This is a genomic window from Pseudomonas sp. 910_21 (assembly GCF_052850735.1).
In genome coordinates this window covers 115,344-171,411 of sequence record NZ_VXCY01000006.1, presented here as the reverse complement: position 1 = coordinate 171,411, position 56,068 = coordinate 115,344, and the positions used below count along the sequence as shown (strand labels likewise).

Annotated in this window: 53 protein-coding genes (2 of these 53 only partly in view); 32 read left to right on the top strand and 21 right to left on the bottom strand. The window is 62.3% G+C overall.

All coding sequences use genetic code 11. From position 1 onward, the window contains the following. Nucleotides 1-1,016, bottom strand: partial view of a polyamine ABC transporter substrate-binding protein gene (locus FW796_RS20215; protein ID WP_317073221.1) — the 5' portion only. Its footprint begins 73 nt before the window's first position; only the first 1,016 of its 1,089 coding nucleotides appear in the window; its start codon is at nucleotides 1,014-1,016; the stop codon falls past the left edge of the window. A 48-nt stretch (nucleotides 1,017-1,064) separates the two neighbouring features. Then, the gene (locus tag FW796_RS20210; protein ID WP_346632940.1) at nucleotides 1,065-2,423 is read right to left on the bottom strand and encodes a glutamine synthetase family protein; all 1,359 of its coding nucleotides are present in this window, start codon (nucleotides 2,421-2,423) and stop codon (nucleotides 1,065-1,067) included. A 163-nt stretch (nucleotides 2,424-2,586) separates the two neighbouring features. On the opposite strand from FW796_RS20210, the gene FW796_RS20205 reads away from it, so the two are divergent. The 3 genes from FW796_RS20205 (at nucleotide 2,587) to FW796_RS20195 (ending at nucleotide 5,930) form a co-directional block, all read left to right on the top strand. Next, the gene (locus FW796_RS20205) at nucleotides 2,587-3,492 is read left to right on the top strand and encodes a helix-turn-helix domain-containing protein (RefSeq protein WP_446439893.1); all 906 of its coding nucleotides are present in this window, start codon (nucleotides 2,587-2,589) and stop codon (nucleotides 3,490-3,492) included. A gap of 163 nt (nucleotides 3,493-3,655) precedes the next feature. Continuing rightward, entirely contained in the window at nucleotides 3,656-4,894 is a 1,239-nt protein-coding gene (locus FW796_RS20200) for an MgtC/SapB family protein (RefSeq protein WP_446439892.1), read from the top strand. A gap of 112 nt (nucleotides 4,895-5,006) precedes the next feature. After that, nucleotides 5,007-5,930, top strand: coding sequence for a universal stress protein (locus FW796_RS20195; RefSeq protein ID WP_446439891.1), 924 nt, complete (start codon nucleotides 5,007-5,009; stop codon nucleotides 5,928-5,930). 45 nt (nucleotides 5,931-5,975) lie between these two features. Here the strand turns inward: FW796_RS20195 and FW796_RS20190 are convergent, their stop codons facing one another. After that, nucleotides 5,976-6,539: an N-acetyltransferase family protein gene (locus FW796_RS20190; protein ID WP_446439890.1), complete on the bottom strand. Its 564-nt coding sequence runs from the start codon at nucleotides 6,537-6,539 to the stop codon at nucleotides 5,976-5,978. A 256-nt stretch (nucleotides 6,540-6,795) separates the two neighbouring features. On the opposite strand from FW796_RS20190, the gene FW796_RS20185 reads away from it, so the two are divergent. After that, the gene (locus FW796_RS20185) at nucleotides 6,796-7,707 is read left to right on the top strand and encodes a universal stress protein (RefSeq protein ID WP_446439889.1); all 912 of its coding nucleotides are present in this window, start codon (nucleotides 6,796-6,798) and stop codon (nucleotides 7,705-7,707) included. A gap of 46 nt (nucleotides 7,708-7,753) precedes the next feature. Continuing rightward, on the top strand, nucleotides 7,754-9,115 hold the full coding sequence (locus tag FW796_RS20180) for an MBL fold metallo-hydrolase RNA specificity domain-containing protein (RefSeq protein WP_446439888.1): 1,362 nt from the start codon (nucleotides 7,754-7,756) through the stop codon (nucleotides 9,113-9,115). A 12-nt stretch (nucleotides 9,116-9,127) separates the two neighbouring features. Here FW796_RS20180 and fnr read toward each other — a convergent pair whose 3' ends face one another. Continuing rightward, entirely contained in the window at nucleotides 9,128-9,880 is a 753-nt protein-coding gene (gene fnr / locus FW796_RS20175) for a fumarate/nitrate reduction transcriptional regulator Fnr (protein ID WP_446439887.1), read from the bottom strand. Between the two features lie 215 nt (nucleotides 9,881-10,095). On the opposite strand from fnr, the gene FW796_RS20170 reads away from it, so the two are divergent. The 4 genes from FW796_RS20170 (at nucleotide 10,096) to FW796_RS20155 (ending at nucleotide 14,809) form a co-directional block, all read left to right on the top strand. Continuing rightward, nucleotides 10,096-11,505: a hypothetical protein gene (locus FW796_RS20170; protein WP_446439886.1), complete on the top strand. Its 1,410-nt coding sequence runs from the start codon at nucleotides 10,096-10,098 to the stop codon at nucleotides 11,503-11,505. A 141-nt stretch (nucleotides 11,506-11,646) separates the two neighbouring features. Further along, a complete protein-coding gene (locus FW796_RS20165; RefSeq protein ID WP_446439885.1) occupies nucleotides 11,647-12,900 on the top strand; it encodes a KAP family P-loop NTPase fold protein in 1,254 nt (417 codons plus the stop codon). A 15-nt stretch (nucleotides 12,901-12,915) separates the two neighbouring features. Then, entirely contained in the window at nucleotides 12,916-13,839 is a 924-nt protein-coding gene (locus tag FW796_RS20160; protein WP_446439884.1) for a hypothetical protein, read from the top strand. A 220-nt stretch (nucleotides 13,840-14,059) separates the two neighbouring features. After that, the gene (locus tag FW796_RS20155) at nucleotides 14,060-14,809 is read left to right on the top strand and encodes an SDR family NAD(P)-dependent oxidoreductase (RefSeq protein ID WP_446439883.1); all 750 of its coding nucleotides are present in this window, start codon (nucleotides 14,060-14,062) and stop codon (nucleotides 14,807-14,809) included. Here FW796_RS20155 and FW796_RS20150 read toward each other — a convergent pair. Then, the gene (locus tag FW796_RS20150; protein ID WP_346632945.1) at nucleotides 14,806-15,723 is read right to left on the bottom strand and encodes an AraC family transcriptional regulator; all 918 of its coding nucleotides are present in this window, start codon (nucleotides 15,721-15,723) and stop codon (nucleotides 14,806-14,808) included. The genes FW796_RS20155 and FW796_RS20150 overlap by 4 nt on opposite strands. A 131-nt stretch (nucleotides 15,724-15,854) precedes the next feature. Here FW796_RS20150 and FW796_RS20145 point away from each other — a divergent pair, with 131 nt between their 5' ends. Both FW796_RS20145 and FW796_RS20140 read left to right on the top strand, forming a co-directional pair. Further along, nucleotides 15,855-17,327, top strand: a complete 1,473-nt coding sequence (locus FW796_RS20145; RefSeq protein WP_446439882.1) for an aldehyde dehydrogenase family protein — start codon at nucleotides 15,855-15,857, stop codon at nucleotides 17,325-17,327. A gap of 365 nt (nucleotides 17,328-17,692) precedes the next feature. Continuing rightward, complete coding sequence (locus tag FW796_RS20140) at nucleotides 17,693-18,790, top strand: DmpA family aminopeptidase (RefSeq protein ID WP_404939877.1); 1,098 nt, start codon at nucleotides 17,693-17,695, stop codon at nucleotides 18,788-18,790. A 107-nt stretch (nucleotides 18,791-18,897) separates the two neighbouring features. Here FW796_RS20140 and FW796_RS20135 read toward each other — a convergent pair whose 3' ends face one another. Next, complete coding sequence (locus FW796_RS20135; protein ID WP_404939879.1) at nucleotides 18,898-19,707, bottom strand: helix-turn-helix transcriptional regulator; 810 nt, start codon at nucleotides 19,705-19,707, stop codon at nucleotides 18,898-18,900. 114 nt (nucleotides 19,708-19,821) lie between these two features. Here FW796_RS20135 and FW796_RS20130 point away from each other — a divergent pair, with 114 nt between their 5' ends. Both FW796_RS20130 and FW796_RS20125 read left to right on the top strand, forming a co-directional pair. Then, the gene (locus tag FW796_RS20130) at nucleotides 19,822-20,637 is read left to right on the top strand and encodes a carbon-nitrogen hydrolase family protein (RefSeq protein ID WP_346632949.1); all 816 of its coding nucleotides are present in this window, start codon (nucleotides 19,822-19,824) and stop codon (nucleotides 20,635-20,637) included. 99 nt (nucleotides 20,638-20,736) lie between these two features. After that, nucleotides 20,737-21,837, top strand: coding sequence for a polyamine ABC transporter substrate-binding protein (locus FW796_RS20125; protein WP_346632950.1), 1,101 nt, complete (start codon nucleotides 20,737-20,739; stop codon nucleotides 21,835-21,837). Between the two features lie 35 nt (nucleotides 21,838-21,872). Here FW796_RS20125 and FW796_RS20120 read toward each other — a convergent pair whose 3' ends face one another. Both FW796_RS20120 and FW796_RS20115 read right to left on the bottom strand, forming a co-directional pair. Continuing rightward, the gene (locus FW796_RS20120; protein WP_446439881.1) at nucleotides 21,873-23,099 is read right to left on the bottom strand and encodes an MFS transporter; all 1,227 of its coding nucleotides are present in this window, start codon (nucleotides 23,097-23,099) and stop codon (nucleotides 21,873-21,875) included. A gap of 291 nt (nucleotides 23,100-23,390) precedes the next feature. Next, nucleotides 23,391-24,098, bottom strand: a complete 708-nt coding sequence (locus tag FW796_RS20115; RefSeq protein ID WP_446439880.1) for a peptidoglycan DD-metalloendopeptidase family protein — start codon at nucleotides 24,096-24,098, stop codon at nucleotides 23,391-23,393. Between the two features lie 255 nt (nucleotides 24,099-24,353). Between FW796_RS20115 and FW796_RS20110 the strand changes: the two genes are divergently transcribed. Continuing rightward, entirely contained in the window at nucleotides 24,354-24,575 is a 222-nt protein-coding gene (locus FW796_RS20110; protein WP_346632953.1) for a PLDc N-terminal domain-containing protein, read from the top strand. Nucleotides 24,576-24,628: 53 nt separating this feature from the next. Further along, a complete protein-coding gene (locus tag FW796_RS20105; RefSeq protein ID WP_346633060.1) occupies nucleotides 24,629-25,150 on the top strand; it encodes a hypothetical protein in 522 nt (173 codons plus the stop codon). A 27-nt stretch (nucleotides 25,151-25,177) separates the two neighbouring features. On the opposite strand, the gene FW796_RS20100 is transcribed toward FW796_RS20105, so the two are convergent. Together FW796_RS20100 and FW796_RS20095 are read right to left on the bottom strand one after the other, a co-directional pair. Further along, nucleotides 25,178-25,720, bottom strand: a complete 543-nt coding sequence (locus FW796_RS20100) for a histidine phosphatase family protein (protein WP_446439974.1) — start codon at nucleotides 25,718-25,720, stop codon at nucleotides 25,178-25,180. Nucleotides 25,721-25,737: 17 nt separating this feature from the next. After that, the gene (locus FW796_RS20095; protein WP_346633062.1) at nucleotides 25,738-26,808 is read right to left on the bottom strand and encodes an SDR family oxidoreductase; all 1,071 of its coding nucleotides are present in this window, start codon (nucleotides 26,806-26,808) and stop codon (nucleotides 25,738-25,740) included. 179 nt (nucleotides 26,809-26,987) lie between these two features. On the opposite strand from FW796_RS20095, the gene FW796_RS20090 reads away from it, so the two are divergent. Then, nucleotides 26,988-27,869, top strand: a complete 882-nt coding sequence (locus tag FW796_RS20090) for a LysR family transcriptional regulator (protein ID WP_346632954.1) — start codon at nucleotides 26,988-26,990, stop codon at nucleotides 27,867-27,869. Between the two features lie 19 nt (nucleotides 27,870-27,888). Here FW796_RS20090 and FW796_RS20085 read toward each other — a convergent pair whose 3' ends face one another. The 6 genes from FW796_RS20085 to FW796_RS20060 form a co-directional block, all read right to left on the bottom strand. Beyond that, a complete protein-coding gene (locus FW796_RS20085) occupies nucleotides 27,889-29,889 on the bottom strand; it encodes a peptidase U32 family protein (protein WP_404939885.1) in 2,001 nt (666 codons plus the stop codon). A 124-nt stretch (nucleotides 29,890-30,013) separates the two neighbouring features. Further along, on the bottom strand, nucleotides 30,014-30,394 hold the full coding sequence (locus FW796_RS20080; protein ID WP_232642144.1) for a RidA family protein: 381 nt from the start codon (nucleotides 30,392-30,394) through the stop codon (nucleotides 30,014-30,016). Nucleotides 30,395-30,453: 59 nt separating this feature from the next. Next, nucleotides 30,454-31,593 (bottom strand): HNH endonuclease, encoded by a 1,140-nt coding sequence (locus tag FW796_RS20075; protein ID WP_404939887.1) that lies wholly within the window; start codon nucleotides 31,591-31,593, stop codon nucleotides 30,454-30,456. Next, on the bottom strand, nucleotides 31,586-33,475 hold the full coding sequence (locus FW796_RS20070) for an AAA family ATPase (RefSeq protein WP_446439879.1): 1,890 nt from the start codon (nucleotides 33,473-33,475) through the stop codon (nucleotides 31,586-31,588). Before FW796_RS20070 ends, FW796_RS20075 begins: the two co-directional genes overlap by 8 nt. Then, complete coding sequence (locus tag FW796_RS20065; RefSeq protein ID WP_446439878.1) at nucleotides 33,476-35,119, bottom strand: restriction endonuclease subunit S; 1,644 nt, start codon at nucleotides 35,117-35,119, stop codon at nucleotides 33,476-33,478. It lies immediately after the preceding gene. Beyond that, nucleotides 35,116-36,963, bottom strand: a complete 1,848-nt coding sequence (locus FW796_RS20060; protein WP_446439877.1) for an N-6 DNA methylase — start codon at nucleotides 36,961-36,963, stop codon at nucleotides 35,116-35,118. Before FW796_RS20060 ends, FW796_RS20065 begins: the two co-directional genes overlap by 4 nt. A 261-nt stretch (nucleotides 36,964-37,224) precedes the next feature. Between FW796_RS20060 and FW796_RS20055 the strand changes: the two genes are divergently transcribed. The 8 genes from FW796_RS20055 (at nucleotide 37,225) to FW796_RS20020 (ending at nucleotide 44,054) form a co-directional block, all read left to right on the top strand. After that, nucleotides 37,225-37,836 (top strand): helix-turn-helix domain-containing protein, encoded by a 612-nt coding sequence (locus FW796_RS20055; protein WP_446439876.1) that lies wholly within the window; start codon nucleotides 37,225-37,227, stop codon nucleotides 37,834-37,836. Between the two features lie 23 nt (nucleotides 37,837-37,859). Continuing rightward, nucleotides 37,860-38,672 (top strand): ubiquinol-cytochrome C chaperone family protein, encoded by an 813-nt coding sequence (locus FW796_RS20050; RefSeq protein WP_123728234.1) that lies wholly within the window; start codon nucleotides 37,860-37,862, stop codon nucleotides 38,670-38,672. A 47-nt stretch (nucleotides 38,673-38,719) separates the two neighbouring features. Further along, on the top strand, nucleotides 38,720-38,863 hold the full coding sequence (locus FW796_RS20045; protein WP_185073911.1) for a hypothetical protein: 144 nt from the start codon (nucleotides 38,720-38,722) through the stop codon (nucleotides 38,861-38,863). 68 nt (nucleotides 38,864-38,931) lie between these two features. Next, a complete protein-coding gene (locus FW796_RS20040; protein ID WP_446439875.1) occupies nucleotides 38,932-40,161 on the top strand; it encodes a hypothetical protein in 1,230 nt (409 codons plus the stop codon). 92 nt (nucleotides 40,162-40,253) lie between these two features. Next, entirely contained in the window at nucleotides 40,254-41,282 is a 1,029-nt protein-coding gene (locus FW796_RS20035) for a radical SAM protein (protein ID WP_446439874.1), read from the top strand. Next, the gene (locus FW796_RS20030; protein WP_446439873.1) at nucleotides 41,279-42,124 is read left to right on the top strand and encodes a histidinol-phosphatase; all 846 of its coding nucleotides are present in this window, start codon (nucleotides 41,279-41,281) and stop codon (nucleotides 42,122-42,124) included. The genes FW796_RS20035 and FW796_RS20030 overlap by 4 nt, the downstream gene beginning before the upstream one ends. Before the next feature lie 2 nt (nucleotides 42,125-42,126). Next, nucleotides 42,127-43,263, top strand: a complete 1,137-nt coding sequence (locus FW796_RS20025; protein WP_446439872.1) for a hypothetical protein — start codon at nucleotides 42,127-42,129, stop codon at nucleotides 43,261-43,263. Next, the gene (locus FW796_RS20020; RefSeq protein ID WP_446439871.1) at nucleotides 43,260-44,054 is read left to right on the top strand and encodes a glycosyltransferase; all 795 of its coding nucleotides are present in this window, start codon (nucleotides 43,260-43,262) and stop codon (nucleotides 44,052-44,054) included. Before FW796_RS20025 ends, FW796_RS20020 begins: the two co-directional genes overlap by 4 nt. Nucleotides 44,055-44,079: 25 nt before the next feature. Here the strand turns inward: FW796_RS20020 and FW796_RS20015 are convergent, their stop codons facing one another. Together FW796_RS20015 and FW796_RS20010 are read right to left on the bottom strand one after the other, a co-directional pair. Then, the gene (locus FW796_RS20015) at nucleotides 44,080-45,543 is read right to left on the bottom strand and encodes a glycosyltransferase family 9 protein (protein WP_446439870.1); all 1,464 of its coding nucleotides are present in this window, start codon (nucleotides 45,541-45,543) and stop codon (nucleotides 44,080-44,082) included. Beyond that, nucleotides 45,540-46,160 (bottom strand): TetR/AcrR family transcriptional regulator, encoded by a 621-nt coding sequence (locus FW796_RS20010; protein ID WP_346632967.1) that lies wholly within the window; start codon nucleotides 46,158-46,160, stop codon nucleotides 45,540-45,542. Before FW796_RS20010 ends, FW796_RS20015 begins: the two co-directional genes overlap by 4 nt. 138 nt (nucleotides 46,161-46,298) lie before the next feature. On the opposite strand from FW796_RS20010, the gene FW796_RS20005 reads away from it, so the two are divergent. Continuing rightward, entirely contained in the window at nucleotides 46,299-46,742 is a 444-nt protein-coding gene (locus FW796_RS20005) for a nuclear transport factor 2 family protein (RefSeq protein WP_346632968.1), read from the top strand. A 9-nt stretch (nucleotides 46,743-46,751) separates the two neighbouring features. Here FW796_RS20005 and FW796_RS20000 read toward each other — a convergent pair whose 3' ends face one another. After that, on the bottom strand, nucleotides 46,752-47,012 hold the full coding sequence (locus tag FW796_RS20000; protein ID WP_346632969.1) for a hypothetical protein: 261 nt from the start codon (nucleotides 47,010-47,012) through the stop codon (nucleotides 46,752-46,754). A 216-nt stretch (nucleotides 47,013-47,228) separates the two neighbouring features. Here FW796_RS20000 and FW796_RS19995 point away from each other — a divergent pair, with 216 nt between their 5' ends. Beyond that, the gene (locus tag FW796_RS19995; RefSeq protein WP_404936821.1) at nucleotides 47,229-47,570 is read left to right on the top strand and encodes a hypothetical protein; all 342 of its coding nucleotides are present in this window, start codon (nucleotides 47,229-47,231) and stop codon (nucleotides 47,568-47,570) included. 14 nt (nucleotides 47,571-47,584) lie between these two features. Here the strand turns inward: FW796_RS19995 and FW796_RS19990 are convergent, their stop codons facing one another. Together FW796_RS19990 and FW796_RS19985 are read right to left on the bottom strand one after the other, a co-directional pair. Next, nucleotides 47,585-47,728 (bottom strand): DUF2256 domain-containing protein, encoded by a 144-nt coding sequence (locus FW796_RS19990; protein ID WP_080774193.1) that lies wholly within the window; start codon nucleotides 47,726-47,728, stop codon nucleotides 47,585-47,587. Further along, nucleotides 47,725-49,272 (bottom strand): cryptochrome/photolyase family protein, encoded by a 1,548-nt coding sequence (locus FW796_RS19985; RefSeq protein WP_346632971.1) that lies wholly within the window; start codon nucleotides 49,270-49,272, stop codon nucleotides 47,725-47,727. The genes FW796_RS19990 and FW796_RS19985 overlap by 4 nt, the downstream gene beginning before the upstream one ends. A gap of 430 nt (nucleotides 49,273-49,702) precedes the next feature. On the opposite strand from FW796_RS19985, the gene FW796_RS19980 reads away from it, so the two are divergent. The 6 genes from FW796_RS19980 to FW796_RS19955 all read left to right on the top strand — a co-directional run. Beyond that, complete coding sequence (locus tag FW796_RS19980) at nucleotides 49,703-49,903, top strand: hypothetical protein (protein ID WP_232642140.1); 201 nt, start codon at nucleotides 49,703-49,705, stop codon at nucleotides 49,901-49,903. 88 nt (nucleotides 49,904-49,991) lie between these two features. Further along, nucleotides 49,992-50,426, top strand: coding sequence for a hypothetical protein (locus FW796_RS19975; RefSeq protein WP_404936822.1), 435 nt, complete (start codon nucleotides 49,992-49,994; stop codon nucleotides 50,424-50,426). Next, nucleotides 50,423-51,883 carry an ATPase domain-containing protein gene (locus tag FW796_RS19970; RefSeq protein WP_346632973.1) on the top strand — a complete coding sequence of 487 codons (1,461 nt, stop codon included), beginning with the start codon at nucleotides 50,423-50,425 and terminating at the stop codon, nucleotides 51,881-51,883. The genes FW796_RS19975 and FW796_RS19970 overlap by 4 nt, the downstream gene beginning before the upstream one ends. A gap of 9 nt (nucleotides 51,884-51,892) precedes the next feature. Next, nucleotides 51,893-52,951: a sensor histidine kinase gene (locus FW796_RS19965; protein WP_446439869.1), complete on the top strand. Its 1,059-nt coding sequence runs from the start codon at nucleotides 51,893-51,895 to the stop codon at nucleotides 52,949-52,951. 351 nt (nucleotides 52,952-53,302) lie between these two features. Next, nucleotides 53,303-54,235, top strand: coding sequence for an NAD-dependent epimerase/dehydratase family protein (locus FW796_RS19960; protein ID WP_346632975.1), 933 nt, complete (start codon nucleotides 53,303-53,305; stop codon nucleotides 54,233-54,235). A gap of 80 nt (nucleotides 54,236-54,315) precedes the next feature. Further along, a protein-coding gene (locus FW796_RS19955; RefSeq protein ID WP_446439868.1) for a bifunctional glycoside hydrolase 114/ polysaccharide deacetylase family protein crosses the window boundary here: on the top strand, nucleotides 54,316-56,068 show its 5' portion. 1,058 nt of this gene lie beyond the right edge of the window; 1,753 of the gene's 2,811 nt are visible here — the first part of the coding sequence; it begins with the start codon at nucleotides 54,316-54,318; the stop codon falls past the right edge of the window.

The window sequence follows — 56,068 nt, the reverse complement described above, 5'->3', positions numbered from 1 at the left end:
ATGTACAGTTTGTCGAGAACGTCCTGAGGCGGGTACACCTCGGGATTGTTCACCAGCTCGGCGTCCATGTACGGCTGGGACGCCGGGTTGGGGTTGGCATAGCCGACATAGGCGCTGACTTTGGCGATCACTTGCGGGTCCAGCAGGTAATTGATGAAAGCATGAGCCTCCTTGACGTTGCCGGCATCGGCGGGAATCGCCAGCAGGTCGAACCACAGGTTGCTGCCTTCCTTGGGAATGGCGTAGGCGATGTTCACCCCGTTCTTGGCTTCCTTGGCCCGGTTGGCGGCCTGGAACACGTCCCCGGAGTAGCCGAAGGCGATGCAGATATCACCGTTGGCCAGGTCCGAGACGTACTTGGAGGAGTGGAAGTAGGTGATGTAGGGGCGCAGGGTCAGCAGCTTGGCCTCGGCTTTCTTGTAGTCCTCGGGGTTTTCGCTGCGCGGGTCCAGGCCCAGGTAGTTGAGCACCGCCGGAAACACCTCATCCGGCGAGTCCATCATCGACACCCCGCACTGCTGGAGTTTCTTCAGGTTCGCAGGCTCCAGCAGCACCGCCCAGGAGTCGATGCGCTCGATGCCCAGCACCTGCTTGACCTTGTCGACGTTGTAGCCGATGCCGTTGGTGCCCCACAGGTAGGGCACCGAGTACTGGTTGCCGGGGTCGTTCTGCTCCAGCAGGGCCAGCAGCTTGGGGTCCAGGTTCTTCCAGTTGGGCAACTGCGAGCGGTCCAGCTTGAGGAACGCGCCGGCCTTCACCTGGCGCGCGAGGAAATGGTTGGATGGCACCACCACGTCGTAGCCGGTGCGACCGGCCAGCAACTTGCCCTCCAGGGTTTCATTGGAGTCGAAGACGTCATAGATCACCTTGACCCCGGTTTGCCCCTGGAAGTCGGCGAGGGTGGTCTGGCCGATGTAATCGGTCCAGTTGTACACGCTGACACTGGGTTGGGCCTGGACGGCGGTGCTGCACAAGACCGCCAGTGCGGCCGGGATCACTGCTTGCAAAAGACGCATGTCGACACCTCTTCGGGTTGTTTTTGTTGATTGCAGACTGCGGGCAAATCAGACGCTGAGCAGCAGGAACTCACGCTCCCAGGAACTGATCACGCGCTTGAAGTTTTCGTGTTCGGCCCGCTTGACCGCCACATAGCCACGGACGAATTTGCGCCCCAGGTAGTGCTCGATGGTCGGGCAATCCTCCATGTGCGCCAGGGCGTCTTCGATGGTGATCGGCAGGCGCAGGTTGCGCCGTTCATAGGCCCGGCCTTCCACCGCGGCGCTGGGCTCGATGCCCTCGACCATGCCCAGGTAGCCGCACAGCAGGCTGGCGGCAATCGCCAGGTAAGGGTTGGCATCGGCGCCGGGCAGGCGGTTTTCCACGCGCATGGCATCGGGGCTGGCGGTGGGCACACGCAGGCCGACGGTGCGGTTTTCCTCGCCCCATTCGACGTTCACCGGGGCCGAGGTGTCCGGCAGGAAGCGGCGGAACGAGTTGACGTTGGGGGCGAACATCGGCAGCACCTTGGGGATGTACTTCTGCAGACCGCCGATGTGGTGCAGGAACAGCTGGCTCTTCTGGCCATCGGCGTCGACGAAGATCGGCTTGCCGGTGGCTATGTCCACCACGCTCTGGTGCAGGTGCATGGCGCTGCCGGGCTCGTCGGCAATCGGCTTGGCCATGAAAGTGGCGGTGACGTTGTGCTTGAGCGCCGCCTCACGCAGGGTGCGCTTGAACACGGTGATCTGGTCCGCCAGGTCGAGGGCGTCGCCGTGGCGGAAGTTGATCTCCATCTGCGCCGGGCCGTCTTCGTGGATCAGCGTGTCCAGGTCCAGGCCCTGGGCTTCGCACCAGTCATAGACATCTTCGAACAGCGGGTCGAACTCGTTGGCGGCATCGATGGAGAACGACTGGCGGCCGCTTTCCGCCCGTCCCGAACGGCCCAGGGGCGCCTTGAGCGGCAGGTCCGGGTCTTCGCAGCGCTGGGTCAGGTAGAACTCCATTTCCGGGGCGACGATCGGCTGCCAGCCCTTGTCGGTGTACAGCTGCAGCACTTTTTTCAGCACGTTGCGCGGCGACAGCTCGATGGGGTTGCCGAACTTGTCGAAGGTGTCGTGGATGACGATGGCCGTGGGCTCGATGGCCCAGGGCACCAGGTAGATCGATGACGAGTCGGGGCGGCAGATCATGTCGATGTCCGCCGGGTCCAGCAGTTCGTAGTACAGGTCGTCGTCGACAAAATCCCCGGTTACCGTTTGCAGCAGGACACTTTCCGGCAGGCGCATGCCGCGCTCATGCAGGAACTTGTTGGTGGGCGCGATCTTGCCGCGGGCAATGCCGGTCAGGTCGCTGACCACGCACTCTACTTCGGTAATCTTGTGATCTTTCAGCCAGGAGGAAAGCTGATCGAAAGGGGCGTTCATAAAGACCTCGATGATTGGTTTTGTCTGCACCGAGGTGAGCGGGAGTATCCCGGCAAGGCTTCCCCTGCGGCGCATTGGCGACTATCTTGGGCGAGCCTTGTTGTTCCATCTATCCACTTTAAGCAGCACCAAAGCGCACCAAAAGAGTGCGCAAGGTCCCCCGATGACAGCGTCCAATCCGCTTCAGGTTCAAGCCTTCAACACCTTCGATGTCGCCGATCAGATCCGTGCCACCCCGGGTTGGGTCCAGCACTACCAGCAGATGTCCCCCGGGCATTTCAACGGCCTGGTGCGTTATCTCGACCTGCAGGGCGTAGAGATCTACGAGGAATGCATGAACACCCGGGTCGAGCAGAACTTCAGCGCCCCTCAAGGCGCCCTGGCGTTCTGTTTCGATCGCAGTGACAACGCCCTGTACCTGCTCAATGGCGAGAGCCGCAATATCTGGATCACCCCGGAGAACTACCAGGAAGTGGCGGTGGTATTCGGCCCCGAGTTCGTCCAGCGCCAGGGCCTGGGGGTGGAGCGCCTGGACGGTCTGTTCATGGCGCCGCTGACCAACCAGCAGAATGCCCTGTTCTGCCGCTGGCTGAGTTCCACCTTGACCCGTCTGTCCCAGACTCTCGACCCACCCAGCCGCGAAGCCCTGACCCAGCAACTGCTGGACGACTGCCTGTACATCCTCGACAACGCCTGCGTGCGCCTGGACCCGGGCGGCCTGCAACGGCGCAACGAGGAGCGGGGCATCATGCAGCGAGTGGCGCAATGGGCCGCCGATGTGCCCGAAGAAACCCTCAACCTGCTGGAGCTGTCCCAGGTGGCCGGGGTCTCGCTGCGCCAGTTGCAGAGTGCATTCAAGGCCTTTACCGGCATGGCCCCCAGCCAATGGCTACGCCTGCGCCGGCTCAACAGCGCCCACCGGGAACTGCTCAGTCGCGGCCCCGGCGAAACCACCGTGGCCGAGGTGGCGATGCACTGGTCGTTCTGGCACCTGGGACGGTTCTCCAACAGTTATCGGGCGCTGTTCAAGGAGTTGCCCAGCGAGACCCTGAAACGTCGCCCGAGCTGATCGGCACCACTGGTCGTAGACGCTGGCTTGCCAGCGAGGAAGGCTGCACACCTCAATGCAGCCTTCGCCGGCAAGCCGGCTCCTGCAGGGCGCTGGGCGGCCGATTCGCGAAAGCGCCGGCAGCGCTCTATTCTCGCTGTGAGCTGTCTCCCTGGGGCGTGCAATGATTGAAACCATCGACCTGACCAACGCCGCTGCAGCCCTGGGGATCGGCATGCTGGTGGGCCTGGAGCGCGAGCGACGCAAAGGGCAGGGGCCTCAGCGTGGCAGCGCCGGGCTGCGTACGTTTGCGATCACCGCGTTATTGGGGTTCATCAGCCAGAGGGTGGGCGGCCCTTTGTTGCTGGCCACGCTGGCCATTGCCGTGGCCGCGCTGGTGACCGTGGCCTATTGGCGCAACGAGGAGGAAGACCCTGGGGTCACCAGTGAAGTGGCGCTGCTGGCGGTGCTGGTCCTCGGGGCCTTGTGTGGTTCGGCCCCGGAGCTGGCGCTGGCCATCGCAGTCGTCATGACCGCCTTGCTCGCCTGTCGACAGCCACTCCATCACTTTGTGCGCAGTCAGTTGAGCGACCGGGAAATCGCCGATGGCCTGACGCTGCTGGTGGCGGCGCTGGTGATTCTGCCCCTGGCGCCGGATCGGTTCATCGGCCCCTACGGCGCCTTCAACCTGCGCACCATAGGCACCCTGACCGTGCTGTTGATGGCGGTGGGCGCCTTGGGGCATGTGGCGGTACGCACCCTGGGCACGCATTACGGTTATGCCCTCAGTGCCGTGGCGTCGGGGTTCGTCTCCAGCACCTTGACCATTGCCTCCATGGGCCAGCGGGTCGCCACCGCGCCGCAGCAGGTCCGGACACTCGGCGCCGCAGCGATTCTCTCCAACCTGGCCACGGTGACGCAGATCGGCCTGATCCTGGCGACGATCGATAGCGCGTTGCTGCAGAACATGTGGCTGCCCCTGTTGCTGGGGGGCGCGAGCACGGCGCTGTATGCCACCTGCCTGATGTTTCCCCGCACGGCTCCTGGCAGCACCGAACCGGTCACCGACAAGGGCGCGTTCAATCCCAAGCTGGCCTTGATCGTGGCCCTGACCATGAGCACCATCACTTTCGCGTCCTCGGTCATGCTCAACTATTTCGGGCAGTTGGGGGTGATGTTGACCGCAGTGATAGGCGGTTTTGCCGATGCCCATGCGTCCACGGCGTCCATTGCTTCGCTGGTCAAGTCCGGGCAATTGCCCGGCTCGGCGATCGGCAGTGCGGTGATGCTGGCCGTCAGCAGCAACGCGCTCAGCAAGTGCGTGCTGGCGGCCATCAGTGGTGGGCGGCGCTTTGCCCTTTGCGTCATACCCGGGCAGGTGCTGTTGACCCTGGCGATGTGGGGCGGTGTCTGGCTGCAGTAACCAGACACTGGAAAAAACGCGACGACTGACAAAGATCAACTCGCCCCTGGCCGGAGCGCGCAGTCTTGAATCCCCCTTGTGGTTTTTTCAAGCGCCAGTGCCGAGGTGAACCATGTCGCAAACACCGCGTTTACTCCTGATCGCGCCCCAGCAGATGCAGCGCACCCCGGCTTTCGAACGCACCGCGCAATTGGCCAAGGCCTTGCAACTGCCGGTGCACATCGTCGCCCTGGATCATTTTCAGGCCCTGACGCTGGCGGGGCTGTTCGACAGCAGCCAGGCCGAGCAATTGCAGGCGGCCTATCTGCAACAGCACCGGCAATGGCTGGAACAACAGGCGCAACCGATGCGCGAGCAGGGCCTGCAGGTGACCTGCGAGGCACTGTGGGTCAGCCAGCCGTATCAGGAGATCCAGCTGTTCGCCAATGAAATGCCCCTGGCCCTGATCATCAAGGATGCCCATGCCGAGTCGGCGATGCGACGGATCTTCTATACCCCGCTGGACTGGCAGCTCTTGCGCGACAGCATTTTGCCGGTGCATCTGGTGACCGAAGCCCGGCACCCGCGGCCACGGCGGGTGCTGGCGATCATCGATGTGCTGCGCAGCGAAGTGCAGGACTTGCAGTTCAACGATCAGATTGTCGATGCGGCGGTGAAACTGGCCGAGCAGTGCGACGCCGAGCTGGACCTGCTGCATGTGTATGACTGGGTGGCGGTCTACGCCAAGGACACCGGAGTTGGCGCACTGTCTCTGGCCAGCGGCATGTATGAAGCCCTGGGCGCGGCGCAACACGAAGTTTATCGCGCGCTGGCGGAACGCCACGGCGTGCCCCCGGAACGCAGTCACTTCATTGAAGGCATGCCGCTGCAGCAAATCTGCCGCTTCGCCGAGGAGCATCAGAGCGACGTGATTGTCATGGGCACCACCCAGCACCGTGGTGTGCACAAGCGCCTGGGCAGCACCGCCGAGCACCTGCTGTTGCAGGCCCCCTGCAGTATCTGGGCGGTCAAGCCACCGCGCGAACCCCAACTGTGACGTTCGACCGGCCACGTCGGCCATGGGACGGCGTGGCAGCTCGGGTCACAGCAACAGGCGGTGCACCACCTGATGGGCATCGTCGGGATCGGTACGGGTGTTGAAGCCCAAGGCAGCGGCCAGTTCACGCATCGGCTGGTTGCTGGCGCTGTCCACCGAATACATCTGCTGAAAACCATGCTGACGGGCTGCGCGAATCAGGTGGGTCATCAGCAATGAACCCAGGCCCAGATGTTGCCATTCATCGGCGACAGTGACCGCGCATTCGCATTCATCGCCGGCAGTGACGGCATAACGGCTGACGCCGATTTCAATCAATTTGCCGTTTTCATGCACCAGGGCAATGTACGCCAGGCGCTGTTCGCCATCGACGCTCATCAACTGGTTGAGCATGGAGGTATCGGGCTCCTTGATCTGGGCCAGAAAACGCATATGCCGAGAGTCCGCGGACAGACGCTTGATGAAATCGTATTCGCGCTGCCGATCCTGTTCCGCCAGGGGTCTTATCAGCACGTGGCGGCCATCATCAAGGGCTTCGATCCAGTGCTGACCGGACTCGGCGCCATAGGCTGCGGCGGCCTGCTCATTGTGTTCTTTGATGCTGAACATGGGGTGATCCTCCAGGGATGATCAAGCGTGGCCCGCGACCCGGGGCCGAGTGGTTCCTATCCTTTACGCCTGTTGCAGGGGGGAGGATCTGATCTGGATCAGACGCGACCAAGAGGCCCGGACTTTCATTGCCAGCGCGGCATTAACCCGACGCTTTGTGATTTTTATCAAGCCGGCGCCCCAAACGCTGGGCATCATCGAGGCATCGGCTGGGGTTGCCCTGGCCGTTGTCCAGCGCGCCGCCCGGGAGGTGCCCATGCCCACACTGCATCGCGTATTACTGATTGCACCGACAGCCCTGTCCCGCAGCCCGGCATTCGATCGTGCAATCGCGTTGGCCCGGGCCTTGGGCGCCAGTTTGCACATCGTCGCCTTTGACTTCATCGAGGTGCTGGAGGTGGCTGGGCTGTTCGATCATCAGGCCATGGCCCAGGCCCGGGAAGGCTACCTGCAGGTGCATCGGGACTGGCTGGAACAACAAGCCTGCTTCGAACGGGCCAACGGCTTGCAGGTGAGCACCGAGGTACTGTGGGCCAAGGCCCGCTTGCAGGACATTCTCGACTATGTGGCCGACTACCACCCGGATCTGGTGATCAAGGACGCCCAACCGGTGCCTATCCTGCGGCGCATCTTCTACCAGCCCCTGGACTGGTTGCTGCTCCGCGAGCTGCGCCAGCCGCTGCACCTGGTGACTGACAGCCGGCACCCCTTGCCGTTGAAGGTGTTGGCCGCTCTGGACCTGTCCCACTTGGAATACCTGACCCAGTGCTTGAACCAACGCATTCTCGAGATGACCGCGACCCTGGCCAAACACTGTGGTGCCCGGGTGCACTTGCTGAATGTGGTGGATTGGGCCACGGAAAACGCCACCGGCTTGCCCATCTACAGCCCTGACAGCAGCGCCAGCTTGCGCGACGCGGTGAATGACGCGCAGCAGGAAGCGTTCGAGACCCTGGCCGAGCGCTACGCCATTGCCCCGGAGCACTGTCATCGCCTGGAAGGTGTGCCGCATCAGGTCATCGCACGCTTTGCTGCCGACAACGATTTCGACCTGATGGTCCTCGGGCGTGTACATCGCCGGGGCTTGCAACGCTATATCGGCACCAGCGCCGAGCAACTGCTGTATCACACACCCTGCAGCCTGATGCTGGTGGAGCCTCAGGAGTGAAATCGGACAATGAGCCAGGGCACTGCCCGGCAGCCAGGAGATGACGATGCGCATCAGTTTTCTCGGTGCCGCCGGCACTGTCACCGGCAGCAAATACCTGTTGCAGCACGAGGGCCGGCATGTGCTGGTTGACTGCGGGCTGTTCCAGGGCTACAAGCAACTGCGCCAGCACAACTGGGAGGCCTTTGGCCTGCCACTGCGTGAACTGGATGCCATTGTCCTGACCCATGCCCACCTTGATCACAGCGGTTACCTGCCGGTGCTGGTGCGCAACGGTTATCGCGGGCCGGTGTATGCCACGGCGGCTACCTGCGAGTTGGCGAAGATTCTGCTGCGCGACAGCGGTCGCCTGCAGGAAGAGGAGGCGGCCTATGCCAATCGTCATGGCTATTCCAAGCATTCCCCGGCATTACCGCTGTATACCGAGCGCGATGCCGAACAGGCCCTGAAACTTCTGCACCCGTTGCAACTGCAGCATCGAGTGGAGGTGGTGCCGGGGATGCACATTCAATTGCGCGGTGCCGGGCATATTCTCGGCGCCGCCACGGTCCAGGTGGATGCCGCAGGCATGACACTGGCGTTCTCCGGCGACCTGGGACGCATGCAGGACCCGGTGATGTTCGCCCCGCAAAGCATCGAACAGGCCGACTACCTGCTGGTGGAGTCGACCTATGGCGATCGCCTGCATCCCCGGGACGACCCCGAGCAGCAACTGGCCGATGTCATCAACCGCACCGCCCAGCGTGGCGGCATCACCCTGGTGCCGTCCTTTGCCGTGGGCCGCGCGCAGTTACTGATGTATCACCTGTATCGCTTGCGCCAGCGCCAGGCGATTCCCGACCTGCCCATCTACCTCAACAGCCCGATGGCCACAGATACCACCCATCTGTACCAGCGCTTTCGCAGTGACCACCGGCTGTCCCGGGAAGAGTGCGAAGGCATGTGCCATGTCGCGCACATCGTGCGCAGCACCCAGGAATCCATGGCCCTGGACTCGCTCAAGACCCCGGCTGTGATCATCGCCGCCAGCGGCATGGCCACCGGCGGTCGGGTGCTGTACCACCTCAAGGTACTGGCGCCCGATCCGGCCAACAGCCTGTTGATTCCCGGGTTCCAGGCCGGCGGCACCCGTGGTGCGCAGATCATCGCCGGCGCCGAGTCGGTGCGTATCCATGGCCGGGAAGTGCCGATCCGCGCCGAGGTCACGGCCATGCAGAGCCTCTCGGCCCATGCCGATGCCGACGAGATCATGCAATGGCTGCGAGGCTTCAAGCGTGCGCCGAAACACACGTATGTGGTCCACGGCGAGGCCAACGCCGCCGATACCCTGCGCCGGCGCATCAGCCTGGAACTGGGCTGGTCGGTGTCGGTACCGGAATACCGGGACAGCGTGGAGTTGCAGCCTTGAGGGGCGGGGGGGCTATTCCCTGGCGGCGTTATGACAACCCGCTACCCGCTGCTTCAGGCCTTCCAGGTCGAGGATCTGGACCTGCTTGCCGTTGATGGTCACCAAGCCCTGATCCCGCAGATGGGCGATGCCCCGGCAAATGGTTTCCAGGCGCAGGCCCAGGTAGGAGCCGATCTCCTCGCGGCGCATCCGCAGGACAAAGGCTCGCGACGAATAGCCCCGCAGGCTCAGGCGTTGCGACAGGTTGAGCAGAAAGGCCGCCAGGCGCTCGTCGGCGTTCATGTTGCCCATCTGCAGCAACATGCTGTGATCACGCACGATCTCCCGGCTGAGGATCTTGTTCAGGTTGTGTTGCAGCGAAGGCAGGGCCTGGGACAGCTGTTCCAGTTGGGCAAAGGGAATCGGGCATACCTCGCCATCCTCCAGGGCAAAGGCGCTGCAGGCGTGCTGGTTGCTGCTGATGGCATCCAGCCCGAGAATCTCCCCGGCCATCTGAAACCCGGTGACTTGCTCACGGCCGTCCACCGACAGCACGCTGGTCTTGAAGAACCCCAGGCGCACCGCGTACAGCGAGTGCAAGGGGGTGCCGGCGTGATACAGCGCGTGGCCTTTCTTTACCCTTACCCGTTGCAGGATCAAGGTGTCCAGGCGTTCCACCTCGTGGTGGCTGAGGCCGATGGGCAAACACAACTCCAGAACGCTGCAATTTGAACAGGCAGCTTTGAGGTACTGCACCTGGATAGGGCGTGTCTCGAATGGCGGCATGGGGGGCTCGCTGCAGTTGAGTCGGCTCAGGCCAGAGGAGGAGGGCGAGCCTGGTGATTGAATGTAGACCGATGCGGCCCGGGGAGCACGGTTAAACGGTTTTAACATTCGCCGGTGGCGACTGACGCTGATCCGGAGCGAGCAAGAGAAGGGGATGGCAATACGCCATAAAGCATTTAAAGTGAGCGCCCCTCTCCCATGTTCAAGGATTGACGATGCGCAGGACTGGATTCTGGACCCGTTGCCAAACGACTTTGCTGACAAGCTGCCTGCTTAGCCTGCCATTGGCGGTACTAAGCCTTGAGACTCAGGCAGCGGAGCCTGATTTCATCACCCTGGTGATCGAGAACGAAGGCGACTATCCCATCACCTTCGAGCCGCCTTTCAACGTCAATTCCTCGGACTTCGAGCGCAAGTACCCGGTCGATGTGCCCAAGTACGCCACCGTCAAGGGCCTGGAGTCGGGGCCGGTGGTGATCGGCGCGCGCCAGCAGGGGATGCTGGTGATGGCCTTGAGCAAGCCGATGTTCAACTTCCTCGATATCTTCAGCAAGGACTGGGGCTTCAACCTCAAGTTCTGTCAGGAGCGTGGGGCCTGCGACGAAGCCCGACTCAGCGGGACCATCCGCTCCACCACCAGCTTCAACTGGAACCAGTCGAAAAACTTCAGCCAAGCGCAAGTCAGCAACATGACCAACGACGAGCTGGACGCCTATGCCAAGACCAAGAGCCTGGTCTCGGGCATTCTGACCGCCCTGGGCAGCGTCCTCGGCCTGCCGTTCGGAGCCGGCGGCATGATCGGTGGCCTGCCGGACGTGCAGAACTTCAAGGTGACCCTGAAGCAGCAGTGCAACGCACGCTTCTCGATGAACCTGGAGCCCTCGCTGGCGCCCAACGGCGATTTTCTCGTCGACTTGCGGGTCAACCGTGTGCTGCCCAGCGACATGACCAACTTCAACGGTTTTGTCATCGACGACAGCGCCGTGGTCGGCAAGGGTCTGCGCTTGATGGACAACGGCTGCCGCGACGGCCGGCAAGCCCAGTGCCTGATCAGGTTCAACGGCGGCACCGACATGAAGAACCTCAACACCACCGAGTTCGCCGTCACCGATCGCGCCGGTTGCCAGGCTGGTGACAAGCTGGCCTATTCCCAGGGCGCGTTCATGCTCAGCAACAAGGTCGGTTTCCCGGTGCTCTACACACTGTTCATCAAGGACCGCATCGTCGACAAAGGCGAAGTCTGGCCCGACCAGAACAAGGACCTGCGCCAGTTGGTGGGCCAGGTCATGGCCACCGTCGGCGACCAGGAATGCCCGCAGGCCCAGGACCCCTGGATGGGTGGGCGACGCATGGGGGTCTGCCCACTGCGCCTGGAAGTCCAGGGTGACGGCGGCCCGGGGCTCAAGGGCAGCCTGCGTTGCAGCCTGTCCATGCGTCAGGGCACCGTGGGCGATCCCAATGCCGACTACATGAACCTCTACAGCCTGACCGGCTGCACCCCGGCCATGCCGGCGTCCATCAGCCCGGTGGCCGGTTTCTACCAGATGGATATCAAGCGTCTGGTGCCCCTCAGTGGCATGCACAAGATGATTTCCATCGACCTGATCAAGCCGCAGCAGCAGTAAGGCCTGCGGGCATAGGCCGCAGGGAAACGCAAACCAGCACAAGGACGTAAGCAGATGTCGGTAACACAGGCCTTTACCGCCCCGGGCGGGCACGATGCGGCGCTCACCCAACGCGCCGACGACCTCCTGGAGCGTTGGCCTGTGGCCAAGCTGATCTATCGCATGATTACCGCGACGCCCTTGGGCTGGTCGACCCGAATTGGGCTCTATGGTCAGTGGGGCAGCGGCAAGACCAGTGTGCTGAATTTTCTGCAGCAGATTGCCGAGGAGGCAGATGACATCGTTGTACGTTTTCCTGCGTGGCAGGCCACAGGGGAGGAGGGGTTCATTGCTCAGTTCTATCTGCAACTGACTGCAGTGTTGGAGCACGAGGGGTTGGCTGAACCCTTGCGGCCCTGGTTGAAGCGCTTGAGCAAAAAGGTCACGGACACCCTGAACAAAGTGTCGAATTGCGCTGCGCAGGTGACGCTTCCCGACTCCGTCGAGTGCGCCCCGGTGATCAGTGCCGCAGCCCATGTCTCGGGCGTGGCCTTTGACAAACTCAGTGGCATGTTGCAGCTGGATGCAGAAGACCTTAACGCGCTGCATCAACAACTGGGAAAGAGGCGGGTGATTGTCTTTATCGACGACCTCGACCGGGCCGATCCGAAGGCCCTCCCGCAGACGTTACTGGCCTTGCGAGAGCTGCTCGACTGGCCGGACTTCGTGTTTGTCCTGGCCTTCGACAAGGAGGTGGTCAGCCGGGCGCTGCACAGCTACTCCGCAGCCTTTGGCGAATCTGCCCAGCATTTTCTCGACAAGATCATCGACGTGCCCTTCACCTTGCCGGCGCCGACGCCCAAGCAGGTGCAGAGAATGGTGGCGAAGAATCTGCAGGACAGCTGTGGGTTCCTGCCGCCCCTGGCCATTGAGCAGTGCGCCCAGTGGTTTCCCGGTAATCCGCGCTATGCCAAGCGCATCTGCCGCAGCCTGTCGGTCTTCGGCGCGGCGCACGATCGACACGAAAAGGATGAGCTGGATTGGCGCGGGATTATCCTGCAGACCCTGTTGCGCGAGAGCGAGCCGGGCATGGCGGAGTATTTCATGCAGAATTTCCAGGAGATCATCAGTGCGTTCAGGCCACCGATGTTGGCTTCGCCCAAAGAAGAGGCGTGCAACCGGCACCGGCAGGCCGCGCTGGCCATGACGCCTCATGCCGCCAACAGCCCTCAAGGCACCTGGGCGCTGGGGCTGTTTGAGGAGGTGACCAAAGCCCGGATCGATAGCCACTCGTGGCTGGAAAAAATCAACTACGAGATGAGCCTGGCGGTGCTTGTACCGGCCTTTACCTTTCCTGGTCTCAAGCAGTTCTTCAACACCTGGCGTGAGCACAGAACTGCGCGGATTATTCATTAATTCATCGAAGGGGCAGTGGAAAGAAGTGGCGAAGCTGAATCGGCCGTGGCTGCGAGCATGCTCAAGGCGGTCAATATTCTCTATACCCAATTGTCCAGGGAGGCGGTCTCGAGTTACTCGCGCGACGGCTTTGAACGCGCCTCTGGAAAGCGTGTTGAGCTGCTGGAACTGATGGCGCTCTTGTATGGCGGCGAGCTGGGAGGTGAGCTGGCCGTTGTCGGTCGTGAACCTGAGACCTGTGTGATGGCGATCCGCACCTTCTTTGACTTCTCGACCCAGGATGACACCGCGCTTGATCGCGACCAGCGCCGACGTGAACGGGCGCTGGCCCGCGACATTGCCCGGCGTTGCAACGACCCTACGGTGATTTATCGTCAGGCCCAGGAGTTGCAGAACTACCTGACTCACAGCCGGCAGGACCCGGAACTGCGAATGGCTTATCTGCAGGACATAAGCCAGTCAGTGATACCGGAGCTCATCAGTCGCGCCCTGGAGCTTTTCTTCACCCCCGACGGCATCGCCAACGCTTATCTCACGGGGGAGTCGAAGTACCTCTGGGTCCTGAACGCCATGACTTCCCCGTTGTATCAAACACCGGATGCAGTACAGCAACTGGAGCGACTCATGCGGCGCCCGAGAGACCCTGGGCAGCAGGCGGTAGTGGCCGAAAACGCAATGAGCTACCTGGGCAACTTCGGGCTGGAGCAGGACGCGCTCTTCCCGCCGATACTCCAGTACTCGGCGCCGATTCACGCCGGATACATTGAGTTGGCCTGGGAAGCGCTGATGCGGGTTGAGCCAAGAATACAGACGCTGGTCTACCTGGAGGAGCTGCACCAGCGCCTGGTGCGTGCCGGCGTGGCAGTGGAGCTGCTGCCGCTGCCCGAGTGGTGGAATGGCCGGGAAGGCGACATTCGGCACCCACTGCAAGGCTTGTGATCCGCAGCTTTTGATCAGCTTTGTTTACCTGCTGTTATCCCATCACGTCACGGTGTTCCTGGCGCAACGCTGCGAGCGAGCCTTTCACTGCCTTGGACGCTGGAGCATGTTTCCCGGCTTTTCAGTGATTAACACGCCCGGACCTCAGGCTTAAGCTCAATCTATCGCCCGGCCCCACAGGGCGAACGGATCACTGACGAGCACAGCGCAAGGTTCAAGCATGAAAAAACTGGAAAAGAAAATCGCCCTGGTGACCGGCTCCTCCAAGGGCATCGGCGCCGAGATTGCCCGGCAACTGGCCGCAGAGGGAGCCACGGTCATCGTCAACTACACCCGCAGCCAGGTCGACGCCGACCGGCTGGTGACGCAGATCGTCGAGGAGGGCGGCAGGGCCTTTGCGGTCCAGGCCGATGTGTCCAATGGCCTTGAGGTCAAGACGCTGTTCAAGACCATCGGTCATCAGTACGGCCACCTCGATATCCTGGTGAACAATGCCGGGGTCTATTCCACCGGGGCCCTGGCCGAGGTCACCGAAGAAGCCTTCCACCGGCACTTCAACTTGAACGTGCTGGGCCTGATTCTCTGCTCCCAGGCCGCCCTTGAATACTTCAACCCGGCCGGGGGCAGCATCGTCAACATCAGTTCCAGCGTCACTTCGTTTACCCCGGCCAACTCCACGGTCTACACCGCGTCCAAAGGGGCGGTGGACGCCATTACCCGCACCCTGGCCAATGAACTGGGGGCCAGGAAGATCCGGGTCAACTCGGTGAACCCGGGGCTGGTGGAGACCGAGGGGGTGCACGCCAGTGGTTTCTTCGCCGACGAGTTCCGCAGCCAGATCGAGTCCATCACCCCACTGGGACGCATTGGCGCTCCCCGGGACATCGCGCCGGCGGTGGCCTTCCTGGCCTCGGACGATGCCGGCTGGATCACCGGCGAGACCCTGATCATCGGCGGCGGTTTGCGCTAGAGGGTTTGCTGGGCGCGCTGATAGTGCCGCGGCGCTTCACTCATGATCCGCTTGAACGCGGTACTGAAAGCGCTTTCCGACTCGTAGCCCAGGGCGAAGGCGATGCTGGAGATGCTGTCCTCGCTATTGCGCAAGCGGTCACTGGCCAACAGCATCCGCCAGCGCGTCAGGTACTCCATGGGGGCGACCCCGACAATGGTTTTGAAGCGCTGGGCGAAGGCCGAGCGCGACATGTTGGCCAGGCGCGCCAGCTCTTCCACGCTCCAGCGCCGTGCCGGCTCGCCATGCAGGGCGCTGATCGCGGCACTCAAATGACGGTCGGCCAGGCCGGCGAACCACCCTGTGCCTTCACTGTCGAGGGTGCTCAGGTGCGCCCGCAGCACTTCGACCAGCATGATGTGGGCCAGGTGTTCGGTCATTAGCGAGCGCCCCGGCTTGAGCTGGTGCAGCTCCGAGGTAAAGCGCTCCAGCGCCCAGCGCAGGACTGAGGCCTGGGCGCAAACGCCAGTCAGGTGGACCAGGGAGGGCAGGGTGCTGAGCAAGACCTGGGCCGGCACCCCGGTGAACTCGAAGCGACCGCCCACCAGCTGGGTTTCCTGGCCGCCATAGTCGAGGCGGATCTCATCCTCGGCGATGCGCTGGAAGTACTGCTCGGAATCGAGTGGAACCTGGGTCATGTCGCTGTAGAGGGCAAAGGGCGCGCCCCGGGTCATCAGGAAACAATCGCCTTGTTGCAAGCGTTGTGGCTGTTGTTCGCCCTCAACCCATAACCAGCCGCCGCCCTGAACCACGGTGGTGAACTTGATCCCGGCATTCTCGGGAAAGCTGAACGCCCAATCGCCCGCCAACTTCAAAGTTGCAGAGTGATAGTTGCGAACTCGCAATAAGGAAAGAACACCCGACAGTGGGTCCATGGATAAGCCTTTTTAAATATTGAGAAGCAGGAGGGAACTCTAACATCGAGATTGTTGTGCTGGATATATAAACCTTATCTCGATGGGCATCGGCAATATGACCTTAAATCTTTAACTTGTAGAGGTATGATATGACTATCTTATTTGATCCTGTATACGGCCCGTTGATTAACGGCGTATTTGAAAACAACGACAATGCTCCCGTTCCCGCCCTCGATCCGGCCACGGGCCAATGCCTGGCGTACATCCATTACTGCAACGCGGCCGATGTAGATCATGCGGTTGACGCCGCCCAGGCAGCCTTTGCCGGCTGGAAGGCCCTAGGGCAGCAGGAGCGGGGCCGGTTGATCAATGCCCTGGCCGACGCGGTGGAGGCCGACAGCGAGCGTCTGGCGCGGATCGATGCCCAGGATGTCGGGCGCTGCATCAGTGAAGTGCGCAAGGACTATCAAACCGCCGTGCGTCACTACCGCTACTTTGCTGCGGTGATCATGGCCCATGAGGACTATGGCCGGGAGATCGTCGGTGGCTATGCCCTGGGCAAACGCGAGCCTCTGGGCGTGTGCGGGCAGATCATTCCGTGGAACGCGCCGGCCATCATGGCCGCGTTCAAGCTGGCGCCGGCCCTGGCGGCAGGCAACACCGTGGTCCTCAAGCCCGATGAGAACGCGTCCCTGTCGACCCTGGAACTGGGCAAGCATATTGCGCGGATTTTCCCCGCTGGGGTGGTCAACATTGTTCCTGGCCTCGGCGAAGTGGTGGGCGCCGCCCTGAGTGTCCATCCGCTGGTGCGCAAACTGTCGTTCACCGGTAGCACCGAGGTGGGAAGAATCGTTGCCGGGGTGGCTGCCGAGCGCCTGGTGCCGGCCACCCTGGAGCTGGGGGGCAAGAGCGCGAATATTGTGTTTGCCGATGTCGAAGATCTCGACGCCGTGGTGGACAATGCCACCTTCGCCGCCATTCACAACAATGGCCAGTCGTGCCTGGCCGGCACCCGGCTGTTTGTCCATGCGGATATTTTCGAGAGCTTCAAGGACAAACTGATCGAGTCGTTCCAGCGGGTCAGGGTCGGTGCGCCCCTGGAGGAAGACTCCCGCGTCAGTTGCCTGGTCTCCGCCAATCAGGGCCGCAAGGTCCTGGCATACATCGATGCAGGCATCGCAGAGGGGGCCACGCTACTGGTGGGTGGTTCTCGGGTCGATGTAGCCGGTTGTGAGGCTGGCTACTTCATCCAGCCCACGGTGTTGCTTGCCCGCAATCACATGCGCATCTGCCAGGAAGAAATTTTTGGCCCGGTGCTGTCGCTGATCCAGTGGAGCGATTACGAGGAGATGATCGCCCAGGCCAACGACACCGAGTACGGCCTGGCTGCGGGGATCTACACCAGCAACCTGAAGCACGCCATGCACACCGCCAACCGCCTGCAAGCCGGCTCGGTCTGGATCAACCGCTACTCCAACATCAGTGACGGCACCGCCTTTGGCGGCTACAAGAACAGCGGTATTGGCCGTGAGTTCTGTCGTGAAACCCTGAATGCCTACACCCAGATCAAGACCATCACGATCCAGGCTGAAGTGCCGGCGCCCTGGTTTGCACCGCGCTAGCTCTCAGCTGTTTTCGGAACGCCTGAAGATAATCTTTTCAGGGCGAATGGTGCTCGATTGAATATATTTCCTAATACCTAAAGAGGATGTTCGTGATGATTGAGTGGTTTGCTGCGAGTTGAGCAGGCTGGGGCTTTCGAAGATCAAGGCAGACCACCCACTTGTGCAGTTCAAGAATATCGCCGGGTATATTTTTATTAACTTTGTTTCGCAGGTGATATCAAATTTTTCGGCGAGGTCAGCTCGCTTTAGTTGCCCCTGTCGGGCATTAACCTGCTAGGGGTAATAAATGAGGGTTATCGTCAATGGCGTTGCAGGTTCCTACACTTCGAGCCCTTAATCGATCGAATGTGGAGAGTGCAACAATGCGTTTACGCGACCTTGGCATCACCTTGGGTTCGGGTACCCCAGGCGTCTACAACGCGATTACCGATGTGCCCGGCGTGCGGGTCGGCCATCACACCCTCAGCCTGGAAACTGCCGAGGCTTCCATTCATACCGGGGTGACGGTGATCGAGCCTCGGGCCGGATCGGCGCACCTGGAACCCTGCTTTGCCGGGGTTCATGTGCTCAATGGCAACGGTGACGCCACGGGCCTTGAGTGGATTCGCGAAGCGGGCCTGCTGGCTTCGCCGATCGCCTACACCAACACCCACAGTGTCGGCGTGGTGCGCGATGCGCTGGTGGCGGCCGAGCGGGAGATGGCCAAGCAACACACCTACTGGTGCATGCCGGTGGTGCTGGAAACCTACGACGGCGTGCTGAGCGATATCTGGGGGCAGCATGTCACGGCCGAGCATGTAACGGCGGCCTTGGGCGAAGCGCGTTCCGGGCCTGTGGCCGAGGGCAATGTCGGGGGCGGCACCGGGATGATCTGTCACGAATTCAAGGGCGGCATCGGTACGTCGTCGCGGGTCTTGAGCCAGGAGCAGGGCGGCTGGACCGTCGGCGCGCTGGTTCAGGCCAACTATGGCGTGCGCGAGGAGCTGCGCGTGGCAGGTTATCCGGTGGGTCGGGTGCTGGCTGACGTGGCCTCGCCGTTCAAGGGCGCGAGCAATGTCGGCGAGCCGGGCATGGGCTCGATCGTCATCACCCTTGCCACCGATGCCCCCTTGTTGCCGCACCAGTGCACCCGGCTGGCACAGCGGGCCAGTGTCGGTCTGGCGCGGGTCGGTGGCGGTACTGAAGATTCCAGTGGCGATATCTTCCTGGCGTTCTCGGTGGGCAATTGCAATCTGCCGGTGGCCAATCACGGGCACCCGGGCGCGCCGACCACCGCCTTGCAGATGGTCAACAACGACTACATCTCGGCGCTGTTCCTGGCGGCTGCGGACGCGGTGGAGGAGGCGATCCTCAATGCGCTGCTGGCCGCCGATGACCTGAGCGGCTGCGGCAGCCAGGTCCTGGCCTTGAAGCCCCAGCGCCTGCTGGCGGCCTTGGAGCAAGTGGGCTGGCGGCCCTGAAACCGATCGGACGGCACCCGGCGGTGGGTTGATCCACTGCCCGCCTGCTCCGCGATGTGACCTGGCGAGCGCACCTTGAGTGGTCCGCTCGCTTTTTTTTGCCCCTTCTAGCCTTGCTCGCCACCTTCCTGCGCCTGCAGAAACAGGGCAAACAACTCGGACTGGGACTTGATCCCCAGCTTGCTGTACAGGTGCTTGCGATGGACCTTCACGGTCTCCGCAGAAATCGCCAGCTTGCGCGCGATCTCCTTGTTCGAGCAGCCGCTGAGCAGCAGTTGGACCACATCCATTTCCCGTGCCGAAAGCGCGGTGCCCGATTGCAAGGTGGCCTGTTCCAGGCGGCTTTGCCAACTGGGTGCGGTTTGTGGCGCATCCGCCGACTCACGCTCGAACACCAGCCGCTGGCGCATCAGCGCCGCGACCCAGGGTTGGACCAGGCCCAGCAGGGCGGTCTGCTCGGGGCTGAAGCGGCACTGGCAGCCCAGGGACAGGCTCAGGGTGCGCGCGCCATCGAGCTGGACATTGATGTGGACCTCGTCGGCCACCACGTTCAGGCGGAAATAGCGCTGGTAGTAGTCGGTCTGCTCGAAGCATTCCGGCGCCACATCTTCCAGGCGAAACAGGCCGCTGCGGGGCGTTTCCCGATTGTGGATATAGAAGGGGTCCAGCAGGTACAGGCCCTTGAGGTAGTCCTGGAACAGCGCGTCCGGCTCGCCGTCCGCCGCCGGGGACTCGGCCAGTACCTGGGGTCGGCCGGGGCTGAAGACCAGCACCACCCAATTGTCCACGGGCACATAGTGCTGCAACAGGCGCACCAGTGCGCTCCAGAAATGGTCCCGGTCCAGGGTGTCGATCAAGCGGCCCACGGCATCGTGCCAGGCCACGTCCTGCAAGGTCAGGTGTGTTTCGCTACCCATAGCGGGGTACCCCATCGAAGTGATTCTGTGCCGCGTGGCGGCGCTCCATACTCTGTGCGTCCCCGGCGCCTGCAGCGGCGATCGGGGCACCTCCAACGCGTGCAAGGATCAACGATGAAGATCGAACTGGTGCAACTGGCTGGCCGTGACGGCGACAGCGTTTATAACCTGGGGCGGGTGCTCGAAGCCATTACAACCTGTGCCGAGGACACCGATCTGCTGGTGTTTCCCGAGACGTGCCTGACCGGGTTCATCGGCGCCGAACAATTGCCGCTCTACGCCGAGCCTCTTGAAGGGCCGAGCGTGCAGGCGGTGCTGCAGGTGGTGCGCCAGCGTAATGTCGCGGCCGTCATCGGCCTGGCGGAAAGCGCTGAAGGCCGCTACTACAACACCTCGTTGCTGGTGACCCCCGAAGGCATCGCCCTGCAGTACCGCAAGACCCATCTGTGGCCCTCGGAACGGGGCGAATTCTGTCCCGGCGACCGTTATGCCACGGTGCTGTGGAAAGGCCTGCGGGTCGGCATCCTGATCTGCTATGACATCGAATTGCCGGAAAGCGCCCGGGCCCTGGCACAGCTGGGGGCCGAGCTGATCATCGTCACCAACGGCAACATGGACCCTTACGGCCCGGTGCACCGCACCGCGATCATGGCCCGGGCCCAGGAAAACCAGTTGTTCGCGGTCATGGTCAACCGGGTGGGCGAGGGCGACGACGGGCTGGTGTTCGCCGGCGGCAGCGCTGCCATCGATCCCTTTGGCCGGGTGCTGTTCGAGGCCGGGCGCGATGAGTGCCGGCAACTGGTCAGCCTCGATCCGCAGCAGCTCCAGGCCGCCCGCCGCGACTATCACTACCTCAGCGACCGCCGGTTGCTGTTGCACGGTGAACGGATCGACCACCCGGACGGTCGACGCGAGCTGTTGATTCCCTGATTGACCTTCACCGCACTGATTCCTGCCACAACAATCCCAATATCAGCAGGCGCGGTGCCGGTCCTCAAGGGCCGGAAACTGGCGCTGTGGAGTATCCCGATGAAAACCATGCGCTGCGCCCGATGGGCCCTGGCCTCAATGTTCAGCTTCAGCCTGGCCTGCGCCGCCAATGCCGAACCCCAGGTGCACATCTACAACTGGTACGACTTCATCGCCCCGGACACCACCAAGGACTTCCAGGCGCAAACCTCGATCGTTGCGACCTACGACGTGTTCGACAACAGCGATGTCATGCAGAGCAAGCTCATGGCCGGGCGCAGCGGCTACGACGTGGTGGTCGCCACCGGCGACCTGCTGCCGAACCTGATCAAGGCCGGGGTGCTCAAGGAACTGGATCGCAGCCAGTTGCCCAACTGGTCCCACCTGGACCCGCAGATCCTGGCCAAGGTCCAGGGCAACGACCCGGGCAATCGCTACGCCGTGCCCTATCTGTGGGGCACCACCGGCATCGGCTATGACGCCGACAAGGTCAAGGCCATTCTCGGGGCCGATGCCCCGGTGGATTCCTGGGACCTGATCTTCAAGGAAGACAACCTGGCCAAGCTCAGCCAGTGCGGCGTGGCCATGCTCGATGCCCCTGGCGAGGTCATTCCCATCGCCTTGCACTACCTGGGCTTGCCCTACAACAGCCAGAACCCCGAGGACTATCGCAAGGCCGAGGCCCTGTTGCTGAAATTGCGCCCCTATGTGCGCTACTTCGATTCCTCGAAGTTCATCACTGACCTGGCCAACGGCAACATCTGCGTGGTGCTGGGCTGGGCCGGCGGCGTACTGGACGCCAGGACCGCCTCGGAAGCCGCCGGCAATGGCCGCCATATCGAATACCGCATCCCTCGGGAAGGCGCACCGATCTGGGTGGAGAGCCTGGTGCTGCTCAACGATGCCCCCAATCCGCAACAGGGGCTGCAGTTCATCGACTACATGCTGCGCCCGCCAGTGATCGCCCAGACCACCAACTACCTGAAGTACCCCAATGGCAACCTGGCCGCCAAGGCACTGATCGAACAGAAGATTCGCGACAACCCCAGCGTCTACCCGAGCCAGGCAGTGCTCGACACCCTGTTCCCGCTGGAGCCGCTGCCATTGAAACTGGAGCGGGTCCGCACCCGGGTCTGGAGCAAGGTCAAGAGCGGCAGCTAGCGCTGAGAGACGGCGGTCTGCCCCCTGCGTTGGCACTAAGACCGAGCGGGGGCAAGGCGGACCTTGTGCGCCATCAGCCATAGCGTGCTGCCGACCATCAGGAACAGCATGAGCGCACTGTGAACGGCCTGAGCCATGCCTGATGAGTCCAGCACAAACCCGAGGGGAATCGGCACGGCATTGAACAAGTAGATCGTCATGTAGAAGTAGGCGATGAGCTTGCCGTGTCCACGGCCCACGGCCAGCTGGTTGATCAGCCGGGCACTGCCGACAAAGATGGCGCCGTAGGCATAGCCGCCGACGATCAGGGCCAGCACTGCCAGGAGCAAAGAGCCCTGGTAGAAGGCCATCAGCAACATGACGAAGGCGAGGTTCTGGCACAGCAGGCCACTCAGCAGGGCGCGCCGGGCCTCGAGGCGCTGGCAGAACAGCTGGCTGGCCCCGGCGATCAGCAGATAGGCCGATAGGCCGTAGCCGAACGCTGCGTGATCATGCAACCCCAATAACTGCTCCGCAGCGCCGGGACCGATCACGAACACACAGGCGGCAAACGACCAGCTGAAAAACACTGACCAGGCGCACAGGTGATAGGGCACACCAATGCCTTTCAGGCTCTGGAGCAAGCCGGGTGCCTTGATCGACGGCGTGTCGGCAACGGCCGTCGGCACGGTTGGCGATGACGGCCAGCATCCCAGCACCCCCAGGATAGCCACCAGGCCCAGGAACATGATCAGCCAGAACGGCAGCGCCCTGGGATAGCAGTCCAGTTGCAAGGCGGCCCCGCTGAGCAGCGGTCCCAAGGCCAGCCCCACGACCATCGCCAGGGTGGCCAGCAGCGCCGCGAGCTTGCCGTTGTCGGCTGGACCGAAGCGCACCAGCGCCATGTTGATACCGGCGGTCATCGCCCCCGAACCTACACCAGCGATCAGACGCCCCGTACCCAGTTGCCACAAGGAACTGCCCTGGGAAAACAGCCAGGCGCCAAATACCACGAGGGCGGCGGAGGGCACCAAGAGTCTGCGCAGATCCTGCAGGCGCCCGGCGAACCCGGCTAGGGTCAGCAGCGACAGCAGGACGCCCACGCCGTAGACGCCGAAGATCAATGTCAGCTCCACGGCACTCAACTGCAGCTGTTGTTTATAGAAGGGGTACAGCGGCGTTGGCGCGCTGCTGTTCATCAAGGACACCATCAGTGACAGCGTCAGAAAGAGTAGAAACACCGGTGACGGCGCTTTATTGCAGGCGTGCGGATGCGTGGACATGACTTATCCGGTATGTGCATGACTGTAAAAGGAGCTCGACGAAGCGAAGGGAAAATGGGCGGGCAGGTTATCGGACGCTCGATAACCGAGGTGCTTTGCCGGACAACGCTCGGGATAGGGTAGTGAGGGGCGAGGGGGTAAACAGGCCTTTCAAACCCTGATGCAAATGATAGCGCCTGGCCCGGTCACTACCATGCTCGAAACCCCTGAGTTCATTTTCCTGCGTCCAGTGCGGCGAAGCGGTGCGGGCAATAGGGCCGCTCGAACGTCATCGCCGGCGAGCGCCTCGACTCAACCCGGCGGCAGCAACCGCAACGGGTCCACCGGTACGCCATTGGCGCGGATCTCGAAATACAACTGGGCGCGGTCGGTGTCCTGGGACCCGGCCTCGGCAATCTTCTGGCCCTTGATCACCATCTGGCCTTCCTTGACCAGCAGGCGGCTGTTGTAGGCGTAGGTGCTGGTGTAGGAGGGACCGTGCTGGAGGATCATCAGGTTGCCGTAGCCGCGCATGTAGCCGGCGAACGCTACCTTGCCGCCCAGGGTGGCGTGGATCGGCTGGCCTTGGGTAGTGGCGATGCGGATGCCCTGGTTGAGCTTGCCGGTGGGGGAGAAACGACCGATCAGCACCCCGCGCAGTGGCCAGCTCCAGCCTTGCAAGGTGACCTTGGGCATCGGCGGGGCAGGCGGGGCGGCCTTGCCCTTGCTCTTGCTGGCGGTGCTGCGCGACTTGCTGCTGACCACCCGGGTGCTCTTGGCCGCGCCGCCGACCCGCAGCACCTGGCCGACTTCCACGGTATAGGGCGCCTTGAGGCCGTTGAGCCGCGCCACTTCCTTCCAGTTGGTGCCGTTGCGGCTGGCGATCGAATACAGCGTGTCACCACGCTTGACCCGATATTCACCGGCCTTGAGGGGCGCGGTGCCGCCAGGGCTGGAGGAATTGGAGCTGCAGGCCGACACCGCCAGCAGTAGTGCAATCAATAGAAGTCTTACCAACACACGGCAACCATTAAGTCCTGATAAAGCCCTGCAGCTCGAGCTGCCCGCGACGCGCCAGGCAAGCCGGCAACTATACCTGTTTGCGGCTTGAGAGGCGCGCTATAGACCGCAACATGCAGCGTTAAATTCAATCAGGATGTCACTGCGCGCAGGTTCTTGTCCGTCGTTTCCCTGCCCGGGGGCTGCGACCGTGCAAACTTAATGAACCCTCGCTCCCGCCGCCGACCTAAGGCAGTTCAGACCGGGAGGAACTCCATGCATATCGAATACATCTGGATCACTCTGGCAGTGATGGTGCTGCTGGCTGAACTCTGGGCCATCAAGCGTTTGCTCAGAAGCGGTGCGCGGGCCGAAAACAAGGGGCTGTGGATCGTCGTGATCATCTTTGTACCCTTGCTGGGGCTGCTGCTCTGGCTGTGCATCGGCCCCAAGGAGCTGAGCCGTGACGCCTCGGCGTCGCATGTTGGCAAAAGTTGAGACGCAGCGTTCATTGCATAAGCCAGGAAGACCGCGCCGTGCCCAGAATCCTCATGTCCCAGGTGGATGAAGCCGAACTCAGCGAGCACAACGCCAAGATGTTCGGCTCACCCAAGGAGCGCCTGGACTTCTACCGCCGGGAAATCCAGTACGAAACCACCATCCTGGCCAACCGCACCGACGCGTACCTGACGGCTCAGGCCTTTCTGGTGATCGCCTTCGCGTCCTGCATGGCCAACCTCAATCCGGAGTGGGGCAAACTCTTTACCCTGTCGGTGCCGCCGTTTCTGGCGTTGCTGGGAATCCTCAGTTCCCTCAATGCCTGGCCGGGGATCAGGGCCGCGTACGAGATCATTGATCACTGGCACTTCAAGCAGAGCCACCTGCTGCACAGCGAGCCGCTGATGGGCCTGGCCTACGACGAGTCGCCACTGTTCTGCGAGAGCGAATCCAGCCACAAGGGCTATCGCAAGTCGTTGCTGTTTTCCATGCGTTCACCCTGGTTGTTCGCGGTGTTCTGGCTGCTGTTGGGGAGCTGGGCGGTGTATATCCAGGTGACCAATCCGGGAGCCTGAAGGAGGCAGGACCAAGGGCCGCCCCCCTCAGACACCATCACGCCGATAAACCGTCGCACTCCAATAGCGGCTGCCGGTGCGTTCTTGTCGACGCCAACCAGCGCCAGCCAGCTGTTTGCCAATCAGGCGATTCATCCAGCCATGGCCGAGCAACAGCACTGAGCCGTCCTGGGTCAGGGATTGAAGTTGCAGCGCGGCGGCTGCCGCCCGACTCCGAGCCGTAGTGGCGGTTTCGACGTGCCTGGAGTAACCGCACAGCCACAGGACTCGAAGAATGGACGCCCAGGCAATAGGCGACAGGCGTGGTTGTCGCCAAGGACCATAAGGCAGTTGCGCCTCGCAGAACAGCGGGTCCACCAGGGTCGGTTCCAGCCCCAGGGCCCGGACGGAGGCCAGCGCTCGAGGAGCGCTGCTGGAGACAATCACCGCTGCGCTGGCGGCCAGTTGCAGACTGGATGGCGGAGCAGGGTGCGCGGTGATTGCCGAACGATCGTAGTCCTGTATCCAGCCCTGCATGTCGAGTGCTGAAACCCGCTCGGTCGTTATGCCTTCGGGTGGACCGTGACGCATGAGGATGATGGTTCTGTTCAAGGTCTGGTTGCGTCCTGCTCGGTGCGGTTCGATGAGTGGGCGGCCGGTGCTCGCCTGGCCAGCCAGCCGTGGTCCTGATACCAGGCCAGGGTATCGCTGATGGTGCGTTCCAGGGTGCGGAAGCTCAGGTCCAGTTCCTGTTCGCTCTTGCTCGGGTCGAAGCGACTGCGCCCGGCTTCCTGGCGCATCAGGCGCACGGTGGCCAGGCTCAGCAACACCGGCTTGCCGGTCAAGCGCGCATAGAGTTCCTGCGCCGCCGCCAAGGTATACAGCAACGGTACTGGCAACGTCCGCACGGGAGTCCTGACGCCGGCGATACGTCCCAGCAGCGGCACCAGCTCTGCCATGGTCATGTGGCGGCCCGCCGCCAGGTAGCGTTCGCCCCTGCGCCCCTGGCGCGCGGCAGCAATCTGCGCCAGCGCCACATCGCGGGCGTCGACCACCGAGAAACTGCCTGGAACCAGGCCGGGCAGGCGGCCCAGCACCACGTCGTTGAGCAATTGTCCGGAGGACGTTGGCCCGATGTCGCCGGGGCCCCACATCCAACCGGGCAGCACCATGCAGGCCTGCATCTGCGGATGGGTCTCGAGGAATGCCAGCACTGCTTGGTCGGCGAGAATCTTGCTGCGGTAGTAGGGGTCCGCATCGGCGGGGTCGCGCAAGCAAGTCTCATCGATCAGATGACCGGGCTCGCCCTTGAGCACGGCAATCGACGAGGTGTGGATGAAGCGGCGGATACCGGCACTGTAGGCCCGCTCCAGCAAGCGCTGAGTGCCCAGGACGTTGATCCGCTGCAGTTGTTCCCAGTGACTGCCGCCCTTGTAGTTGTCGCGAAAGAACGCCGCGGTATGAAACAGCGTGTCGCAGCCATGCAACGCGGCGGCGAACCAGTCGACATCGGCCATGTCGCCCACTACCAGTTCCAACCCTCGCAGAGCACCGAACTGTTGTTCACCCTTGGCTCTTGAACGTACCAGGGCTTTGACTTTGCAGCCTCGGGCCAGCAGCTCCCGTACCAGATTGTTGCCCAGCAGACCGGTGGCTCCGGTGACAAAGGTGTAGTGCATTTCAGGGCGATAGCCGCTATCGGTGGCCGCTTGCGTGCGGTGTTCGGGGGCAGTGCTCATACAGTCCGTTCCATGGGGTTCGAGGGCGCTAGATATACCTTGGCCAGCACCACGGAAAAACAGCGAGTCCTGCATAATGGCTTTGCGAATTTGCAAAGCGACAAGCATGGAGTAGGGCTTTGGAAGCGAATTGGGATGATCTGCGCCTGTTGCTGGCGGTCTGGCGGCGCGGCAGTTTTCTGCAGGCCGGGCAGCTTCTGGGGGTAGCGGCCTCGACGGTATCCCGTCGCTTGAGCCAATTGGAAGCGGCCCTGGGCGAGCCGCTGCTGCAAAGAGGTGTCGAGGGCTGTTGGCTGACGCCTCGGGGGCAATCACTGGTGGAGGTCGCCCTGGCGGCGGAGGAAGGGTTGAGGCGCCAGAGCACGCTGGGCCTCCCAGAGTCGCAGGGCCAATTGCGCGGCAGCATCCTGATCAGTGCAGGCGAGGGCTTTGCCCCTTGGGTGCTTGAGGCGGCTCATCGGGTGACCTCGATTCATCCAGGGTGCTCGGTGGAGCTGCAGGTGAGCGCCGAGTTTCACAAGCTCGCCCGCGGCGTGGCGGACATCGCGGTGCGCACCGCGCATCAGGGTGAACCTTCGCTGATCTATCGGCCATTGGGCAAGCTGGAGTACGGCGTGTTCGCCAGTGCGGAGCTGTTGCACAGGTTCCCGGACATCACCCCGGCGTCGGCCACCACCATCGGCCTGCTTCCTCCCCTGGATAACCTGCCGCAGATGCGCGCGGCCAAGGCCGCTGGTCTTGAGGGACGGCAGATCAGGGTCAGTTCGTTCACGACGCAGGTCGAGGCGGTACGGCGGGGGATGGGGATTGCGGTCATGCCGCGGATTCTGGCGAGCGATCTGGTGGAGCTGTTTGCGTCGATGGCGTTTCCAGCGATGGAGATCTACCTGGTAACCCGGCCTCAAGCCTTGAAGCAGGCTCACATCAAGCACTGTTTCGCGGTTCTGGAGCAGGTACTGGGTGAGGCACTGTCGACTGAAGCAACCGGCGCAATCCCTTAGGGCTGCGCCGGTGCGTCACTCAGTGTGGCGCGCGAGGGATGGTCTTGAGCAGGTCTGCGGGGCTGATATGGCCGACGACGGAATCGGCGGCGCTGCCCGGCAGCGGCAGGTCGAGGATGTGGCCCTTGATCTTGCCCACCACGTGCATCTCGCAGGGCTTGCAGTCGAACTTCAGGGTCAGCACTTCGTCACCGTGTACCAGTTGCATCGGCGCCACCTTGGTGCGCACGCCGGTCACGCCCTTGGCCTGCTTGGGGCACAGGTTGAAGGAGAAGCGCAGGCAGTGCTTGGTGATCATCACCGGTACGTCGCCGTGCTCTTCGTGGGCCTCGAACGCGGCATCGATCAGTTGCACGCCGTGACGGTGGTAGAAGTCACGGGCCTTCTGGTTGTAGACGTTGGCCAGGAATGACAGGTGTGACTCCGGGTACACCGGCGGCGGGTTGCTTTCGGCCTTGCGCCCGCCCCGTGGATGAGCGGCGACGCGGGCCGTGTCCAGGGCCTCGATGACTTCCCGGCGCAGGGCCTTGAGCTGGGAATTGGGGATGAAGTATGCCTGGGGCGCATCCAGTTTGATGTCGGTGGCGTGGTAATGGGTGGTGCCCAGTTGCCCCAGCAGGTCCTGCAGTTGCCCCAGGGCCTGCTCCGGTTTGTTGGCCACGCCGAACGGACCGTCCAGGGCGACGCTGGCGCTGATGCCTTCTTCGCTGGTGGCGGTCAGTTCCAGACGCTCTTCGCGCAGACGGGCCAGCCAGGACAGGCCAATGCGCCGCTCGGCGGAAGTGCGGGTCAGGGCCTGCTGCCAGTTGTGGTCGAGGTTGCGGCTCAGCGGATGGTTGGGACGCAGGCGCTGCAGGGCTTCGGGCATCTCGTTGGGCTCGACCCGATAGCGGTAGCGTTTCTCGCCGTCTTCTTCGAATTCGCCGCGGGCTTCGGCGATGTTGGCGCGGAAACCCACCACTTCACGCTTGACCAGCAGGTTGAGGCCGTCGCCGTTGGACAGCGGCTCGAAGGTCACCACTTGCAGGTCGCGCTTGCCGACTTTTTCCACGGTGCCCACTGGCAGCCCGGTGAAGGTCGGCGAGTCGAAGGCGCCGATGTCGATCTTGCGCTCGCTGACGAAGTAATCGGTGCTGCCCCGGTGGAAGGTCTTGTCCGGATCGGGGACGAAGAAGTGCGCGGTGCGGCCGCTGGAAGCGCGGGCCAGGTCCGGACGGTCTTCGAGAACGTCATCCAGGCGCTGACGGTAGTAGGCCGTGATGTTCTTCACATAGGCCATGTCCTTGTAGCGTCCCTCGATCTTGAACGAGCGCACGCCGGCTTCCACCAGGGCGCGGATGTTGGCGCTCTGGTTGTTGTCCTTCATCGACAGCAGGTGCTTCTCGTAGGCGATCACGCCGCCGTGCTCGTCTTTGAGGGTGTAGGGCAGGCGGCAGGCCTGGGAGCAGTCGCCGCGGTTGGCGCTGCGACCGGTCTGGGCGTGGGAGATATTGCACTGGCCGGAAAAGGCCACGCACAAGGCGCCGTGAATGAAGAACTCGATGGCCGCGTCGGTTTCGGCGGCGATGGCGCTGATTTCCTTCAGGTTCAGTTCACGGGCCAGTACCAACTGCGAGAAACCGGCCTGATCGAGGAACCTGGCCCGCTCCAGGGTGCGGATATCGGTCTGGGTGCTGGCGTGCAGCTCGATGGGCGGAATATCCAGCTCCATCACTCCCAGGTCCTGGACGATCAACGCATCGACACCGGCGTCGTACAACTGGTGGATCAGCTTGCGCGCCGGCTCCAGTTCGTTGTCGTGGAGGATGGTGTTGAGGGTGGTGAACACCCGCGCGTGATAGCGGCGGGCGAATTCCACCAACTGGGCGATCTCGCCCACCTCGTTGCTGGCGTTGTGACGGGCGCCGAAGCTCGGGCCACCGATGTACACCGCGTCGGCGCCATGCAGGATGGCTTCGCGGGCGATGGCGACGTCGCGGGCGGGGCTGAGCAGTTCCAGGTGATGTTTGGGCAAGGACATGTTTTTTTAATCAGGCTTATCAGGGTCAAGGCGCGCATTGTAGCGGCGAAACGCTTGCCCGGCACCCGTGTCCTGCCAGGTGGCGGCCGCGCCGGGTGCGCGGCCACCGGATAGCGTCGACGGATCAGGCCTTGGCGGCCATCGCCGTGACTTCCACACGCATGCCTTCCACCGCCAGAGCGGCCACGCCAACGGCGGCGCGTACCGGCCAGGGCTTGGCGAAGAAACGCTGGTAGACCGCATTGAATGCCGCGCGGTCGGCCATGTCGGTGAGGTAGATGGTCAGGTGCATGACCCGGTCCATGGAACTGCCGGCGCGCTCCAGGGCCACTTTCAGTGCCTGCAGGGTGCATTCGCTTTGCAGGGTGATGTCCCCCAGCTCCAGGCTGCCGTCGGCGCGGGTCGGGATCTGGGTCGAGACCAGGATGCCGTTGAACGCGGCGACGTCGGAGGAGATGGAGTCGGCGTCCGGGTCGGGGGTGAAGACGAGGTCTGGGTTGGCCATGGGAATCTCTTGTTCGAGGGGAAAAAGGTTCGCAAGGATGAGTGGGTGCCGACTGAAGTTCAAGTTGCGAGCATCTTTTTACGGTCCTCAACCAATGCATCGTCCAGGTCGCGCTTCCAGGCGGCAATTCGCCGAGGGTCACACAGGGCCTTGGCCAAGGCCTGGTGCACTTCATAGTTGGGTTCGGTTTCACTGAGCCCGTCGGTCCAGTCCTTCACCTGTTGATAGATGCTTTGGAGCGGCGTTGGGACATCGTTTTTTCGCTGCCGGGTCAGGATGGATTTGTACAGCTTGCGGTTCTCGCCCTTGAGCTCTCGGGTCCAGCGATCTTCGAGGTTCAGGAGGGTGTTCAGGTTGGCCACCCTTTGAGTGTCGGCGGTGCGAGTGCTGCTGAGGGTGATGCCAAGTTTGTCGTCATCGAATTCCAGCTTCAAGGTTCCGGCAGGGTTGCGCTTGTAGGGGTGGAACCACTCCTGGAACGAGCCAGCGCTGTGCACCGCGCGTGCAGCCTTGTTCTGCGGCCCGTTGCACTCGCCGCAGATGGGCACCAGGTTTTCCGCGCACACCGAAAGCAAAGGGTAGGCGCTCTTGGGAATCCAGTGATCGACCGAGATATTGCGCAGTTCGCCACCACACATCACGCAGACATGCCGGGCGTCCGAGTGCTTGTCGCCCTTATGAAACTTGAGAAACTCATCGCGGAAATCTTCATATTTCAGTAACTGCTTCTTGTCGCTGGTCGGCGTGCCGTTGGACAGATAGGGCAGCCCGTCCTTCAGCCCCTTGTTGTAAAAGGCCTCCATCAGGTCCTGGAGATTTTTCTTGTGGGCATCGCCTTGGGGATCGCCGGTAAAGGGGTACTCCAAGGGAATGGTCGCGGTGATGGGTGGCGACTCAAAATATGCTCCGATCCGGGTAGTCGCATGAATCCATTCCTGCAAGCGAGCCTTTTGAGTGGTGTCGAGTCCAGCCAGATGTTCGGCGCGCTCCAGAAGCTTGCGCTCCTTGAGCTTCTTGTTCAGAAAGCCCCAGAGCCACAGGCCTTCTTCTCTACTGGGCATCTCTGCTTCCAGCTGTGCCTGGGTCAGATCTGTCACCCCAGTGGTGGGCCGGCACAGCCACAAGGCGAACTCCTGAATCAGGACCTGGCAGGCGCTCAAGGCCCTGGAGCAATCGATGGGAGATATGGGCTTAATCAAGGGCACCATCCGGGTTGGATTTGCTGAGTTTGTGTTTGTCGATCAGATCCTGCAAACCCGCTTTCAGGTCGGATGCCCCGACCTTTTCGATCAGAGCATGGATGGTCCGAGTATCCTGATTCTCTTCCCAGCGGTTGAGCCGGGTGCGTAGTTCGGAGCGATAGAAACCGGTGCCCAGCCGATTGATCACCGCTTTGAGCTGTTCCACGTCCTGGTCGGTGGGGGTCTGCACCTGTTTGACATACTCGAGAAAGGCCTCGATACGCTGCTGTGCTCGGCTGCCGATGCTGTCTTGCGTGTGAAACAGATTCATCATCAGCGCCCCGGGATCGGTGGCGAAGGTGCGGGTGCCAACCTGATTGGCTGAAGAACTGCCGTCCGCTCCCTTCTTGATAAAGATGATTTCTTCATCGAACACATCCGACAGCACGATGGCCGAATGGCTGGCGATCAGCACGCTGTTGGCGTCCTGGCCCATGGCCTGCTCGATATTGCTGACGATTTCGCGTTTCCAGGCGTCGTTGAAGTGGGTTTCCGGCTCGTCGAGCAGCAGCAGGGCGTCCTGCTGGCCCGCCAGCAGGTGGAACAGCGCCCAGCGCCGCAACACCATCTGTTCGCCATCGGAAAGGTCGGCGTAGCTCATGACCCCGCTGTCGCTGGCGAACTCGTCCTCGGGTTTTTCGTTGCGCCGCAGTGACATTTCGATGCCGTCGATCAGGCCTACAGCCAGCCAGCGCGACAGTTCGTTGAAGCGACTGAAGGCACTCTGGCCGGCTTCGCCCAGCATCAGGGTCAGGGCCTGTTCCTGAGTCGTTGCCTGCTGCAGTTGCGGGTTCAGGTACTGGTTTTTGCCCAGAGCCGGTAGTGGGGCACCCACATCAAAGTGCAGCACCCGCAGGCGATTGGCGGGGTCGGATTGGTTCAGCACCTCGCCGGCCACCAGCATCAGGTCATGCATTTTGTTCTGCAAGGCCCGGGGGGCAGCCAGGGCCCGCTCCAGGTCCAGGCACAAACGTACACTGACCAATCGATGCCAGCCGGCCTTTTCGAACAGGCCGGCTAGCCCCCGATCATTCTGTTGCGGCTTGCGTTGCTGCATCAGGTCCTGCAGGACCACGGCCAGCAAGGCTGCATCCGGGCGACCGTCGCTGAGCAGGATGGGGCGGTTGAGCTGGTCGCTGGCATCGTCGGTGCTGTGGGGCAGGGGACTGGGCTCCCGAGGGCCCGGCTCACTGGCATCCAGCGATGCTTCGTCATGGTGAGTCCAGCCTACGGGACGCTCCAGCTCGAAGGGGTAGTCCTCATCATCCTTGAAGCGCGAAGCGCTGCTCGACTGCTCAAGGGGGGGACGCCAGATATCCTGCCAGGCCCTCCATGAGCCGGAGGTGTAGGCCAGCACCCTTGGCAGCAGGTCCGTCACCGCCTGCGGGTAGCTGCCTTCCCTGACCCGGGCAATGAATGGCAGTGGTTGCTCCGGGGCGGTCGGCTCCGTGCCCAATCGCTGGATGGCCGCTTCGAACGCCTTGCCGTCGGTGCTTTTAGCAAAGGGCGCGTCCTGCGCCAGCCACAGGCTGGTGGACGCATTGGAGCCTGCGCTCTTGAAGATCACCGTGCGCAGGTTGCCGCTGGCTGCGGCGCCCAGTTCATAGACCAGAGTGAAGGCAAACCCCGGCAGCTTGCCATCGGCCAGGGAGATAAAGATCGAGGCGATGGCGCGCAGCAGGTGGCTCTTGCCGCTGCCGTTGAGGCCCACCACAAAATGGATGGCACAGGGCGCTGCCTTGTCCTGGATAAAGGCGTCCCAGGGGGCATCCTGGGCGAAGCTCACCTTGAGGTCGCTCAGGGGTGCATAGAGGTTCAGACTCAAATAACGCAAACGCATTTATTGCCCCTTGTCCGAGCTTGCACGGTTGTCAGTGAAACGCTTCAGATCACTTCCCCGGTTGTCTTCCTCGGCGTGGCCCGACGCGTTGAGTCGACAGGCCCTGAAGGCGGTCATGAAGCGGCCATCACCGTGGCCCCCGGCACCGGGAATGCCGACTTTGCGGATCAGCCCCAGGGCCGTGATCTGCTCCAGGGCGCGGCGCAGGGACACCTCGGAGATCGGGGTTTCCTGGTTAAACAGCGGATGGCGGCAGAAGGCGTCGACGGCATCCTGGTCATCGATCAACAGCGCGAACGGCAAGTTGCTCAAGGCCTCCCAGACCCGCGCCTGAAAGACCGACAACTGCGCAGCGACCCGTGCACGCGCGGTGCGTTGTGCGGGTGTTGCCCACCCCAGCACCGGGCGAGGAGCCAGGCGCGGGGTTTGCTCGACTCGGTGTGGAGCAGGGTTTTGCGTGGATCGTGTTTGGCTGCGCCACTTGCGGGAAAGACTTGCGGAGAAGGCCTCGGTCAGCATGGCTGCTGCCAGCATCCGAGCCTTCTCCAGAGCATCGTGCAGCTGTTGGCGTGGGACCTTGTGCAGCAGGTCGACAATGATCTGCTGCTGCGCCAAGGGCGGGAGTGCCAGTTCCATGCGCTCGAAGAGTGATCGGGAGACCATTCCGCGATCACTGATGCTTTGCACCTGTTTACCGAGCCAGGACAGCCCCATGAAGCAAGCCAGGTACTCCGGGAGGACCTTGTTGTTTGGCCGCAGCACCTGGAAAGCACTCGACGCGAAAGGCGTGGCTGATTTCTCCTTGGGGACAACGAAGGCGCTGCCACTTTCGCCAAAACCCTCGGCCAGTGCGAACAGCACATCGTTGGCCTGGACTTCGATGCAGGACTTTCTCAGCGTCTCGAACTTGACCTTGGCGGGCTGCACCTGCCCGGTTGCCCGATCAATGCTTTCGGGGGTGAAGAGAAGGACTCTTGCCGGCCTGCGGCTCTCCCTGGGACTGTGCCTTGGTGGCCTGAACTTGCAAATGGACGACATGGTGACCCGGGGCCAGGCCTGGGCCTTGACCCCGGAAACCAGCAGCTCCAATGCCAGGGCATCGGACAGGTGAGCGGCTTTATGCAGCGCTTCCTCGTAAGGCCTCAACGAGGCTTGCTGCAAGAGGTCGACAAGGTAGGCCTGCTCATCGAGGGGCGGCAGCTGCATTCTCAGATTGCGGAAGAAACTCAGGGGAATGCTCAGCTGGCTTTGAGTTCCCCGGTTGGTATCCAGAGCGGCCTGCTTGAGCCAGGGCTGCTGGATGAAATGCAGCAAAAAGGCCGGAAGCACCTGAGGGCCCGGACGCAAGGCGAGAAAGTGCTGGGCAACCCCGAATTCGGTGGTCAGCCCCGACATGATCCTGGCTTGCATGACATCCCGCCCACGGGTGGCGATCAGTACATCCCCCTCCTGAAACAGCGCGCCCTGTGAAGATGTTTCGCCATAGGGGCGGATATTGGCGGTCGGGCTCTGTCCGTCCAGATCGCCGAGTGCCGAACTGGGGTAGAAGCTCACCAGCACTTCAGGGGCCGGACGCAGCGCACGGGGGTTGAGTTCGCAGACGTCCAGCAGCCCGACTTCCCTCCAAGAGGGAGGAAAGCTCATTGCACCTCTCCAATCAGCTTGCGCAACTGGCGCAGGCGCTCAAGGACATCGACTTCTATGGCCTCCAACTCATCGATCAGTTCCAGGGCCGAACGTTCCTCCGTGGGTTTTGGTTGCTCGATGACCTTGTAGTCTTCGAGGTCCAGGCTCCAACCGTTACCTTCGATGCAGTGTGGGTCCAGGAGGCCCGGGCGCAATTTGTCGATGATATAGAGCCGGCCTTGCATCCTTTCCACATAGTCGGAGCGGACCTGACCATATTCATCGTGAGAGCCCTGGGCCTGATTATCGGCGGCTCGCCATGTCTGTTTGTTCAGCCAGCGGCGTACCGGAATCTGCCACTGCTTGAGCTGGGTCGCTTCGCGCTTGGGGATCGCATCGAGGGACGCCCAACTGGCGTCCTGCCAAGTGTCCGGCCGGAAATACCGCTCCTTGCCGGCATCCCACACATGTTCACCCTTGTGACGCTGTCGGAAATGCACCAGGGCATCGAACAAGTCGTTATCTGCGCCAGCGGGCAGCTCATCGCGCTTGTGGTCCATCGAGTAACCATCCTGGGTGACTTCATAGAACCAGACCGCATCGGTTTTCGGTTCCTTGCTGAATGAAGTCGATGCGCCATTGAGCCCGGTGACCTTGCGCACCACCAGAATCGCGGCCTCAATGCCGGTATAGGGATTGAAAATCTCTCCCGGCAACAGGATCACCGCCTCCACGTGATGCCGGGACAGCAGCTCGCGGCGCAGTTCAACCTCGGCTTTCGAGCTGCCGTACAACAGGCTCTGGGGAATGATCAGCGCCGCGCTGCCTCCGACCTTCAACAGGCTCAGTGCACGCCAGACAAACAGCAGATCAATCTTGTCGGACTGATTGACCTGATCCTCCCGGGTGTAGCTCGGCAAGTACTGAGTACCTGCGGCTTCCTCCGGATCGATGCGGCCACCAAAGGGCAGGTCACAGAGCACGAAGTCGAAACTTTCGCGGAGCAACGGCTGGGCAGGCCCCTGGAAGTCAGTCATGACCAGGCTGTTGCCCTGCATGAACTGCGGCAGTTCGATGCCGTGCAGCAGCAGGTTCACCCAGCCAATCCGTGCCAGGGCGTGACTGAGGTCCACCCCCACCAGACCTTCGCCAATAGTTTCCAGACGTTTGCTCCGGGCTATTGGCCCGGGCGCATCGGCCAGCATGTAGTGCAGGGCGCTGATGAGAAAACCACCGGTGCCGGCTGCGGGGTCGACGATGCGCTGTCCGCGTTTTGGATCCAGCAGCGCCACCATGAACTGGGTGATATGCCGTGCGGTGACCAGTGGGCCAATCCTGCTGCTGGCCGAGGCTTCGGTGAACAGGTACTCGAACACTTCACCAGATGAAAACCGGCCCTTGTTCTGGCGTCCGTGATAAGGGAACAGCTGATCGATAGCTTTGATCAGAAGTCTGAGTGCCTGGCTTTTGCTCGGATCAAGTTGAAAGTAGGCGTCGCGCAGCATGCCGTTCAAGCTCAAGCGCCTGGCCAGGGATGGATGATAGTCACTGATCAGCAACTCCAGTTCCCGCAGCCACGGAAACAACCGGTCATTCAGGTAGCTGCCAGGGTCCTGGTGTTGCAGCAAGGTGTTCCAGAACGAAGGGCGCTCGTCGAACAAGTTCTCATCATCAGGCATGAGCAACTGGAAGATCGACGGCAACCCATCCTCATCCGGCTCAGCGGCCATGCCATCCAGGCGCTTGAGAAATATCAGGCAGGCAATCTGTTCCAGTGCCACGTAGGGCGAGGCGGCCAACCCGGCGCCAGAAACCAGGTCCCAGAGTGAGGCAACTTTTTTCCGGATATCAGCAGGAAGCATCGTAATCCTTTGCGATTGAGGTCGGAGGCAGCGAAAAGGTGGCAAGTATAGGGGGTTTGCTGCGGTGCGATAACAGCACAGGGCTATCGTGCAGTGCGCCCGCAGATCGGCGCCAGAGGCCGTGTTTTCCAGCATTTCGGCCATTTATGGAGTGCATACGCTCCATATTCTTAAGCAAATGGAGTGTATAGGCTCCAAGTTTGATATCCATTAGCCACTGCTGCGGATATTGTGCGTCCATCAAGTTGCAGGACGACAGCCATGGATACCAACGCATCAGCGCAGCCTCTGCCCAGGACCCTGGGGCAATGCTTCAGCGACAACCTCAGCGCGGTACTGGCGGTGGCCGGTGAAGCCCGGGACAACCGCGCACCGGGTGCTTTTTCAGCGGTGCGCATGCAGCGCAGGACAGGGATCGCCCGCAGCACCCTGCGCGCACTCAAGTCGGCCGAGGCCAATCCGGATCTGAGCACCATCAGCCGCCTGGCCGATGCCCTGGGTGTGCCGCCGGCTTTCCTGCTCATGCGCCCGGAAGATTGGGAGCAGTTGGCGGCGGCCATCGGCGACAGCGGCGATTACCTGGCAGCGGCCGACAAACTGCTGCGCGAGGAGCGCCTGGAGGCGAGAAATCCGGTGGAGAAGGTGTTGCGTGAATGCAAGGTCCATCCGGATGCGCGGCCCATTGGAGTGGGCGCATCGCCCGAGGTCAGCCGGGTCAACGCCAGGGATGAATGGCGGCGGCGCAGCTGTCTCAAGTTCGATGCGTTGATGCTGCGCCAGACTCGTGCCCCGCGGACTCGGGTCATGCTGACCGCCATCGCCGGTGCGCTGGTGAGCCGAGCGACCCCACATAACCCCAGCAACGACCAATAAACTTTTTTAAGAGGAGTCGCAGCATGCCCATCATCCACGACCCCGATCTTGCCGATGTCCTGATGAGCGCCGCCGCCGACGATGTCAGGTTGCTGATCGATGTAATCACCGACAACGGCAAGGGTCGTATCTCTCTGTCGTCCTCTGTGTGTCGCCAACTGACGGCGGCCAAGGACAGCGAGCTCAATGAGCTGGCGCGGGCCATGGTGGCCGAAGAACTGACCCGCTTTGGCGGCAACTCGATGATGAACATCCTCCGGGGTGGGAGCGGGGTGCCGTACCGGGAGCTGTTGAGCGACGTCGCCAGTCATGTAAAAGCCTCGAAGAACGACACGGACACCTGCGCCCAGATGGAAATGACCATCATCGGCAAGGTGCTTGAACAGTCCATCGGCCGGATGAGCGAAGAGGACAAGGCGACCTTTTTTGAATCCATGGGTACCACTTACCGTCCGGGCATGGGCCCTGGAGCCCTGGCGACCCTGATTGCCACCCTGAGCGCCTCGGGGCTGGGTTCCTACAACGTGGCCGCCCTGGTGGCGAGCGCGACCCTGAGCAGCCTGGTGGGCAAGGGCGTGGCTTTTGCGGCCGGCTCGACCGCTCTGGGCCGGGGCCTTGCAGTGCTCGCCGGGCCAGTGGGCTGGGCCATCACCGGCATCTGGACCGCGTTCGATCTGGCCAGCCCGGCTTACCGGGTGACGGTGCCCTGTGTGATTCAGATCGGCCACATGCGCCAGAAAATGCTGCTCAAGAGCACCTGTCCCGGTTGTTACGCGCCGATCACCCCAGGCAGCAATTTCTGTGGCCGTTGCGGTGCCCGGCTGAACCCGGGATAAGCGCACGGCCCTGGTCTACCACGCCATCGATAAAGGAAGAGTTCGCCATGAATCCTACGATTTCGCCCCTCGAATTCCTGCTGGTCAATGTCATCTGTTTCGCCGCGGGCGCGGCAGCGGCTGGCGCTATTTACCTAGGGGCCAAGGCCTTCTACGCCGCTGGCCGGCGCTCGGCGCACAGTGCCTGTTGAGCCCTGTATCCATTGAAAGGCTCGACCGTCTGCGTTGGGCGTATTGAGTGAAATAAGGATCAGATACCGTGTATACCAACGACCACGCGACCCGACTTGTATTCCTCAACACCGAGGCCGAGCGCATTGCCTCGAGCATGCAGCGCACCCAGGACAAGCTGGACTGGTTGAACGACTTTGACAGTGCCCAGAGCCACTCCAGCCTGGCCCAGTTGAAGCGCGAGATGCAGGCCTCCCGGGAGCGCCAGGGGCAACTCGAGCAACTGCTCAAGTCCAATCAAACCCAATTGGACAGTGCCCAGGAGCAGGCCGCCGCCGGATTCAATCCTGGCCACTGGTTCTCCACCGAGCGCAGTGTCGCCAAACGGCTGGTGGAGACGTTGACGGTGCGGATCAAGGCGCTGCAACGCAACCTGATCGACGTTCGCGCCGAGCTCGTCGAGCACGGTGCGCAGGAGCAGCGTCTGGAGCAGGACCTCAAGCGCTACCGCAGCTTCGACCCCCTGGAAGCCCAGGCATTGATGGCCCAACTGCGCGATGAGCAGGGGCAACTGAAGCTCACCATCGAGCAGACCCGCAAAGCCAGCGAGCGCTGGGAGGCCGCCGCCGGCCAGGTTTCCCGCGAATGGCAGAGGGCCAAGAGCACTCTGGAACGCCTCGAACGGGACATTGCCGAGGCCGACGCATTCTATGAGGCCTTGAATCAGGCCCAGAGCGCTCGGGAGCGCGCGCAGATCCACGAAGCCTGCGCCCGGCACTTTGGCTCGGGTAACAGCAGCCCGCGCAGCCTCCTCAAAGACCTCAAGTACGAGCAGCGCAAGGTGACCCAGGATGCCGACAAACTGCAGCTGCGCCTGCGGGACGTGGTCCGTCTTCTGCAGAACGAGATCGGCACGCTGATCGTCGACGGCAACAACCTGTGTTACGCACCTATGGAGAACGGCCAACGGCGCTTTATCGGCCTTGTGGCACTCAAGGCGCTGGTGAGCCACCTGTGCGCCACTTACAAAGTGACCCTGGTGTTCGATCCAGGTATCCGCCAGCAGTTGAAGATGGACGACGGCGCCCTGCAAGCGGCCTTTCCCAACGCCACCGTGGTGGTGATGAACGACAAGGCCAAGGCCGACGAAGCCATTCTGGCGGCCGCCGAATTCGACGAGAGCGCCTACGTCATCAGCAACGACCGCTATGCGGACTTCCCGGAAATGGCCAGCGTGCGCGAGGGCAGGGTGCTGACCCACATCATCCATCCACGCTCGGTACAGATTCAGCAACTGCAGATCAATCTCCAGTACTGACCGGCATCGGCAAGACCCTTGACGACCTGCTCACAGGATCTGCGTGATCCTGGGGCCAGGTATTTGCAAACCATTGGAACGAGTCAACAGGCATGGACCTCCAAGGACATCTGCTGTACATCGACATCACCCAGATCTGTGGCATCGGCTGTGCGTTCTGCATGTACGCCGACAAGCACAAGTCGGGCATGAGCATGGAACTCTCGACCCTGGCCCGGGAGAACCTCGCGGCCCTGATCAATGCCCCCGCCGTGAAACGGATTTCCATCAGCGGCGAAGGCGAGCCTCTGAACAACGCCAAGGTGTTCCACGAGATCCTCGGGTTGTCCCAGGGCGGCAGGAGCTTCGAGTTCATCACCAGTGGTTTTTTTCCCCACGACAAGATGCTCGACTTCTACGAGACCACCAATCGCATCGTGGTGGGCAACGGCGATACCTGCAATATCCGCTTGAGTGCCGACAGCCACCATATCGAGAAAGTCAAATGGCGCGCCCACGGCCTCAGCCTGGATTACCTGCGCAAGCAGCGCCCGGCCGGCCTGGGGTTTTCGTTTCGCTCCATTGACACCGATCGCCAGTTCACCCGGGACTACCTGCTGAGCGAACTGGCCCAGTGGGGCATCCACGGCAGTATCGAGGCGCGCAACGCTCTTGAGGATGTACTGGTCACGGCAGACGGGCGCTTCGGCATCGACTACAAGAATCTGGTACACCCGGCAGCGGACACTGCGCCGGGTTATCTGAACCTGCACGACTACATCGAGGCCATCGAGGCCAAGATCAACAAGCGTTTCACCTTCGGTAGTCTGAACCAGCCACCGCTGAGCAACGGCATGGATGTCACCGTCAAGCCCAATGGCGATGTCTATCTCTACGGCATCGAGAACCAGCGCCTGGGCAACCTGCATTTTGACCGCGTGTGCTGGGAGCAACTGGCCGCCCATGTGCGGGAAACACCACTGGTGCGCACCCTGTATACCCAGCCCCTGGCCGACCTGCTGGCACGCTTCGACAAGATGGAACCGATGCAGTCGATCCTGGCCAAGGCCAACAATCCCTATTGGCTGGTCAAGGAACTGGCGAACCACGATGGCCTGCTCGAACAACTGGTGCCCGCATGATCGATTCCCACAGCCACACTTTCTATTCCAAGCACGCCGTCGGCACGGTGGATGAACTGGTTCGCGCCTCGATCAAGGCCGGGGTGAGCATCCTCACCATCACCGATCACGCACCCTTTACCGTCGACCGCGACAACCGCCTGCGGCTGTCCGAACTCGACCGTTATTTCGCCGATATCCTCCAGGCGCAACAGAGCTATCAGGGGCAGATCCAGATCCTGCGTGGCCTGGAGTTCGACTACATGCCCGGTTCCGACGTCTACAACCGTGAACTGCTGGACCGCTACGAACTGGACTTCGCCATAGGTTCGATCCATTACGTCGAAGTGCCCGGCGAGCCCATGGTCAAGGTCTGGGAACTGCCCCGGCTGGCCGGTCAGGCGTTCCTCGATCGTTATTTCGCCGATCTGGAGGCGCTGCTGGACAGCGGCCTGTTCGATGCCGTGGGGCATGCCGACACCTTGCTGCGGGGCGTGCCCGAGGAGGTTGTGCTGCGCCGACTGGAACCGCTGCTGGGGCTTTTTGCGCGCAACGGCGTGGCCTATGAATTGAATGCTTCGGGGCTGCGCAAATCGAGCCTGGACCCTGAGTCGGGGTGCGAGCTGCAGGGGCTGTGGTCCTACCCGTCACGGTTGTTGTTGCCGCAATTGATCGCACACGACGTGGCCTTCACTGTCGGCTCCGATGCCCACGATCCTCGGGATGCTGGTGAGGGCATCCGCGAACTGTTGCACGCACTGCAACCCCTGGGGCTGCAGCGCATCAGCTATTTCCAGCACCGTCGGCGCATCGACGTGCCCCTTGGGGACGCCATGGCCATCAACATGAAGGGAGAGGTCTGACTATGGAGACGACCCTGTCCGATACCTGGACCGAGGCTCAATGGAGCACCCTGAACGCTCTGCCTGTCGATCTGCAGTTGCGCCGGTTCCGTCAGGCGTCGGCACAGTGCCGTCCCCAGGACGTCAAGCTGGGCTTGCGAGCATTCGCCGCGGACCTGTTGTCCCGCAACCTGATCGACATGCCGGAGTACGTGTCGGTGTTGGGTGGCCACGCCTTGAACTGCCTGTCGCCGGGCGCTCCGGGTTCGTTCCGCGACATGGCCAGCGGCGCCGATGCCACCCCTCTGGTACAGGCCTACAGCCGGGCCAAGTACGGCAGCATGCAGGACATCCGCTACTTGGCGTGGCGGTTGATCGAGCACTTGTGCGAGCAACTGGACCAACCCCAATCCCATTGGGCGCGGCTGTTTCGCAGCGCCAAGGCGAGCGGCGACAACGTGGTGATGATGACCACCGGCTGGCGCAATGTGCCGTCCACCGCAAACGTGCTGTACGACCTGGTGGTGGAGGAGATCAACGTCAAGCTGGCGCACATGGGGCTGCCGACGATCATCAACGTCAAGCTCCCGCGGATTGCGCCGCCTTGCGAGAATTACGCCAGCCTGAGTACCGAGGAGCGTGAGCGGGTGAATCTGGTCCAGGACCATGTCATTCCCGCTGCGAATTTCTATCGCTGGAGCGGGGTGCATGTGATTTTTGGCGACGATGTGCTGGTCACCGGTTCGACGGCAGACAAGGTGCTGTACGAGTCCCTGTGCAACGGCGCCAAGTCGTTCCAGGCGATCTACCCGGTGGCCATCGATCCACGGGTCGCCCTGGCGGACGCCACGATTGAAGAGCGGCTCAATCATGTGGTGATCAAGCAGGCATTGGACGGGACCCTGGCCGCACTGCTGTCCGAAGCCGGTTACCAACCGATCCTGCGGACGTTGCGCTTGCTGTTTTGCGCCAGTAATCGGCAGGCCCTCGCTGGGTTCCTGCCCAGGGTGCCCATGGACAATTGGCTGCGCCTGTACAAGTCGGCCCTGGGCAACGAGTTCCTCGCGCAGGACGAGTGCGCGCCGTCCCTGGCGCTGCTCAAGCAGTACCTGGCCGAAGCCGGGTTGCTCAGCCCCAATGGCATGGCGGTGCGCCGATGAACTCCGGTGCCGTGCGCTATGTGAGCTACTGGGAGACGGCCCCGGGACAATCGATGCCGCCCTACGTTGCACTGGGGCTGGTTTCGATCCGGCGGGCACTGGGCGACGCCTTCCTGCTGCTGACCCCCGCCACGGCGGCCAGGCTCATTGACCCACAGATTCTCGGCAAGGCATGGGGCTTCGAGCCCCTGGCCTTCACTTTGGCAGCGGGCATCGAGGCCATCGTCGCCAAGAGCGACCTGATCCGCATGGCCTACGTCCACCAGTACGGCGGTGCCTGGGTCGATGCCGACAGTATCTTCCTGCGTGACCCAACCCCCATCCTGTTTCCGGATGGACTCAGCCCCGGGCTGCACTGGTACAGCGAAAGCCTGTTCGCCTCACAGCCGGGCAATGCGCTGCTGGCCGAGGCCCTGACTGCCGCCTTGGCGGGCGGCACTCATCACTGGGGCAATCCGGGAGGCATCAAGGACATCGTGCAGCGCCGGAGCAAAGAGCTGGTGCCCATTGCCCCCGCCGTGGTCGACCCCGGCTACCACCCGCAGTACAACTTCGCCAGCTGCGAGGTGATGCACCGCCAGGATTTGCCGGTCGCCGACTTCCTGCTGGCCGACGTGGCCCTGCTCAAGCTCTACAACACCTACTTCAAGCGCACCGCCCAGCGTATCGAGACGGTGGCGCAGTTCCTGGCCGGCGGCACGTTACTGGCCAGGTTGTTCCTGCATATCGAGCCCGATTCCGGCTACTGGCTGGAGGAGACCGAGCGGCTGATCCAGAGCTGCGAGCAGTAATGCCGTTACGGGCCTGCGACAGGGCTCACGCCTCGAGCGCAGCCACGGCACTGGCGCGCAGGTGGACGCGACAGCTGGAGACACCGGACAGATCCAGGCGTTGGGCTATCACTTCATGGATGGTCGGCGTCTGCCGGTGGGGAGAACCGTGGGCGATATACAGCCAGGCAGGAATGCGCAGGGGGCGTTGATCGAGCTGCAACTCGATGCGCAGCAGGTCGAACACTTCAGTGGTTCGACCGCTGGGCGTCCAGGCGAGGGGCGCGCTGCGGTGATCGGGCGCACTGATCACCAGCGGGCGTTGCAGCTCCAGGTTGATGGTTCCGGGGTGGCAACTGCCGACTTCCGGAAAATCCCGGCTGAGCAGCGGCAGCTGACGGGCCAGGGTGCCGGTGGCCACCCCCAGGCCGGAAACAATGCGAGCCTGGAGCACGAGTTGCGGGCCGGGATCAAGCGCGTCGGCCAGTAGCCTGTGCAGGCCATCGACCACCTCCTGGATGGCAAACCGGTTCATGTCCTTCCTGCCTGTACGTCGGTACTGCGCTACGTCCTGTTGGCTGTAGACCACCAGGGTGGAAGACGCGGGCGGTGGCAACCACGGATTGTGTTCGGCCCCCATGGCCGGGTAAATGGCAATCAGCCGGGTCCCCAGCCCGACGGCCATGTGCACGATCGCGGTATCGACACTGATCACCACCTGGGCGCGTTGCAGGTACCCTGCAGCGTCTCTGGGCGTGGCCAGGTCCTCGAGGGCATGCACATTGTTCCGGGCCACGGCGGCCGCCAGTTGCGCGGCGTCTGCGCGGGTGGCGGGGCTGCAGAGAATCCCCAGGGACTTGTCGGGGCAGACATCGGCCATGGCGCGCAGCAGTGCCAGCGACTGGGCCTGGGACAGGCTCTTGTCCGCCCGGCTTCCATAGGGGTTGAACAGGATCTGCGGCGCGGCGGGTGGTTGGAAGTGCTTGGGAAGCGGGACGATGTACCGAGACTCGACCGCGCGTGCTCCCAGATCCAGAAGCACGCGCTCCAGGCACTGGGCGTAGCTCAGGCCCAGGGTCGCGGCGCCGAACTTGCGATTGACGCAGCGCAGCTCGTCATCGAAGGAGTAGACCCGCGACGGCCGCAGTAACCGCAGAAAGACGATTTCTGCCGGCTGAATCCGGCCCACCAGATGGACCACTACATCCACCTGGCCCAATTGCCCGGCAATCTTGCACAGCTCCACCAGCCCGGGATTGGCCTGGGTGACTATGACGCGATCCACGCCAAAGTCCTGTACGTGCAAGGGCGCAAGCTCCGGCACCGTCAACACGGTGATCCGGGCATTGAGCTTGCGCGCCTCGCGAAAGAAGAACGAGGAGACGATTGAATCGCCCAGTTTGGCATCCCACCGGGGGACCACTATGTGCAGGCCGGCAGCGGGCGTTACCGATCCAGGCCGGCGATCCGCCAGCGCTCGGAACAGACAGCGGGCGATGGCCTTCTTCATGTCCGGTTACCGGCCTGGAACAGTTGCAGGAAGCCTTGCAGGGTGCTGTCGACGAAGCGCTGGTCCGAGGTGCCGGCAGGAAAGTGCAGGACGCCATGGATCACCAGTGATGCCAGGCCGTGGGTATAGGACCAGCCGGCGAGGGCGGCCCGGCGGACCTCGGGGTGTTCGATGTCCAGTTCGAGGATCTGCGCAATGATCCGTCGCAGTTCGCCAAAGGCCTGGTTGCGGGCATCGAGCAATGTTGGAGGCATCTGGCCGTTGGCGAACTCGGGGCCGAACATCAGCTGGTACAGCGCCGGGTTGGCGCGGGCAAAGCTGAAGTAGGCCAGGCAGGCATCGCGCAATTTCTGCAGGCCGCTCTGGGTACTGTCTCGGGGCAACACCTGGGCCAATTCGTGAAAGCCTTGAGCCGCCAAGTGACCGATGAGCTCCGCGCGATTGGCGTAATGGTGATAGGCCGCGGTGGCACTGACCCCGACTCGCTCGGAAACAGCCCGCAGCGACAGCTTGGTCGGGCCTACTTCCTCGAGCATGTCCCGGGCCGCATCGAGCAGTTGCGGTGCCAGATTGCCCACGTGGTAGGAATCCCGGGAGCGTGAGGAGTGCTTGGTCATGTCTGGGAGGCCCTGAATGGCTTCGACTGGAAGGCAAAAAAACGTCGGAATCTTATCATGATCAATGATCTTGACGGCGCTAAGATTGGCTCGTAGCCTGGGCGCCACAACAACAAGACCACTCAAGGAAGCCCCCCTATGTCAGAACTGAAACTGCAACCCCAGGCCGCCGTATCCTTGCAACGCTGGCACGCCATGGTCGCCGGGCAAGACCTGGGTGACTTGCCCGAACTGCTGGACTCCAAGGTGGTGTTTCGTTCGCCCATGGCCCATACCGCCTACCCGGGGGCCCAGGTCGTGGCGACCATCCTTGGCACGGTGCTCAATGTTTTCGAGGCGTTCGCCTATCACCGTGAACTGGCCAGCGCCGATGGCCTGAACGTGGTGTTGGAGTTCAGCGCGCGAGTCGGCGACAAACAGGTCAAGGGCATCGACATGATCCGCTTTGACGAGAGCGGCAAGATTGTCGAATTCGAGGTCATGGTGCGGCCCATGAGCGGGTTGCAAGCCCTGGGAGAGGAAATGGGCAAGCGTTTGTCCGCCTACCTCGCTGCCAGCAAGGGTGCGCCGCCGGCACCCTGAGAACCCGGGTTATTCGAGGGTTTCACCGGCGTCCAGAGTCAGCCAGGACGCCACCACCCGCCGGTCCAGCTCTTCCCAGTCAGCCATTCCCAGCACCCGAGTGGTGTTCAGACCGCGCAAATAGCCGCGCAGTTGGTAGGCAACCGCCTGCAGCGTCTGCGGTTCTGTGCTGTTGTCACGCAATACACTTTCATACTCGACCAGATAGTCGGCCACCCGCTCGCGAAATTCCGGCAGGACGGCATCACGGATCAGATCAAAAGTTCTCACATGCAAATCCTTTTTTTAGTTGTAGTTCGGCTGTCAGCCAGTCTGCACGGGGCACAACTATTGGTTCAAGCAATAGTGACAATCAAGCAACACAAGTTCTGCCCGGGTCGATAAGCATGGACAATTGCCCCCGACGAAAAACCATGATCGCAAGGGCGGCGCCCGTGACGCCGACCCCTTGCGCACCGAACCCGGCTTTATTTCAGGACTTCACCGATGCGCCTTCCATTGATTCCCGCCATGACCCTGGCCTCCTTGCTGCTGGCCGGCTGCGCAACTGCACCGAACGACCCGACCCTGGTAATGCAGACCCACAAGACCCCGGCCGAATACGCCGAATGTGTGGTCCCCAAACTGCAGAGCCGCGCCCAGACGGCCAGCGTCTCGCAATCACAGCGCGGCTACCGGATCGTGGTCACCAGCAAAGTCGCAGCGGACAACGTGCTGGAGGCTTATAAGGCGCCCAATGGTGGCAAGGTATTCCTCTATGAGCGGCATTTGCTGGCCTCCAGCTTCGCCCCGTCGAGCTTCGAACAGACCGCACAAGACTGTCTGTAATCCGCCCCTGAGGCTCATTGCGTCCTGGCGCGGGCGGTCCGCCGACAGCGTTCGGAACACCAACGCACCTGGTCCCAGCAACGGGCCCAGCGTTTTCGCCAAGTGAAGGGCCGGCCGCACGCGGCGCAGTCCTTTCTTGGCAGTTCGGATTTCTTCATAGGGCTTGCCCTGCATCCAGACGCGCCAGCAGCTCCTCGCCGCGTTGCCAGATGGCTTCCCGGCGTGGCTCGTCCATGCGCTGCAGGTTGCGATAGCTGATGGCCAAGCGTGGATTGCCGCCCAGTTGTGTTTCGTGACGCATCAGGAAGTGCCAGTACAGGGCGTTGAACGGGCAGGCATCGTTGCCGGTGGCCTGGTCCACCCGGTAGCGGCAGCCGCCGCAGTAATCGGACATCCGCTGGATGTAGCGACCGCTGGCGCAGTAGGGCTTGGAGCCCAGGTAGCCGCCGTCGGCGTGCATCACCATGCCCAGGGTATTGGGCAGTTCGACCCAATCAAACGCATCCAGGTAGACCGCCAGGTACCAGTCGCAGATGGCTTTGGGCGCAATCCCGGCCAGCAGCGCGAAGTTGCCGGTGACCATCAGCCGCTGGATATGGTGGGCATAGCCCAGTTCCAGGGTCTGCCCGATGACCTGGGACATGCAGCGCATGTCGGTGGCGCCACTCCAATAGAACTCCGGCAGCGCCCGGGTATTGCCCAAACCGTTGAGTTCGGCGTATTCAGGCATGCGCAGCCAGTAGATCCCCCGCACATATTCGCGCCAGCCGATCAGCTGGCGGATAAACCCTTCCGCCGCATTCAGGGCAACCCGTTTCTCGCGGTACGCGCGCTCGACATCACGGCACAGCAGGCGCACATCCAGCAGCCCGATATTCAGCGCCGCACTGATGCGCGCGTGGAACAGAAAGGGCTCGCCCTCGGCCATGGCGTCCTGGTAATCGCCGAAGGCGGCCAGGGAGAAGTCGAGGAAATGCTGCCAGAGTTCCTGTGCCTGCTCGTGAGTCACCGGATAGTCGAAATGCTCCACGTCGCCGTAGTGATCGCTGAAGCGTTGGCCCACCAGCTGCAGCACCTCGCGGGTGATCCGGTCGTGGCCGAAGCGGGCCTGAAAGGGCCCGCGCAGGCCGCGGGGCAGGGCCTTGCGGTTGTCGGCGTCGAGATTCCAGGTGCCGCCGCAGGGGCGGCCATCGGGTTCCAGCAACAGGCGGCTTTGCTTGCGCATCTCGCGGTAAAAGAACTCCATGCGCAACGACGGGCGAGCGGCGGCCCAGTGGCGGAACTGCTCCCGTGAGCAGAGGAAACGTCGGTCCACATGCCAGGTCATGGGCAGGCCGCAATCGCGCAGCGCCTGTTCGAGCCGCCATTCGCCGCACTCAGTGACATGCACCTGATCCACGCCAAGGGCGGCCTGCCAGCGCCGCAGCTCGCCCGGGAGACTGCCGCTGTTGTCGGGATCGTCCAGCTTCACGTAGATCACCCGCCAGCCTTGCTCGCGCAGGCGCTCGGCGAAGTGGCGCATGGCACTGAAGACCAGCACGATTTTCTGCGGATGATGACGGACATAACGCGCTTCGCTGTCGACCTCGGCCATCAGCAGGGCGTCGCAGGCTGGGTCCAGCGCCTCGAACATTGCCAGGTCGAACGACAACTGGTCGCCGAGCACCAGGCCCAGCCGGCCGGCAGAGGAGACGGCTACCACGGCAGACGCTCGCCATCACAGGCAAACAGCTGGCCGCTTTCGGCCGGCGTCAGGCCATCGCTCAGGACGTTCGTGTTCAGGGAATCGCTCATTGTGTTTCTCACGCAGACAGATGCCACAGCCGGTCTGGCTCCTTGCTCTAACAGTCAAAAATTCATGATTTATATTTGTACATGAAGTCTTGTTTTGTACAGGTTTTTGAGCGATTTCCTGCTGGAAATTCTCCAGGGTGAGGCCGCCGCTGGAGTCGGCTCCGGCTTACTCAACCAGGACGTTGAGAGTGTCGGTGATGGCAGTGAGGGATCTGCAGCTGCTGCCGTTGGCGCCGGATCCCCGAACAGCATCGATTTGAACTAGTGGTTTTGCAGGCACTCAACGGCAGAAGGGACAAGATTTCTTCGTGCAGATGGGTCGCCACCAGGGAAAAACCATGAAATCCGACGACGATTTCCGGCTTGAAGCGTACAAGCTGCTACTTGAGCTGGATGCCGCAACGACGAGCATGATGATGCTGGTTTCCGCACGACAGGCCTGCGGGCCTGAGTGGGCGAACGCAACCCGCAGGCACCAACAGGCTTATGAGGCCTGGACGCTGTTTCTCGAAAGTCGGGCCTCGGAGCCCTGTTTGTAAGGGCCGGAACGGGGCCGCAGCCAATAGCGCTTCTATACGCGGATATAGGGTGTACTATCGAACTCTTCCCACCCACTATCAGCCCATCATGTCCACGCTAAGCGAAGAGAGCCGCCAGATCGTAGCTTCTCTGGCGCGAAGTGTTGGCCCTCAGGCTGACATTGCCAGCATCGCCCAGGCGATTGTCTCGACCTTGCAGGGTATGAGCAGCGCCCTTACGCCGATCATCGGCGAACAGGGGCTTGCTGCTCTTTACTGCCGCAGTCTTCATCTGTGTACCTCGGCGCAACCGCGCCTGGCCGGCCTCTATGACGGGCTCCAGGGTGAGTTGAACCTGGCGGCCCTGAAGTCGGTACTCATTGAGCAAAGCCCGGCCGAGGCGCTGTTTTTCGGTGAAGTGATGCTCACCACCTTCTACGAATTGCTGACCACGCTGATTGGTCCCTCGCTCACTGCACGCTTGCTGAGTGGCGTGTGGGAGCCTTTCTTGAGCGATCCCCCCTCGCAGGAACATACGCCATGAGCAGCAAAGTCACGATCAACCGCTTGGCCACTGGCGTGCCAGGACTGGACGAGGTGCTGGGCGGAGGATTGCCGGAGTTTTCGTTCAACCTGATCGCCGGCCCGCCGGGCTGCGGCAAGACCACCTTGGCTCACCAGATGATGTTTGCCCTGGCGACGCCGGAGCGTCCGGCGCTGTTCTTTACGGTGCTCGGGGAGCCGCCGCTGAAGATGCTCCGGTATCAGCAACAGTTCGATTTTTTCGATAGCGCAGCGATCAACCAGTCGATTCACTACATCAACCTGGCCGACGACACCCAGGCCGGCGACCTCAATGAGGTGCTACGGCGCATCGTCAGCGAGGTCCAGGCTCACTCGCCGGGGTTGGTGTTCGTCGATTCCTTCCGTTCGGTGGTGCTTGCAAGCCAGACCCAGGACAACCCCAACAATAATCTGCCGCTGTTCGTCCAGCAGTTGGGTATGTTGATGACCACGTGGCAGGCGACCACCTTCCTTATCGGTGAATACTTCAATGAAACCGACACCAACCCGGTGTTCACCGTTGCCGACGGCTTGATCTGGTTGCGCCAGAGCGTTCAGCGCAACTCCATGGTGCGCAAGATGGAAATCATGAAGATGCGCGGCCAGCCGACGCTGCCGGGGCTGCACACCTTTCGCATCGCCACCTCGGGAGTCCGGGTCTTTGCACCGGCGGCCACCAGCGTCGTTGAAACGCCACTGGAGTTCCCCATCAAACGCCTGAAGATGGGGGTTGCGCGCCTTGACGACATGCTCGGTGGCGGACTGCCGCAGGGCTATTCGCTGCTGGTTGCCGGGCCGTCGGGCTCGGGCAAGAGCATTCTGGCGGCCACCTTCCTCGCCGAAGGCGCGCGCAACGGTGAAACCGGCGTGATTGCGGTGTTCGAGCAACGGCCCAACCACTCACAAAACCCCACCCTGGCCGCCTTGATCCAGAGTGGCCAGGTTGGCCTGGTGGACAGCCGGGCCGCTGATTTGTCGATCGATGAAATAGTCCATCTACTGCTGACCGAGATCACCCGGATCAAGGCGACCCGGGTGGTGGTGGACTCACTGTCCGGTTTCGAACTGGCCCTGGCGCCGACCTTTCGCGAGGATTTTCGTGAGTCACTGGCTCGGATGGTCACCGCGCTGACCAGCGCCGGTATCACCGTGCTGATGACCTCGGAGTTGGAAGATCGCTATACCGACCTACGCTTCAGCCCCTACGGTACGGCGTTTCTCACCGATGCCATCATCGTCCAGCGCTACATCGAAGTGGAAAGCCGTTTGCAGCGCATCATGGCGGTGGTCAAGGTGCGGGCCAGCGCTCATTCGGATGAGCTGCGCCTGTACCGCATTGATGATGACGGCTTGCAGATCGGCGAAATGCTGCCTGATCAGGAAGGCCTGCTCGGCGGCCGTCCCACCCGCAAATACTTGGACAAAGGTGAGGTGTGAGTAAAAAAAATGGACGAGGTCAATGGCAAGACTGACCAGGCCGCCACGGCGGCACGCGAACTGTTCCTCCTCGGACAGAAGATCGTCCAGGCGCGCGCGGTACTGGCGTCGTTGCAAAATGAATTGGGTGAAGCCAGCACCCGGCTCGTCGATAACCAGTACATCGAGCAGTTGATCGAGGCCAATCAGCAACTGGTGCAGGCAATCCTGCTGGCGCAATCCAACGCGCAGGAAGCCTTGCGTACCCAGCAAGAGCACCCGTTGAACCTGGAGATGCGCGAAGCCAATGAACAGTTGGTGATTGCAGCGCTCAGCGCGCAACACCTGCAGGCCACCGCCGAGCAACTGCTGGAGCAACTGCTGGAGCAACAGCGGCACATCCTTGTGCTGGTGGCCCACGAACTGCGCCATCCGCTCACCCCCATCAGCATGATTGCCGGGCGCCTGGCCCGGGTCCCCAGTGAAGAACTGCCGCGAATGCAGGCATTGATCGAAGGCCAGGTGCAGCATATGTCGCGGCTTGTGGATGATCTGCTGGATGTCTCCCGGGTCAGCACCGGCAAGCTGCATCTGGATCGCCGTGTGGTGGACCTGAGGCAGGTTGTCGATGACGCCATCGAGACCTGTAGACCGGTGATGAATGCACGGCATCTGCACTTCAGTGCCCAGCGACCGGATGACCCGTTGCCGGTCGACGGTGATCCGGTGCGCCTCAAACAGATCCTCGGCAACCTGTTGGGCAACGCTGCCAAATACACCCCGGCAGAGGGGCAGGTGACGCTGACGGTCAGCACTCAGGGCGACGTCGTGCACATGACGGTTTGCGATAACGGTATTGGCATTTCTGCCAAAGCCCTGCCGTTTATCTTCGAACCCTTCATTCAGGACGCCCATGCGATCGGATTCAATGGCGCCGGCCTGGGTATCGGCCTGACGGTGGTGCGCGAACTGGTTGAAGCCCATGACGGAACGGTGACAGGCATGAGCGAAGGCAGTGGCAAAGGCAGTCGCTTCGTGGTGATTCTGCCCCTGGTGAGTGATTTAATTTCCCCCCCCAACCCGTTGTGATGATCCCCTGGGCCATCACCCTCAGGGCTGATCGCCTTGATCCAGAGCCTTGAAACCTCAAGTCGTCAATATATTGGCCTATTTTTGGCCGTGTAACTGAAAAAATAATAAATCGACGCAATATTGACGCAATGGCATTTTTATCCCAGTATCCCGGCCCTGAGCGCTTGATTCTATTGATGTTTTTTTGACGTCAGCGTTTCGAAAGTTCTGCCAAAAAGGCGGTTTAGCCTTTGAAAGAGAGCAAGTACCCAGGGAAATACTGGCCATAGGGGCTGATAGCCATGGCGTATTCAGTGGGTGTGCTAGCTTCAAACGGCGCAGCAGCGATATTTTTCTTCGGGATGATCTATGTCTACTGAACGGATACTGGTGACAGGGGGCGCGGGCTTTATCGGTTCCCACCTGGTCGATGCGCTATTGGCCAAAGGCTATGGGGTCCGGGTTCTGGATGACCTTTCTACCGGAAAGGTCAGCAATTTGCCGATGGACAATGCGGCGCTGGAGCTTGTGGTCGGCGATGTCGCCGAGGCCGCGACCCTGGCGGAAGCCATGCAGGGCTGTGGTGCGGTGGTGCATTTGGCAGCTGTTGCATCGGTCCAGGCTTCGGTCGAAGACCCGGTGCGTACTCACCAGAGCAACTTCATCGGCACACTGCGAGTGTGCGAGGCCATGGTCGCTGCCGGTATCCGCCGAGTCGTGTTTGCGTCCAGTGCGGCGGTTTATGGCAATAACGGGGAGGGCACCCCGATACACGAAGACACGCCCAAGTCTCCCCTTACGCCCTATGCGGCGGACAAGCTCGCCAGCGAGTACTACCTGGATTTCTACCGTCGTCAGCATGGCCTGGAGCCGGTCATCCTGCGCTTTTTCAATATCTTCGGCCCGCGCCAGGACCCATCGTCGCCGTACTCCGGCGTGATCAGCATCTTCAGCGAACGGGCCAAGAGCGCACGCCCCATCACCGTGTTCGGTGACGGCGGTCAAACCCGCGACTTTGTCTATGTCGAGGATCTGGTGAAGATCCTGGTCCAGGGCCTCGAACGCCCGACACCTGCAGTGGATGCCACCAACGTCGGCCTCAGTGGCGTGACTTCGCTCAACGACCTGATTGCCGCGCTGGAACAGATCAGCGGCCAACCACTGAACGTGAGCCATGGGGCGGCCCGTTCCGGCGATATCCGTCATTCGAAGGCTGACAACCGGCGTTTGCTGGAGCGCTTCGACCTGGGGACGCCAACCAGCCTGACCGAAGGCCTGGCCCGGCTCTACCGCAGTCTTTAGCTTCCTGGTCTTGCGGGGGCCCGCTTGAGGGCGCTTGAGAGTTTGATGTTGTGCGGATTGATCTACTTGAAGAGTGAGTTATGGACATGGAGTTTCGCCGGGGGAGTGTCTGCACAGTGGTACGGCGTCTGTTTACTGCATTAGCCTTGTGTGCCACGAATTCGCTGGTGCAGGCCGCACCGGCAGCTCCCGCCAGCGTCGGCTTCTGGTACGCCGAGCAACCGCCGCTGCCGGAGCTGGCGCAGTTCGAATGGGCGGTGGTCGAACCCGGCCATATGGCCCCCGGGGATGTCGCCACTTTGCGCAAGCTGGGCAGCCAGCCGTTCGCCTACCTGTCGGTGGGTGAGTTCGACGGTGACCGCGCTGCACTGGACAAGGAAGCCTTGAGCAAGGGGGCCAGCGCCACCCGCAACAAGGCGTGGAACAGCCAGGTGATGGATATCGCCACACCGGCCTGGCGCGAACACCTGTTCAAGCGTGCCAAGGCGTTGCAGGACCAGGGTTATGCCGGTCTGTTCCTCGACACCCTGGACAGTTTTCAGTTGCTCCCCGAAGCCAATCGCGAACCGCAACGCCAGGCTCTGGCCTCGTTCCTGCGGGAACTGCACAGCCGCCAGCCGAACCTCAAGCTGTTCTTCAACCGGGGGTTCGAGGTGTTGGGCGAGCTCGATGGTGTCGCCTCGGCCGTGGCCGTGGAATCGATCCACGCCGGCTGGGACGCCTCGGCCAAGCGTTATCGCCCGGTTTCCGAGTCCGATCGCAACTGGCTCGAAGGCGAGCTCAAGCCGCTGCGTGCGAAAAACATTCCGTTGGTGGCCATCGACTACTTGCCGCCCAACCGTCGTGAAGAGGCGCGCAAGCTGGTGCGCCAATTGAGTCAGGAAGGCTTTATCCCGGTGGTCACCACCCCGGACCTCAATGCCATCAGCATGAGCACCGTGGAAGTGCAGCCGCGCCGCATCGCCATGCTCTACGACCCGCGTGAGGGCGAACTCTACGATCACGCCGGACACCGGATGCTGGGCGGCCTGCTGGAATACCTGGGTTATCGGGTCGACTACCTGCCGGCCGATGACAGTCTGCCGTCCTACAGCTTCGCCGGCCTCTACGCCGGGGTGGTGCTGTGGATGACCAGCGGCCCGCCCCAGGACAGTCGTGCCTTTAATAGCTGGCTTGGCCAGCGCCTGGACGAACAGGTGCCGCTGGCCATCATGGCCGGGCTGCCGATCGAGGATCGCGCATTACTCAAGCGCCTGGGGTTGAACCTCGCGGCGCCGGGGGGCCGTGGAGCACTGCACGTGCTGAGCCAGGACAAGTCGCTGATCGGTGGCTTCGAAGCACCGGTGGTGGCCCGTACCCGTGAATTGACCCGAGTGACGCTGCTGCCCGATGGGCCGAAACCGGCGCTGTTGCTGGGGGATGACAAGGGCGGCAAGTACGCCCCCGTGGCCATCGGCAGCTGGGGCGGCATGGCCCTGGCACCTTATGTGGTGGAGGCCAACGTCGAGCGCAGCCGCTGGATTCTCGACCCCTTCGCCTTTATCCAGAAGGCCCTGCGTCTGCCGGCGCAACCGCGCCCGGACACCACCACCGAGAACGGCCGGCGGATCGCCACCGTGCATATCGACGGCGATGGCTTTCCCTCCCATGCCGAAGTGCGCGGCACCCCGTATTCCGGGCGCCAGGTGCTGGATGACTACATTCGTCCCAACCCGTACCTGACCTCGGTGTCGATCATCGAAGGGGAAATCGGCCCCAAGGGCATGTCGCCGTTCCTCGCCAGGGAACTGGAGCCGATCGCCCAGGAGATCTTTGCCGACCCCAAGGTCGAGG

What these genes read in the sequence shown, in the direction of transcription:
- FW796_RS20100 (WP_446439974.1), bottom strand. Translation starts at nt 25,720, where the DNA reads ATGCGTCACGGTCCACCCGAAGGCATAACGACCGAGCGGGTTTCAGCA.
- FW796_RS20045 (WP_185073911.1), top strand. Translation starts at nt 38,720, where the DNA reads ATGAATCCTACGATTTCGCCCCTCGAATTCCTGCTGGTCAATGTCATC.
- FW796_RS20035 (WP_446439874.1), top strand. Translation starts at nt 40,254, where the DNA reads ATGGACCTCCAAGGACATCTGCTGTACATCGACATCACCCAGATCTGT.
- FW796_RS20050 (WP_123728234.1), top strand. Translation starts at nt 37,860, where the DNA reads ATGCCCATCATCCACGACCCCGATCTTGCCGATGTCCTGATGAGCGCC.
- FW796_RS20190 (WP_446439890.1), bottom strand. Translation starts at nt 6,539, where the DNA reads ATGTTCAGCATCAAAGAACACAATGAGCAGGCCGCCGCAGCCTATGGC.
- FW796_RS19970 (WP_346632973.1), top strand. Translation starts at nt 50,423, where the DNA reads ATGAGCAGCAAAGTCACGATCAACCGCTTGGCCACTGGCGTGCCAGGA.
- FW796_RS20010 (WP_346632967.1), bottom strand. Translation starts at nt 46,160, where the DNA reads ATGACCAAGCACTCCTCACGCTCCCGGGATTCCTACCACGTGGGCAAT.
- FW796_RS19990 (WP_080774193.1), bottom strand. Translation starts at nt 47,728, where the DNA reads ATGAAGAAATCCGAACTGCCAAGAAAGGACTGCGCCGCGTGCGGCCGG.
- FW796_RS20015 (WP_446439870.1), bottom strand. Translation starts at nt 45,543, where the DNA reads ATGAAGAAGGCCATCGCCCGCTGTCTGTTCCGAGCGCTGGCGGATCGC.
- FW796_RS19980 (WP_232642140.1), top strand. Translation starts at nt 49,703, where the DNA reads ATGAAATCCGACGACGATTTCCGGCTTGAAGCGTACAAGCTGCTACTT.
- FW796_RS20070 (WP_446439879.1), bottom strand. Translation starts at nt 33,475, where the DNA reads ATGCGTTTGCGTTATTTGAGTCTGAACCTCTATGCACCCCTGAGCGAC.
- FW796_RS20060 (WP_446439877.1), bottom strand. Translation starts at nt 36,963, where the DNA reads ATGCTTCCTGCTGATATCCGGAAAAAAGTTGCCTCACTCTGGGACCTG.
- FW796_RS20210 (WP_346632940.1), bottom strand. Translation starts at nt 2,423, where the DNA reads ATGAACGCCCCTTTCGATCAGCTTTCCTCCTGGCTGAAAGATCACAAG.
- FW796_RS20170 (WP_446439886.1), top strand. Translation starts at nt 10,096, where the DNA reads ATGCGCAGGACTGGATTCTGGACCCGTTGCCAAACGACTTTGCTGACA.
- FW796_RS20185 (WP_446439889.1), top strand. Translation starts at nt 6,796, where the DNA reads ATGCCCACACTGCATCGCGTATTACTGATTGCACCGACAGCCCTGTCC.
- fnr (WP_446439887.1), bottom strand. Translation starts at nt 9,880, where the DNA reads ATGCCGCCATTCGAGACACGCCCTATCCAGGTGCAGTACCTCAAAGCT.
- FW796_RS19965 (WP_446439869.1), top strand. Translation starts at nt 51,893, where the DNA reads ATGGACGAGGTCAATGGCAAGACTGACCAGGCCGCCACGGCGGCACGC.
- FW796_RS20150 (WP_346632945.1), bottom strand. Translation starts at nt 15,723, where the DNA reads ATGGACCCACTGTCGGGTGTTCTTTCCTTATTGCGAGTTCGCAACTAT.
- FW796_RS20080 (WP_232642144.1), bottom strand. Translation starts at nt 30,394, where the DNA reads ATGGCCAACCCAGACCTCGTCTTCACCCCCGACCCGGACGCCGACTCC.
- FW796_RS20195 (WP_446439891.1), top strand. Translation starts at nt 5,007, where the DNA reads ATGTCGCAAACACCGCGTTTACTCCTGATCGCGCCCCAGCAGATGCAG.
- FW796_RS20110 (WP_346632953.1), top strand. Translation starts at nt 24,354, where the DNA reads ATGCATATCGAATACATCTGGATCACTCTGGCAGTGATGGTGCTGCTG.
- FW796_RS20020 (WP_446439871.1), top strand. Translation starts at nt 43,260, where the DNA reads ATGAACTCCGGTGCCGTGCGCTATGTGAGCTACTGGGAGACGGCCCCG.
- FW796_RS20025 (WP_446439872.1), top strand. Translation starts at nt 42,127, where the DNA reads ATGGAGACGACCCTGTCCGATACCTGGACCGAGGCTCAATGGAGCACC.
- FW796_RS20095 (WP_346633062.1), bottom strand. Translation starts at nt 26,808, where the DNA reads ATGCACTACACCTTTGTCACCGGAGCCACCGGTCTGCTGGGCAACAAT.
- FW796_RS20200 (WP_446439892.1), top strand. Translation starts at nt 3,656, where the DNA reads ATGATTGAAACCATCGACCTGACCAACGCCGCTGCAGCCCTGGGGATC.
- FW796_RS20155 (WP_446439883.1), top strand. Translation starts at nt 14,060, where the DNA reads ATGAAAAAACTGGAAAAGAAAATCGCCCTGGTGACCGGCTCCTCCAAG.
- FW796_RS20065 (WP_446439878.1), bottom strand. Translation starts at nt 35,119, where the DNA reads ATGAGCTTTCCTCCCTCTTGGAGGGAAGTCGGGCTGCTGGACGTCTGC.
- FW796_RS20140 (WP_404939877.1), top strand. Translation starts at nt 17,693, where the DNA reads ATGCGTTTACGCGACCTTGGCATCACCTTGGGTTCGGGTACCCCAGGC.
- FW796_RS19960 (WP_346632975.1), top strand. Translation starts at nt 53,303, where the DNA reads ATGTCTACTGAACGGATACTGGTGACAGGGGGCGCGGGCTTTATCGGT.
- FW796_RS20205 (WP_446439893.1), top strand. Translation starts at nt 2,587, where the DNA reads ATGACAGCGTCCAATCCGCTTCAGGTTCAAGCCTTCAACACCTTCGAT.
- FW796_RS20145 (WP_446439882.1), top strand. Translation starts at nt 15,855, where the DNA reads ATGACTATCTTATTTGATCCTGTATACGGCCCGTTGATTAACGGCGTA.
- FW796_RS20130 (WP_346632949.1), top strand. Translation starts at nt 19,822, where the DNA reads ATGAAGATCGAACTGGTGCAACTGGCTGGCCGTGACGGCGACAGCGTT.
- FW796_RS20005 (WP_346632968.1), top strand. Translation starts at nt 46,299, where the DNA reads ATGTCAGAACTGAAACTGCAACCCCAGGCCGCCGTATCCTTGCAACGC.
- FW796_RS20030 (WP_446439873.1), top strand. Translation starts at nt 41,279, where the DNA reads ATGATCGATTCCCACAGCCACACTTTCTATTCCAAGCACGCCGTCGGC.
- FW796_RS20120 (WP_446439881.1), bottom strand. Translation starts at nt 23,099, where the DNA reads ATGTCCACGCATCCGCACGCCTGCAATAAAGCGCCGTCACCGGTGTTT.
- FW796_RS20055 (WP_446439876.1), top strand. Translation starts at nt 37,225, where the DNA reads ATGGATACCAACGCATCAGCGCAGCCTCTGCCCAGGACCCTGGGGCAA.
- FW796_RS19995 (WP_404936821.1), top strand. Translation starts at nt 47,229, where the DNA reads ATGCGCCTTCCATTGATTCCCGCCATGACCCTGGCCTCCTTGCTGCTG.
- FW796_RS20180 (WP_446439888.1), top strand. Translation starts at nt 7,754, where the DNA reads ATGCGCATCAGTTTTCTCGGTGCCGCCGGCACTGTCACCGGCAGCAAA.
- FW796_RS20125 (WP_346632950.1), top strand. Translation starts at nt 20,737, where the DNA reads ATGAAAACCATGCGCTGCGCCCGATGGGCCCTGGCCTCAATGTTCAGC.
- FW796_RS20085 (WP_404939885.1), bottom strand. Translation starts at nt 29,889, where the DNA reads ATGTCCTTGCCCAAACATCACCTGGAACTGCTCAGCCCCGCCCGCGAC.
- FW796_RS20105 (WP_346633060.1), top strand. Translation starts at nt 24,629, where the DNA reads ATGTCCCAGGTGGATGAAGCCGAACTCAGCGAGCACAACGCCAAGATG.
- FW796_RS20135 (WP_404939879.1), bottom strand. Translation starts at nt 19,707, where the DNA reads ATGGGTAGCGAAACACACCTGACCTTGCAGGACGTGGCCTGGCACGAT.
- FW796_RS19975 (WP_404936822.1), top strand. Translation starts at nt 49,992, where the DNA reads ATGTCCACGCTAAGCGAAGAGAGCCGCCAGATCGTAGCTTCTCTGGCG.